The 57,671-nt window shown below is 61.9% G+C and carries 50 protein-coding genes and 1 pseudogene (2 of these 51 running past the window's edge); 10 read left to right on the top strand and 41 right to left on the bottom strand.

Features of this window, described 5'->3' with window-relative positions; genetic code table 11:
• A protein-coding gene (locus ACZYTC_RS32030; protein WP_488991486.1) for a M23 family metallopeptidase crosses the window boundary here: on the top strand, positions 1 to 942 show its 3' portion. Its footprint begins 1,506 nt before the window's first position; the window shows 942 of its 2,448 coding nt (coding positions 1,507-2,448); the start codon falls outside the window, past its left edge; the stop codon is at positions 940 to 942.
• Positions 943 to 1,430: 488 nt separating this feature from the next.
• Here ACZYTC_RS32030 and tagH read toward each other — a convergent pair whose 3' ends face one another.
• The 3 genes from tagH to ACZYTC_RS32015 form a co-directional block, all read right to left on the bottom strand.
• A complete protein-coding gene (gene tagH, locus ACZYTC_RS32025; protein ID WP_441770597.1) occupies positions 1,431 to 2,744 on the bottom strand; it encodes a type VI secretion system-associated FHA domain protein TagH in 1,314 nt (437 codons plus the stop codon).
• Between the two features lie 46 nt (positions 2,745 to 2,790).
• Positions 2,791 to 3,345, bottom strand: a complete 555-nt coding sequence (locus tag ACZYTC_RS32020) for a DUF6931 family protein (RefSeq protein ID WP_488991485.1) — start codon at positions 3,343 to 3,345, stop codon at positions 2,791 to 2,793.
• A gap of 307 nt (positions 3,346 to 3,652) precedes the next feature.
• A complete protein-coding gene (locus tag ACZYTC_RS32015) occupies positions 3,653 to 5,410 on the bottom strand; it encodes a type VI secretion system Vgr family protein (RefSeq protein ID WP_434960575.1) in 1,758 nt (585 codons plus the stop codon).
• Positions 5,411 to 5,691: 281 nt separating this feature from the next.
• Here ACZYTC_RS32015 and ACZYTC_RS32010 point away from each other — a divergent pair, with 281 nt between their 5' ends.
• From ACZYTC_RS32010 to ACZYTC_RS32000, 3 genes are all read left to right on the top strand, one after another.
• Entirely contained in the window at positions 5,692 to 7,059 is a 1,368-nt protein-coding gene (locus tag ACZYTC_RS32010; RefSeq protein WP_434960574.1) for a sensor histidine kinase, read from the top strand.
• 201 nt (positions 7,060 to 7,260) lie between these two features.
• Complete coding sequence (locus tag ACZYTC_RS32005; protein WP_488991484.1) at positions 7,261 to 8,538, top strand: type VI secretion system protein TssA; 1,278 nt, start codon at positions 7,261 to 7,263, stop codon at positions 8,536 to 8,538.
• 195 nt (positions 8,539 to 8,733) lie between these two features.
• The gene (locus ACZYTC_RS32000; protein WP_441770594.1) at positions 8,734 to 11,058 is read left to right on the top strand and encodes a caspase family protein; all 2,325 of its coding nucleotides are present in this window, start codon (positions 8,734 to 8,736) and stop codon (positions 11,056 to 11,058) included.
• Positions 11,059 to 11,149: 91 nt separating this feature from the next.
• On the opposite strand, the gene ACZYTC_RS31995 is transcribed toward ACZYTC_RS32000, so the two are convergent.
• The 13 genes from ACZYTC_RS31995 to ACZYTC_RS31935 form a co-directional block, all read right to left on the bottom strand.
• Positions 11,150 to 11,515 (bottom strand): tail fiber domain-containing protein, encoded by a 366-nt coding sequence (locus ACZYTC_RS31995; RefSeq protein WP_434960571.1) that lies wholly within the window; start codon positions 11,513 to 11,515, stop codon positions 11,150 to 11,152.
• Between the two features lie 760 nt (positions 11,516 to 12,275).
• Positions 12,276 to 13,271 (bottom strand): zinc-binding dehydrogenase, encoded by a 996-nt coding sequence (locus ACZYTC_RS31990; RefSeq protein ID WP_488991483.1) that lies wholly within the window; start codon positions 13,269 to 13,271, stop codon positions 12,276 to 12,278.
• 28 nt (positions 13,272 to 13,299) lie between these two features.
• Positions 13,300 to 14,385, bottom strand: coding sequence for an ABC transporter ATP-binding protein (locus ACZYTC_RS31985; protein ID WP_441770592.1), 1,086 nt, complete (start codon positions 14,383 to 14,385; stop codon positions 13,300 to 13,302).
• A gap of 81 nt (positions 14,386 to 14,466) precedes the next feature.
• Positions 14,467 to 15,291, bottom strand: a complete 825-nt coding sequence (locus ACZYTC_RS31980) for a carbohydrate ABC transporter permease (protein WP_488991482.1) — start codon at positions 15,289 to 15,291, stop codon at positions 14,467 to 14,469.
• A 17-nt stretch (positions 15,292 to 15,308) separates the two neighbouring features.
• On the bottom strand, positions 15,309 to 16,202 hold the full coding sequence (locus ACZYTC_RS31975) for a carbohydrate ABC transporter permease (protein WP_488991481.1): 894 nt from the start codon (positions 16,200 to 16,202) through the stop codon (positions 15,309 to 15,311).
• Positions 16,203 to 16,278: 76 nt separating this feature from the next.
• Entirely contained in the window at positions 16,279 to 17,691 is a 1,413-nt protein-coding gene (locus ACZYTC_RS31970; RefSeq protein WP_488991480.1) for an extracellular solute-binding protein, read from the bottom strand.
• Between the two features lie 115 nt (positions 17,692 to 17,806).
• On the bottom strand, positions 17,807 to 18,319 hold the full coding sequence (locus tag ACZYTC_RS31965) for a VOC family protein (protein ID WP_454817615.1): 513 nt from the start codon (positions 18,317 to 18,319) through the stop codon (positions 17,807 to 17,809).
• 101 nt (positions 18,320 to 18,420) lie between these two features.
• On the bottom strand, positions 18,421 to 20,076 hold the full coding sequence (locus ACZYTC_RS31960) for a GMC family oxidoreductase (protein ID WP_488991479.1): 1,656 nt from the start codon (positions 20,074 to 20,076) through the stop codon (positions 18,421 to 18,423).
• A gap of 104 nt (positions 20,077 to 20,180) precedes the next feature.
• Complete coding sequence (locus ACZYTC_RS31955; RefSeq protein WP_488991478.1) at positions 20,181 to 21,218, bottom strand: LacI family DNA-binding transcriptional regulator; 1,038 nt, start codon at positions 21,216 to 21,218, stop codon at positions 20,181 to 20,183.
• Between the two features lie 154 nt (positions 21,219 to 21,372).
• On the bottom strand, positions 21,373 to 22,233 hold the full coding sequence (locus ACZYTC_RS31950) for a sugar phosphate isomerase/epimerase family protein (RefSeq protein ID WP_488991477.1): 861 nt from the start codon (positions 22,231 to 22,233) through the stop codon (positions 21,373 to 21,375).
• Positions 22,234 to 22,242: 9 nt separating this feature from the next.
• On the bottom strand, positions 22,243 to 23,388 hold the full coding sequence (locus tag ACZYTC_RS31945; RefSeq protein ID WP_488991476.1) for a dihydrodipicolinate synthase family protein: 1,146 nt from the start codon (positions 23,386 to 23,388) through the stop codon (positions 22,243 to 22,245).
• A 10-nt stretch (positions 23,389 to 23,398) separates the two neighbouring features.
• Positions 23,399 to 24,181, bottom strand: coding sequence for a 3-ketoacyl-ACP reductase (locus tag ACZYTC_RS31940; protein WP_488991475.1), 783 nt, complete (start codon positions 24,179 to 24,181; stop codon positions 23,399 to 23,401).
• Entirely contained in the window at positions 24,178 to 25,323 is a 1,146-nt protein-coding gene (locus tag ACZYTC_RS31935; protein ID WP_434960559.1) for an acyl-CoA dehydrogenase family protein, read from the bottom strand. The genes ACZYTC_RS31940 and ACZYTC_RS31935 overlap by 4 nt, the downstream gene beginning before the upstream one ends.
• Positions 25,324 to 25,457: 134 nt before the next feature.
• Between ACZYTC_RS31935 and ACZYTC_RS31930 the strand changes: the two genes are divergently transcribed.
• Both ACZYTC_RS31930 and ACZYTC_RS31925 read left to right on the top strand, forming a co-directional pair.
• Positions 25,458 to 26,474 (top strand): aldo/keto reductase, encoded by a 1,017-nt coding sequence (locus tag ACZYTC_RS31930; protein ID WP_488991474.1) that lies wholly within the window; start codon positions 25,458 to 25,460, stop codon positions 26,472 to 26,474.
• Entirely contained in the window at positions 26,471 to 26,944 is a 474-nt protein-coding gene (locus ACZYTC_RS31925; protein WP_488991473.1) for a MaoC family dehydratase, read from the top strand. Before ACZYTC_RS31930 ends, ACZYTC_RS31925 begins: the two co-directional genes overlap by 4 nt.
• Before the next feature lie 151 nt (positions 26,945 to 27,095).
• Here the strand turns inward: ACZYTC_RS31925 and ACZYTC_RS31920 are convergent, their stop codons facing one another.
• Both ACZYTC_RS31920 and ACZYTC_RS31915 read right to left on the bottom strand, forming a co-directional pair.
• On the bottom strand, positions 27,096 to 27,866 hold the full coding sequence (locus tag ACZYTC_RS31920; protein ID WP_488991472.1) for an enoyl-CoA hydratase/isomerase family protein: 771 nt from the start codon (positions 27,864 to 27,866) through the stop codon (positions 27,096 to 27,098).
• On the bottom strand, positions 27,866 to 29,458 hold the full coding sequence (locus ACZYTC_RS31915) for an acyl CoA:acetate/3-ketoacid CoA transferase (protein ID WP_488991471.1): 1,593 nt from the start codon (positions 29,456 to 29,458) through the stop codon (positions 27,866 to 27,868). Before ACZYTC_RS31915 ends, ACZYTC_RS31920 begins: the two co-directional genes overlap by 1 nt.
• Positions 29,459 to 29,633: 175 nt before the next feature.
• Here ACZYTC_RS31915 and ACZYTC_RS31910 point away from each other — a divergent pair, with 175 nt between their 5' ends.
• Complete coding sequence (locus tag ACZYTC_RS31910) at positions 29,634 to 30,452, top strand: aldo/keto reductase (protein WP_441770581.1); 819 nt, start codon at positions 29,634 to 29,636, stop codon at positions 30,450 to 30,452.
• A 180-nt stretch (positions 30,453 to 30,632) separates the two neighbouring features.
• Here the strand turns inward: ACZYTC_RS31910 and ACZYTC_RS31905 are convergent, their stop codons facing one another.
• From ACZYTC_RS31905 to ACZYTC_RS31875, 7 genes are all read right to left on the bottom strand, one after another.
• Entirely contained in the window at positions 30,633 to 32,231 is a 1,599-nt protein-coding gene (locus tag ACZYTC_RS31905) for a GMC family oxidoreductase (protein WP_488991470.1), read from the bottom strand.
• The gene (locus tag ACZYTC_RS31900; protein ID WP_454817593.1) at positions 32,231 to 33,730 is read right to left on the bottom strand and encodes an aldehyde dehydrogenase family protein; all 1,500 of its coding nucleotides are present in this window, start codon (positions 33,728 to 33,730) and stop codon (positions 32,231 to 32,233) included. The genes ACZYTC_RS31905 and ACZYTC_RS31900 overlap by 1 nt, the downstream gene beginning before the upstream one ends.
• A gap of 85 nt (positions 33,731 to 33,815) precedes the next feature.
• Positions 33,816 to 34,850, bottom strand: a complete 1,035-nt coding sequence (locus ACZYTC_RS31895; protein WP_488991469.1) for a zinc-dependent alcohol dehydrogenase — start codon at positions 34,848 to 34,850, stop codon at positions 33,816 to 33,818.
• 16 nt (positions 34,851 to 34,866) lie between these two features.
• Entirely contained in the window at positions 34,867 to 35,808 is a 942-nt protein-coding gene (locus tag ACZYTC_RS31890) for an ABC transporter permease (protein ID WP_441770826.1), read from the bottom strand.
• A gap of 11 nt (positions 35,809 to 35,819) precedes the next feature.
• Entirely contained in the window at positions 35,820 to 37,325 is a 1,506-nt protein-coding gene (locus ACZYTC_RS31885; protein ID WP_488991468.1) for a sugar ABC transporter ATP-binding protein, read from the bottom strand.
• A 7-nt stretch (positions 37,326 to 37,332) separates the two neighbouring features.
• The gene (locus ACZYTC_RS31880; RefSeq protein WP_434960550.1) at positions 37,333 to 38,298 is read right to left on the bottom strand and encodes an ABC transporter permease; all 966 of its coding nucleotides are present in this window, start codon (positions 38,296 to 38,298) and stop codon (positions 37,333 to 37,335) included.
• A gap of 83 nt (positions 38,299 to 38,381) precedes the next feature.
• Complete coding sequence (locus ACZYTC_RS31875) at positions 38,382 to 39,494, bottom strand: sugar ABC transporter substrate-binding protein (RefSeq protein WP_454817588.1); 1,113 nt, start codon at positions 39,492 to 39,494, stop codon at positions 38,382 to 38,384.
• 326 nt (positions 39,495 to 39,820) lie between these two features.
• Between ACZYTC_RS31875 and ACZYTC_RS31870 the strand changes: the two genes are divergently transcribed.
• Positions 39,821 to 40,462: a TetR/AcrR family transcriptional regulator gene (locus tag ACZYTC_RS31870; RefSeq protein WP_434960548.1), complete on the top strand. Its 642-nt coding sequence runs from the start codon at positions 39,821 to 39,823 to the stop codon at positions 40,460 to 40,462.
• A 220-nt stretch (positions 40,463 to 40,682) separates the two neighbouring features.
• On the opposite strand, the gene ACZYTC_RS31865 is transcribed toward ACZYTC_RS31870, so the two are convergent.
• From ACZYTC_RS31865 to ACZYTC_RS31825, 9 genes and pseudogenes are all read right to left on the bottom strand, one after another.
• Positions 40,683 to 42,479, bottom strand: coding sequence for a flavin-containing monooxygenase (locus ACZYTC_RS31865; RefSeq protein ID WP_488991467.1), 1,797 nt, complete (start codon positions 42,477 to 42,479; stop codon positions 40,683 to 40,685).
• Positions 42,480 to 42,710: 231 nt separating this feature from the next.
• On the bottom strand, positions 42,711 to 43,694 hold the full coding sequence (locus ACZYTC_RS31860; protein WP_488991466.1) for an ABC transporter ATP-binding protein: 984 nt from the start codon (positions 43,692 to 43,694) through the stop codon (positions 42,711 to 42,713).
• A 149-nt stretch (positions 43,695 to 43,843) separates the two neighbouring features.
• Positions 43,844 to 44,737, bottom strand: coding sequence for a sugar phosphate isomerase/epimerase family protein (locus tag ACZYTC_RS31855; protein ID WP_488991465.1), 894 nt, complete (start codon positions 44,735 to 44,737; stop codon positions 43,844 to 43,846).
• Positions 44,738 to 44,772: 35 nt separating this feature from the next.
• Positions 44,773 to 45,218: pseudogene (locus tag ACZYTC_RS31850) on the bottom strand (SDR family NAD(P)-dependent oxidoreductase).
• A gap of 17 nt (positions 45,219 to 45,235) precedes the next feature.
• Positions 45,236 to 46,009 carry an SDR family NAD(P)-dependent oxidoreductase gene (locus ACZYTC_RS31845; protein ID WP_434960544.1) on the bottom strand — a complete coding sequence of 258 codons (774 nt, stop codon included), beginning with the start codon at positions 46,007 to 46,009 and terminating at the stop codon, positions 45,236 to 45,238.
• Between the two features lie 49 nt (positions 46,010 to 46,058).
• A complete protein-coding gene (locus tag ACZYTC_RS31840) occupies positions 46,059 to 46,742 on the bottom strand; it encodes a class II aldolase/adducin family protein (RefSeq protein ID WP_434960543.1) in 684 nt (227 codons plus the stop codon).
• Between the two features lie 97 nt (positions 46,743 to 46,839).
• Entirely contained in the window at positions 46,840 to 47,595 is a 756-nt protein-coding gene (locus ACZYTC_RS31835; RefSeq protein WP_434960542.1) for a DeoR/GlpR family DNA-binding transcription regulator, read from the bottom strand.
• A gap of 36 nt (positions 47,596 to 47,631) precedes the next feature.
• On the bottom strand, positions 47,632 to 49,041 hold the full coding sequence (locus tag ACZYTC_RS31830; protein WP_441770571.1) for a rhamnulokinase: 1,410 nt from the start codon (positions 49,039 to 49,041) through the stop codon (positions 47,632 to 47,634).
• Between the two features lie 315 nt (positions 49,042 to 49,356).
• On the bottom strand, positions 49,357 to 49,725 hold the full coding sequence (locus ACZYTC_RS31825; RefSeq protein WP_441770570.1) for a winged helix-turn-helix transcriptional regulator: 369 nt from the start codon (positions 49,723 to 49,725) through the stop codon (positions 49,357 to 49,359).
• 126 nt (positions 49,726 to 49,851) lie between these two features.
• Between ACZYTC_RS31825 and ACZYTC_RS31820 the strand changes: the two genes are divergently transcribed.
• Positions 49,852 to 50,685: an enoyl-CoA hydratase/isomerase family protein gene (locus ACZYTC_RS31820; RefSeq protein ID WP_488991464.1), complete on the top strand. Its 834-nt coding sequence runs from the start codon at positions 49,852 to 49,854 to the stop codon at positions 50,683 to 50,685.
• 76 nt (positions 50,686 to 50,761) lie between these two features.
• Here ACZYTC_RS31820 and ACZYTC_RS31815 read toward each other — a convergent pair whose 3' ends face one another.
• The 7 genes from ACZYTC_RS31815 to ACZYTC_RS31785 form a co-directional block, all read right to left on the bottom strand.
• Positions 50,762 to 51,538, bottom strand: a complete 777-nt coding sequence (locus ACZYTC_RS31815) for an L-fucose dehydrogenase (protein ID WP_488991463.1) — start codon at positions 51,536 to 51,538, stop codon at positions 50,762 to 50,764.
• Positions 51,539 to 51,548: 10 nt separating this feature from the next.
• On the bottom strand, positions 51,549 to 52,826 hold the full coding sequence (locus ACZYTC_RS31810; RefSeq protein ID WP_488991462.1) for an L-fuconate dehydratase: 1,278 nt from the start codon (positions 52,824 to 52,826) through the stop codon (positions 51,549 to 51,551).
• Positions 52,827 to 52,846: 20 nt separating this feature from the next.
• A complete protein-coding gene (locus ACZYTC_RS31805) occupies positions 52,847 to 53,095 on the bottom strand; it encodes a fumarylacetoacetate hydrolase family protein (protein WP_488991461.1) in 249 nt (82 codons plus the stop codon).
• A gap of 25 nt (positions 53,096 to 53,120) precedes the next feature.
• Positions 53,121 to 54,065 carry an ABC transporter substrate-binding protein gene (locus tag ACZYTC_RS31800; protein ID WP_488991460.1) on the bottom strand — a complete coding sequence of 315 codons (945 nt, stop codon included), beginning with the start codon at positions 54,063 to 54,065 and terminating at the stop codon, positions 53,121 to 53,123.
• Between the two features lie 67 nt (positions 54,066 to 54,132).
• Complete coding sequence (locus ACZYTC_RS31795; protein ID WP_434960534.1) at positions 54,133 to 55,131, bottom strand: ABC transporter permease; 999 nt, start codon at positions 55,129 to 55,131, stop codon at positions 54,133 to 54,135.
• Entirely contained in the window at positions 55,131 to 56,672 is a 1,542-nt protein-coding gene (locus ACZYTC_RS31790; RefSeq protein WP_488991459.1) for a sugar ABC transporter ATP-binding protein, read from the bottom strand. The genes ACZYTC_RS31795 and ACZYTC_RS31790 overlap by 1 nt, the downstream gene beginning before the upstream one ends.
• Positions 56,673 to 56,864: 192 nt before the next feature.
• Positions 56,865 to 57,614 (bottom strand): SDR family oxidoreductase, encoded by a 750-nt coding sequence (locus ACZYTC_RS31785; RefSeq protein ID WP_488991458.1) that lies wholly within the window; start codon positions 57,612 to 57,614, stop codon positions 56,865 to 56,867.
• 50 nt (positions 57,615 to 57,664) lie between these two features.
• Here ACZYTC_RS31785 and ACZYTC_RS31780 point away from each other — a divergent pair, with 50 nt between their 5' ends.
• A protein-coding gene (locus tag ACZYTC_RS31780) for an IclR family transcriptional regulator (RefSeq protein WP_488991457.1) crosses the window boundary here: on the top strand, positions 57,665 to 57,671 show its beginning. Its footprint extends 848 nt past the window's final position; only the first 7 of its 855 coding nucleotides appear in the window; it begins with the start codon at positions 57,665 to 57,667; the stop codon falls past the right edge of the window.

Here is a 57,671-nt window from a genome sequence, read left to right as displayed (position 1 = left end):
GGCATCGACTGGACGGCTCCCGAGGGGGCGCCCGTGGTTGCCGCCTATGCCGGCAAGGTCACCGCGATCGGCGAGGAGAGCAATTTCGGCACGGTGGTGCGGCTCTCCCATGATGATGGCAAGACCTCGATGTATGCCTATCTCGCCCGGGCGGCGACCGGGCTTGCCGTTGGCAATAGCGTCCAGGCCGGTGAGGCCATCGGCTATGTCGGCACGCCGGCCTCCAGCCGCGAGCCGCGCCTGCATTTCGAAGTTCGGAACAATGGCGTGCCGGTCGATCCGGTCGCCGACAGCCAGGTGAGTACCAGCACCGGCACCCCCAGCGCTCCCAGCACGAGCACCAGCGGTGCGAACGGAGCCGTCGACCAGTTCGTCGGTCGTATCATCACCATCGAAAGCGCCAACAAATGCAATGCCGCCAACCCGCTCTCCACGGCGGTCGGGCTCGGCCAGTTCATCGAGTCGACCTGGATGACCACCATCCGGCTGCATCGTCCGGATCTTCTGGTTGGCAAAAGCCGCCAGGAGGTGCTGGCGCTGCGCACCAATTGCGACCTCGCACGGGCGATGACAACAGCCCATACCCGCGACAATGCTGCGGTGATCAGGCAGGCCGGCCATACCGTCACGCCCGGCAATCTCTATCTGGCGCATTTCCTCGGCTCGGGCGGCGCGGTGAAAGCGCTTCGAGGCCCGCAGAACAGCCTGATTTCCGACGTGTTCGGCGCCGCCCATGTGCGGGCCAACCCCTTCGAACAGGGCAAGACGCTGAGCTTCCTGATCGCCTGGGCCGCCAAGAAGATGGGTGCGGCAATCTCGGGCAGCTCCACGCCGTCGCAGGATACGGGCACCAGCACGACCAACAACGAACCGCTGGCGAAATTCGCCAGCGATCCCGCCTTCGCTGCGCTCAAGACATCCGTGCTGGCGCTGCTGCAGTGAGGGGTCGTGCCGGGCCTCATGCGAACCGGAGTTGGGACTGCCCCTTCCCCAAGGCGTCTCGCCTGCTCTTCCCATCCGCTCGCCCGAGCGTTGCCATGGCGACCAAGACGCCTACGGGCGCCAACTTTGCGGGCGACGGCCCAGTGGAACCAGTGGTCGAGTTCGGCTGTAATAGCAGGCCGCGTTGAGGTTGATTCTTCCTGGGAGCGCGGCCGTCCTCGTCCGCTCTGGAAAACACGGCAATTGCGGAACGGAGAGCCGATCGTCCGACACTCTCTTGAGTGTCGCAGGGACGTCCGCGCTCCCAGGAAAGCCACGTCTTCGATAGGTCAGGGTTTTTGAGACTTGATGCTATGCGACATGTTCTGCGACCGGTTTGGGCCGAAAATGGATGCGGAGCTGGCTATGGTATCATTTCGCCCTCTTCCGGAACCCCGGAAGACCGACGCCGTCCCGGCACACTGCCTGCAAGGTCATAAAGGCGCGCCTTACGAATGCCTATTGCGGTTCGAGGCGCTCAGCTTGTCATATTGCTCGGCATAGAGTTCCAGGAAGGCGCCCAGCATGCCATGTTCGCGGCGCCCGGCCCTGGCGGCCCAGCGTTCGGCATAGAGCTCCCAATAGTTCCCCTTGCCGGAAAACAGGGATTTCCTGGCATCCGCGGCGGTCTTGATGGCCTCGGGCGACAATTCGTCGAAAAGCTCGGTCAATGCTGCCTGCATCGAGGCCAGAAACGCGACCTGGTGCATTTTGAGGTCTCCGAAAGCGTTCTCAAGCGCGGCCTGACCGTCGAGATAGCCCCGCGTCCGCGGGCCGAGCATCACCCGCAAGGCCTCTTCGGGGGTCGGCATGAATTTCAGTGGATTGTTGTCCTCGGCGCTGATCATGGTGCGGTTGCCGGCACGCGACAGCGCCTTGGCCTCGGCCCTCGCCCGTAGCAAGGCCATCACATGCAGGCAGGCGATGTTCAGGAGCCGTCCGGCATCTTCAGCCAGGTCGCCGGCATCGGCACCGCTGAGAACGTTTTCTGGAATACCGGCACCGGCCGCAAAGCGGCGAATGAACTCGGCCGCGCCGCCATCGTCCGAAGATGGCGCCGCAACGTTCTTAGCCACGGCTGGCTTGGGGGCCTCCGCCGCCTCCCCGGGCGTGACCACGATCGGTGCCGCCTCTTCAACTGCCGGTTCGGCCTTGGCGGGTTCGACCGGCCGGGGGTGCTCGCTTTCCCACAGCGCTGCGGCCGGGGCAGGCGTTGGAATGGCCGGCCTCGGCTTGCGGATCGGTTCCGCCTCCTCGAGGGGTGGCGGCACATAGGCTGCCTGGTGCAGGAAATCCGGCCCGCGGTCGACTTCGCTCAAACGCGGCACCAATTGGCTGGCATCGATGGGCGGCGGCACCTCGTGCGGGCTGTCCCAGATATCCGCACTTGCCAAGGACGGGCTCGGGTCGGGAGACGGCACCGGCTGGGCCGGCTGGACCGAGACTTGCGGCAGCTTGACCGACACCGCCAGTACATAGTCACCCACCGCCAACCTGTCCCCATCGGCGAGACGATAGGGACTTTGCAGGCGCTTGCTGGCGCCATTGAGAAAGGTGCCGTTGGTCGAGGTATCCGTCAGCCAATAGGCACCATCATAGAAACGCACTTCGCAATGCTTGCCGGAGATTACCCGGTTGCGGTCGGGCAAGGTCCAGTCGAGATGCTGGTCGCGCCCGAAATCGAAACCGCGCTTGTCGATCGCAAACTCCAACGGCCCGCCATCGGGCAGGCGATCAAAGTTCTCGATCCGGAGTGTCAGCATGGCGGTTGCGAGGTCCTGTCACGTCATGAGGCCAAATGTAAACTGATCAGGTACCGCCACGGCGCAGCAGCACCACGGCATCGCCGACGAGGTCTTCCATCCCATCGACCTGCTTGGCCAAGGGCAGGCCGGCGACCAGCAAAGTCAAGCCGACATTCACGGCATGGCCGGTCAGATGCGGGGGCGGTGGTACCGGATGTTCAGGATTGGGCGACAAACTGCCCCCGCTCCAGCCCACCGCCAAGGCGGCCCAGGCGAAGGCCCCCTTGTTGGGATCGTCCATACCGGCATCAAGGGCCGCGCGGCGGGTGAATTCAATCGGTTTCTTCAGCCAGTCCTCGACCAGGCGGAGCAGGTCGGTCTCCGCCGCGCTCGACGGCGGCTGGCGCTGGCGCAGCGCCAGGCTGAGCCATTGCACCGCCTCGCGGCGCGGCAGCAAGAAGGCGCAGAACGCCATGGCCTTGCGTGCGCCGCCCTGTGCCAGCAAGGCGTCGATGAACGCGAAAGGCTCAAGGTCGAGATTATATCCGGAAAACTCGCCATCGAGATTCGGGAAAGCTTCGATCACCTGCCGGGCCGTCGAGAACCGAAGATGCTTCATCTCGTCTCCTGCGACCGTTCGAACGCGCTCCTTCTGCTCGCGGTCACACCCCAATATCGCATCACTTCGTGCTGCGATGCGCGCTCAGGCACAACTTGCAGACAAGTTGTGCCTGGGATGACACGAGTGAGCCGATAAGGCAGCACCATTCTTTGCACTAACTCATTGTTTAAACGTATTTTTGCAATTTCTCGCACTTTCGTCCAACCAAAAATGCTTCCACAGCATCCCAACCGATTTCTGAAAATGCATTGCGGTGCTGTGGATCTTTACTATTGCTTGTTCGGCCGAACGGTAAAGACACGCGCTAATTGACGAAAACCAAGGCACCCTGAATCGTCAAGGGTGCGCCGGTCGTCACCTGGCCGAGCGCATCCGACTGTACTTGCAGCAATGCGCTGGCCTTGACGGTGATCATGGTCGACTTGAGCGTTATCCCGACGGGCGTCATGGTAAATGTGCTCGTGCCCACGGTGAACTCGATCTTCTGATTGGCCTTCACCGTCCAGGTCGACATGATGGTTTCGTCACGGTTGTTGCCGATCTTCACCTCGACATTCTGACCGATCTCGCGCCTCTCGTCGTTCTCGACCTTGCCCTCGAGGTCGTGCTGGGCGTGGAATCGGATCAGTTCGTTGCCGGCGGTATCGTCCATGATCAGCTCATTATAGCCCGATCCGCTGAGCGTCTGCGTCTTGGTGCCTGATACGGCGTTGAGCTTGTCCTTCACATAGGGCGCGACATTCTCCGCATTGTAGACACTGCCCGTCACCAAAGGCTGGTCCGGGTCACCCTCGATATAATTGACCACGACCTCCATGCCGACCCGTGGGATCTTGACGTCCCCCCAGCCATTTCCGGCCCAGTTCTGCGCGATCCGCACATAGCGGGACTGGGTCTTGTCGCGATCCCAGAAGAACTGCACCTCGATGCGGCATTGGTCGTCCACGTCGCTGACCACCAGCGCGGTCTGCGGACCGTGAATGACCGGCTTGGCCGTCACGGCCGGTGCCCGGAAGGCAATGTCGAGCGGCTGAAACTCGTAGCTGCCGGAATAGCCTTCCTCGCCGGACGCGTCGACCGAGCGATAGGCTTGGGCGCGAAAGAGATGATGGGCCCGCACGATCAGATATTTAGTGCCTTTGCTGGCCGGGGGATTGCCAGCAAGCGTCATGGTGAAGCCCGGGCAGCAGGTGACGGCGTCGCCGCCGGCGGTCACGCGCTTGTCGATGGCCTGCTCGGCCTCCAGCCTGACATTGGCAAGCGTGGTGCCATCGCCCTTCTCCGTATAGCGGCCGGGATAATCATAGAGTTCGAGGTCGCCATGCTGGTACCTGGCGCTGGCCGCCTTTTCCGCCATCAGGTCAGTGCTGGGCTTGTGATAATCGTAGTCGTCCAGCGTGACCTTGCCGGATCGCAGGCGCCGGCCTTCGGCCCATTCGTTCAGCCTGTCCTTGAGGGTGATGTTGTCGAGGCCGACAGCCGCAAATTCGAGAGCCGCGCCACCGAGCTTGGGCTCATGCGCCGCACTCGCATCCGCCATGACGAGCTTATGGTCGGACTCGCTATGTTCGAAATAATAGTAGATTCCGTATTCCTCCATCAGCCTTGAGATGAAGGCAAAATCACTTTCGCGATACTGCACGCAATATTCGAGCTGCGGATAGCTTTCCGATAAACGTTGCTCGAACTGGATGAAGCCGCGATTGTTCAGGACCTGGCTGATGATCTCCGGTACGGTCATGTGGCTGTAGATCTTGCAATTGGTGGTCCTGGTCAGCAGCCACAGCCAGGGGCGGAGCACCAGGCGATAATAGCGCAGATCCTGGTCCCTGCCGATCCATTGCGTCTCCACCAGCACGCCGTTGAAGTTGCGTTTGACACCCTCATGATGGGACTGGATATCCAGACGGCATTTGGTGCCGAGAATCTTGTCGAAATCGACCTCGTTGTCGTCGCTGACCACTTCGAGGCGATATTCGAAAAGCTCGCTGAGGCCCTCCGAGCCTTCGAACCGGGTGACGACGAGCTTGTCCTTGCCAAGGCTGCTCGTGAAAGAGCCCATTCGTGTGTCTTGACCGAATATTTGTGCCACAGCCTGCCCTCGCTCTACCACGTCGGCCAATGAAGGCTAGCTCTGTTCAAGTTCAGCGTCTACGGCATAGACGCTTTGTCGCTTCCCACATTTAGGGGGTCCCGGCCATAGTCCTCGCATCTCGGGCTGGTGGGTTTCGACATTCTTGCTATTCTTATTGGAGGGCCTGTCGCTGTGCTGATTTAAGCGCCTGCTGCTCCGTTGACGAGCGGCGATCCAGCCGGGCAGCCATATTGCATTGAGGACGGTGTATGAGCCCGGTTGCGGAAGATTTGGGGCAGTTGGGACATCTGCTCGCCACCGATACCTTGGCTGTCATCGCGGCAATTGCCCTGATGAGTTGGCTGCTGCGCCGACGGGAGAACGTCCTGGCGTGGCTCTGCTGTGCGGGTGTTGCCTGGTGCCTGTTCAATCTCGAGGGCCTGGCCGAGATCGAAGCACGGCCCTTCGGCCTTCCGGTCAACCGGATCGCCCTGCTCTATCCGCTGCTTTTCACCACACTCGGCCTGGCTGCGAGCCTGGTCGGTGCGAGCCTTCCTCGCGGCCTGGTGGTAGTGATGGCGTTGGGCTGCCTCGGCCTCGGCGCCGCAGCTTTCCCATTCCATGGCCTGGAGATCATGCGGATCGCGGGCCTTGCGACCATAGGCGTATCGCTGCTCATATTGGGCTTCTTCGCAACGAGGGCGGAAGCACAGATCGGCGCGCCCGAAAAACTGGCCCTGGTCATTCTCTATGCGCTCGGTCTCGGCGCGGTTGGTTTCGATCTCTATGCCGGGACGATCCGGTCCGGCCACGGCACGCGGCTCGCGCCTTATGCCGGAGTCGTCCTATTGGGCTTCAGCGGCTTCGTCATCCTCAGGCATATCCTGGCCAATGCCGAGGCACGAGAAAGGCTCAACCAGACGCTCGGCCAACGCATCGAGACCACCAAGGCCAATCTCTTGGCGAGCGAAAGCGCGAGGCACGCCCTCGAAATCGCCCATGCCGTGAAGCTGGAACGCGAGCGCCTGATGCGGGAGATTCATGACGGCATCGGCTCGAGCCTGGTGGCGGCGCTGGCTTCGGCCGAACGCCAGGGCAAGGAGAGCACGACGGCTGTGGTCGCCCTCAAGGGCGCTCTGACCGATCTTCGTGTTGCGGTCGACTCGCTCGAACCGGTGGAAGGCAATGTCGCCACCCTCCTTGCCAGCCTGCGCTATCGCTACGAGCCCGAGCTGCGAAAATCAGGGATTGCGGTCAAATGGATGGTCGAAGACGTGCCGGAGCTCGACTGGCTCGACGCGCCGAGCGCCTTGCACGTGCTGCGGATCCTGCAGGAATCGGTCAGCAACACCATGGGCCATAGCAAGGCGACGCAGCTCACCTTCAAGTGCAAGATGGCGCTGCTGCAGGGAAGGCCGGGTCTTCGCGTCGAGATTGCCGACAATGGCAGCGGTTTCGATATAAACGCTCCGGCCATAGGCCGCGGCCGCCGGAACATGGTCCAACGCGCCGAAGCCCTGGGTGCCACGCTGGACGTATTGAGCAAACAGGGCGAAGGCACCGCCACCATCCTTTGGCTGCCGCTAGTCCGCAGGCATGGATTGAACCTGGAGGAAGGACAGGCAGCGGAGCAATAGACCGCTCGCAAGACCCACGGAATTGCTTTTCATAAGACACCGACAGCGGATCGATCGTTCCAAAACACAGATTGCGGAAGGCGGCCGCGGCCTTTGACAATGATCCGCGCGGCATTTTTGCGACCTCCCCCATATGGGGGGTTGCAGGTGGAGGCGCTGAACCGCATCATTTCGCTGCGGGATCCCAACAGGTAGGCCAAGATGGCAGTCTATGCCGGCATCGAGAACGAGATTTCAGCCGACACTCCCTGCGGGCCGGATCCCGATGCCGACGCCGATGCCCAGAATTTTCTGAGTGTCGCCGAAGGCCAATTGCCGGCGAGCTATCGCAGTTTCAACAGGAAGTCGTTCGAATCCAAGCAAACGCTTGCCGATCTTCGTACTCATCTCGAGAAATCGCGCGATCTGCGCTATCTCATCCTGGCGGCGAAATATCATATTCTGTCGGATGATTTGCCCGGCTTCGTCGACGCCATCGCAGCGAGCAATGCCTTGCTCGTCGCGCAGTGGGATCATTGCCATCCGACCCAGGCGGCCGGCGGTGCGGAACTGAGGTCCGCCTTCCTCAAATCGCTCGACGACCTGCCGACGGTCGTCCTGCCGCTGCAGAGCGCCACTTTGATCAACGACAAGCGCCTCGGTGCGGTATCGATTCGCTCGGTCCTGGTCGGGGAAGGAAAGCTGCCTGCCCGCGAGGGGGAGACGGTCATCGAGTCTTCCAGCATCAAGGACGCCTTTCTGCGGTTCGAGCCGCTGCAGCAGCTTGTCGATTTATCGGCCAGTCTTGAGACTGTCCTCGCCAGCCTCGAAAGCCTGCGCCAGCTTTTCATCGACAAGGCAGGACACGAGGCAGCGCCCCAATTCGAGCAGTTGCCAGATCTGGTGCGCGCCATTCGCGCTTACGTGGATGGTATCGTCACGACACGCGAGCCGGGCTTGGCACCGGCGGCGCCTACCGAAACCGAAAGCAGGCCGGAAAGCGCCGACGCCGCTGCCCCACCGCCCGCTCCCTTCGCGCCTTCGAATGTTGCTTCGGTGAAGGAGGCATCCAATGCGCTGGCCGCGATCCTGACCTATTATGCCGGCAAGGAACCGTCGAGCCCGGCGAGGCTTCTCCTCAAGCAGGCGCATCAACTCGTCGGCAAATCCTTCGTGGAAGTCATGAAGATATTGGCGCCTGGACTGGTCGAGAAAGCCAAGATCCAGATCGGCGGCACCATGCCCTTTGCCTTGAGCTTCGCCCAGCTTTCGGCGCTGGCGGTCGAGGACGGCAAACCGGACGAGACCGAGGCAGAGGCCCGCATCTATACCGTGGCGACGCGCGGCGAGGCTACGGCGCTGATGCGCCAGATCGAGATCTTCTACAACAATATCGAGCCATCGAGCCCGATCCCCATGCTGATCGAGAAGGCGAGAACTCTGGTAGCTAAGGACTTCAATGCTCTTCTCATGGAAATCTCGCGCAAAGATGAGAAGTAGGATGCTAAATCCTGAATCAACCAGGGTCGCTCATCGGGACGAACAAACGAGACATTCGGGGAGTTAAGTAAGGTATTCTTATCTCCTCTTCTATGCTTTCGGACTAAGCCGATATCACTATTTCGAGAGTGGCAGGCAACTGCTTCGAAAACTGATATCATGGAGTCAAATATAGTACAGGAGGCGTTGGTGGAGATGCTGACCTCAAATCAGGATCCGGGCAAGCGTCATTGCCTTGCTTGGAGGACCGGCCTGCCGGTTGCAGCGCTCGCGGCTGTCATGCTTGCCTTGCCGGCGAGCGTCAAGGCGGCGGAGCGGCGCGTGGCTTTCGTGGTTGGAAACAGCCACTACACGGTGGTTCCCCAGCTCAACAATCCGGACAAGGATGCGCAGGCCGTCGCGACTGCCTTGAAACGCGAAGGCTTCGAAGTGGTGTCGGCGCTCGACCTCGATCGGAACGATTTCGACAAGGCCCTGCAACGCTTCATCCGCTCGCTGCCGGGCGCCGACCTCAGCGTGTTCTATTATTCCGGCCATGGCATTCAGGTGGGCGGCGACAACCGCATCATTCCCATCGATGCCAAGCTGAAGGATCCGGCCGACCTGGAGGTCGAGACGATCAACGTCAAGACGATCTTCGCCTATATGCAGCAGAACTCCAAGGCGCAGCTCATTTATCTGGATTCGTGCCGGAACAATCCATTCCAGTCCCGCTCATTCCTGGTCGGGCCGCAAAAGCAGATGGCGGTCGCCGGCGTCGGCCTCGCCCCCCTGACCAGCCCGCCGAGCAGCCTCATCGCCTATTCGACCCAGCCCGGCGCGGTCGCGGAAGATGGCACCGGGGACAATTCGCCATTCACCGGCTCCATGGTGAAATATTCCTTCACGCTGGGTGTCGATGTGCAGCGCGCGCTCGACAAGGTGACCGACGACGTGTGGGCGGCCACCAACAAGCGCCAGCGCCCCTGGTCGGTCGGCACGCTGGCCCAGCCGATCTATCTGGCCAAGCCTGTCATCCGCATTGCCGCGGCGGCACCCGTACAGGTTGCCAGGAATGCCACCGTGAAGATTGGCCCGGCGCCCAAGCAGGGATCGGATACTTTCACCGATCAGGAAGCCCCGATACAGGTCGCCGCGCTGCTTGGCGAAACCTTCAACAAGCCGCGCCGCGTGCCGATCGGTGTCGGCCAGGTCGCGATGCTGGACGATCTGCCGCTGGTGCGCGCCGCGACGGGCGCGCAAATCCAGATCGCCGCGGCACCGGGTTTCGGTACGATGTATCTCAACGGAGCGCCTCTGGCCGAGGGTGACGTCGTCGACCAGAACGCCGTGCGTGCCATCACCTTCGAACCGTCGATCGGCTCGGAAGGCAAGGTGCAAAGCGTGCAGCTCAAGGTCGAGCAGCCCGGCGGCGAGGGACAGGTCGTCACCGGCAAGATCGAGTCTTTCGTACCCGTCTGCGACGACAAGGCGGGCGAACCACTCGACCCGCAGGGCGTCACCGTCGGCAAGCTGCCGAACGAGATCGACGCCAAGCCGGCCATCGCCGCCTGCAGCGAGGCGGTCGCCAAATTTCCCACTGTCGCGCGCTATAAATACGAACTCGGCCGCGCCAAGCTGGCCGATAAGGACGTTGCGGGCGCAATCGAACTTTTCAACGCGGCTGCCGATGCAAGCTATATACGTGCCTATTATGAGCTCGGCTATCTGGCCGAACGCGGCCTCGGCCGCTCGCAGGATCTGGTCGAAGCCAACAGGCTGTTCAAAATGGGCGCCGACCGTGGCGACCCCTATGCCATGCTCGCCTATGGCCGCAACCTAACCCTGGGACGAGGCGTGGCCAAATCAGTGGATGAGGGCGTCAAGCTGCTCAACCGGGCTGTGGAACTCGGGCATACCTATGCGATGAATGCTGTCGGCGCCATGTATTATTATGGCCAGAACCTGCCGGCCAATCCAAAGCGCGGCGTCAAGTTCTACGAAGCGGCCCTGGCGCGAAACGACATCTATGCGATGCGCAATATGGGCATCGCCTATCTCGACGGTAAAGGCGTGGCGCGCAAGCCGGCCATGGCAATGGAATTGTTCAAGCAAGCCTCCGAGGGCGGCCATCCCGGCGCGCCCACCAATATCGGCGCCATGTATTTCAAGGGCAACGGCGTCAAGAAAGACCTGGCGACCGCCACGAGCTGGTATGAGATCGGCGCTGAACGCGGCGACTTCTACGCAGCGTCCAATCTGGGCTGGATCTATTCCAAAGGCCCGGCGGCGCAGCGCGATCTGGAAAAGGCTGTCTGGTATTCGAGCCTCGCCGTCGCGCTCGATGCTTACGGCGAACACAAAGAAGAAGCCGGAAATCTTCAGGCTCTACCGCTGGCCGAGAAAAAGAAGGTCATCGACAAGCTCAATGGCGAGTTGGGCAGCGATGCGGTGGCCCCGACATCGGATGTCGACAGCACGGTCGTGCTGCTTGCTCGCAAGGCCTGGCAGAAGCGCAATCCTCGTCTCGACCTGTTCTGACGCAGCGTCGCAACGGAGGCGAAGGACAGTTCTTTTCTACGGCATAGAACCTGGCTTCAAGCCAGGTTCTATGCCGTCGGCATTATTGCACTCAGCGACCGAGCAGGTGTGCGGCCCTTTGATAATCCGCCAACATCGTCATCTTCACATCGATGCGGTCATAGTCCACCATGAAGTAGCCACTGTCGGTATGGATGACCGCTTCCGGGTGTGTCTCAAGAAGATCCTGGGCCATGACGCCCACATAGATCGGGCCGCCCCAGACATAGCGGAAGCGATAGATGGTGAGGCCGCTGGGAGACTGGCCGATGGCACGGATATCGGTCTTAAGCCGGCGGTCCGACCACCCGCCGCCCCCGCTCGAGCCGCCGCCGCCGCTATTTCCGCCCCCACTGCCTCCTCCGCCGCCGCCGCTGGGCATCGGGCCGCGTTCATCGTCGCCAGCGCCTGGCTCCATGATCACGCGCCTGCGCGGGGGCATCATCTTGTGATGAGGTCGGGTCGACCTCATCTTCCGACGCAGAGGCTCCGGTTCGTCCACGTAGACAGGTTCGTCGGGGTAACCTGACGCGCAGCTGGCAAGCACAACGGCCAGCCCGCTTCCCAAGACCCCAAACAACAGGCCCCGCCGAACTTCAAATTTGCTCGTCATCAGTATCTCCTAAAATCTGGCGGCACACACCGCGCCGATAAGGATCATAACAAGTACGACGGATTCAGGCGTGACAGCCCGCACAGAGGAACAGGCCGACCTGTATAGAAGCCGCCCCGCTGAACTGACCAAATGGTCAACAAAACAAGCGCGAAGACGACGACCCTGGTGAGGATATAGAACAAAACCCGTTCGTCACATAGATATAGTCTGTCTTTGCAAAGCAATTCCAGACGTCCCGGTGTGAGCCAGCCTGGAATGAAGACCGTGTTTTCCGGGCGATCGGCAGCCAAACGCCCCCGAGAGATGATTGGCTCGAGAGGCCTTTCCGAGTTGGGAAGGTCGGCCGTCAACCAAACCAAGGATCAATCCGCGGCTGCCGGAACTGGATCAGCCTCTTGCCGCCGGCGCAAGCAAGCCGCAGTGGGAGGAACCCACGCTGATTCGCAGAGCGGTTTGCCGGTTGGATCTGCAGCTCGCTCAAATGCGGTCTCTTGCGATCCCTCAAAACGCGCTTGAACCGCCCCAACGGTCATACAGGCTCGACAGTCCGGCTTCAAAGAACTCAGGCCGCGGTCCAATCGAGGATGACGAATGGTTCCTCGACTTCCTTCCGGAGCAATCTCCGATAGGACGTGGCGGGGTCATATGGTGTCATCGCGCTGAACATTCCGGCAGTCGGAATGCGGTTGTCCGCCAGCCATTTGAGTGCGGTCGCCAGACCAGAGAAGGTACTGTGCGGCGCGTTGTTGTAGCCCTCATAGAGTTCTTCCCATATGAACCCGCGAGAAAGGACAGGAATCTCCCATTCCCAGCCGCTGCGCAGCACGACATAGTTGAAAAAGACTTCGTGCAGGATTTCATGGGCCGAGATGTCCGTGTAAGCCTTCCAGGGAACGCCCACCAGCACAACCTCGCCGCGCTTGCGGACGACTTTGCAGCCATCGAGCACAGCCTTCTCGTGGCCGGAGCAATCAATCACGAGGGCGACCTTCCCTCGATAGTCCGCGTCCTCGACCGGAATGGCGGCCAGTGCCCGGCCAATACCGGAAGCGAGTGCCTTTTCACGGCGCCCGTGATCCGGCTCGACGATGGTGACGTCATAGCCCGCGATCTGGCACTGATGGGCTGCCAGGTAGCCGACCGGGCCAGCGCCGCAAACGATGACCTTCTCGCCGGGACGAGCCGCCGTCGTCATCAGCGTGGTCATCGACACGCCCATCAATCGTGCGACGACGGCAAGTTCCGCCGGCATGTCCTTGGGTATCTTAAGCGTGTAACGGTGATCGAACTGCTGGGTGGACCGATGACCGCCCATGCAGAGCAGGCGATCCCCCACCTTCACATCCGTCACGGCCGTACCGATCTCCTCAGCCCGAAAAACCGCTGCATAGCCCGGGCGGATCGGAAAGCTGTCGCCATTGGCCCAGGCAAGCTCGGTGCCGGGGCTGATAAGCGTGACCAGGGTGGGCCCACGCACCTCACTCGCGCCCAGTTTTTCCTCCTCATAGTCGAGGAGTTCGAATTGCTGCTTGCCTGTGAATACGATTTCGCGGCCCATGACGATCCTCAAACTTCTGGATGGGCGGTCACGCCCTGATGGCTTCGCCGCTGGTGGCGTCGAAGACGTGAAGATGCCGGGGATCGAAATTAACCCGGATGCTTTGCCGGTCGGCCGAGGGGCGGCTGGAAGCCGGGATCTGGGCGCAGAGTTCCTGTTCGCCGATCCGCAGATTCAGGAGTGCTTCCGAGCCGAGATATTCCGTGACCTCGATCGAGGCGTCATGACCTGGCGTCCCATCGGGGACGACCTGGATGTCGCTGGGACGTATGCCGATGACGGCCTTCTGGCCGGCCTTGAGCCGGGTGGCGATCGAGGCCGGCACCGGGAAGCCCAATGGCCCGGCCGAAAGCATTGCTCGACCGTTCGCCTGCTGAACCTCGGCGGGGATGAGGTTCATCGCCGGACTTCCGATGAAGGTCGCCACGAACAAATTGCGAGGATGCGCGAAAACCTCTTCGGGGGAGCCGACTTGCGCGATGTGACCGTCCTTCATGATCACGATCTTGTCGGCCAGGGTCATGGCCTCGACCTGATCATGGGTGACATAAAGCACGGTCGTCCCGAGGCGCTTGTGCAATTTGGCGATTTCGAGCCGGACTTGCGTGCGGAGCTTCGCGTCCAGGTTGGAGAGCGGCTCGTCGAACAGGAAGACCTTGGGCGTGCGCACCATCGCCCGTCCCATGGCTACACGCTGGCGCTGGCCGCCGGAAAGCTGCGACGGCCTGCGATCGAGCAGGGCCTCCAGGCCGAGTATCCGGACGGCCTCGGTGATACGAGCCGCAACGTCCTGGGCCGAGAGCTTTTGCGGCTTGAGCGCGAACTCCATGTTCTGCCGCACCGTCATATGCGGATAGAGAGCGTAGTTCTGGAAGACCATCGCAATCTGGCGGTCCTTGGGCGCAACGCTGTTCACCACCCTGCCCGCGATCTCGATTTCGCCTTGCGAAATGTCTTCGAGGCCCGCGACCATCCGCAGGGTCGTCGTCTTGCCGCAGCCCGACGGTCCCAGCAGGACCACGAACTCTCCCTCCTCGATCGCCAGGTCGATATTGTGCACGACCTCAATCTGGCCATAGCGCTTGATGACACCGCGCAGCGTTACGGATGACATGCGGTTACACTCCCAACTGCCTGGAGCAGACGCGTTCAGGCTGAACGCCTCCTTGCTCTAACCCCTTGTTTCGACGCGGCTTCAGCCCTTGACGGAACCCATGGTCAATCCCTTCACGAGCCAGCGCTGGCAGGTGAGGACAAAGATCATTCCTGGAATGAGCACGATGAACGAGCCGGCCATGATGCGTCCCCATTGGACCGCATCGCTGGACCAGAAGGACATCACCGCGACGGTGACCGTCTGGGCCTTGGAGCCGGTCAGCATCAGTGCGAACAGAAACTCGTTCCACGAGAAGATGAAGCAGAACACGGCCGAGACGGCCAGGCCTGGCGCGGTCAGAGGGAGCGTCACCTTGAGAAAGGTGGTGATCACACCATGCCCATCGACCTGGGCCGCTTCTTCGAGGGCCTCGGGGACCTCGTCGAAGAAGCCCTTCATCAACCAGACGGTAAGTGGAATGTTGAAGGTCGAATAGACGATGACCAGGGCAAGGGGTGTATCGAGCAGGCCGATCGTCTTGAAGATGATGTAGTATGGCACGACGACGGTGATCGGCGGAAACATCCGCATCGACAGGATCCAGAAGGCGACGTCGTTGATCCACTTGTTCTTGATCCGTGAGATCGCATAGGCGGCGAGCGAGCCTATGACCAGGCTGAAGGCCGTCGACCCCAGCGCCACGATGAGGCTATTCAGGATCTGCAGGTGGAACGGGCGTATGGTGAACAGGTCGTAGTAATTCTGCAGCGTCGGCGTGAAGATGAACTTCGGCGGCTGCGAGAACATATCCACGGGCTGTTTCAACGACGAGGCGAGGATGAGATAGATCGGGAGCATGAAGACGATCAGCACGATGCCGATGAGCAGATAGATCAGCGTTTTTTCGCGTATTGTGGGCGTCATGACTTAGAACCTCCCGCCTATCTTGCCTGGATGGCCTGGCGCCGCTGCATCGATCGGAAGAAATAGGTGATCAGCAGCGAGATGATGACCAGCGAGACAAAGGACGCGGCAGCCCCTACGCCCATCCGCCAGAACGTGAAGCTCTGGCGGTAGATGTAGAGCGACACGACCTCGGTCGCGTCAGCGGGACCGCCCTTGGTCAGCACGTAGATGATGTCGTAGATCTTGAAGGCATCGATCGCCCTCAAGAACAGCAGGCTCGCCAGCACGGGCCTCAACTGGGGCAGGGTCACGAAACAAAAGACGTCCCAGCGGGAATTGCCGTCGATGCGGGCTGCCTCATAGGGCTCCGTCGGCAGGCTCTGCAGTGCCGCGGCCGTCCCCATCATGAAGAAGGGCGTCCATTGCCAGATATCGGCGATGGCGATGGCCGTCAGCGCCCACTTCGTCGTGGTGATCCAGCCGATGGGCGAGATCCCAAGCAGTCCGGTAAAATAATTGAGATAGCCAAGTTCCGGGAAATAGAGGAATAGCCAGACCAATCCCACGATCACGGGCGAAATCATCATGGGAATGAGCAGGAGGGTGCGCACGATCCCCATGGCCGGCAGTTTCTGGGTGACCAGGATCGCCATGCCCACGCCCAGGACCAGTTGCACCGACAGCGTCATCGCCATCAGCTTGAACGTGGTGATCAAGGCATGCAGGAACGCCGAGGAGCTCAGGACTTCCGCATAGTTCGACAGCCCGACGAAAATGCGCGGGATGAAGGGCTTGGCAAGGTCATAGTTCCGGAAACTGAGCCAGAGCGCGTACAGCATCGGGAAGATGGTCGTGACGAACAGGATGACGATCGCCGGCAGCAGAAAGATGCGTGCGATGGCTCTGTTGCGGTTGGCTATCTGGCTCATGGCGTCTCCCCGATGCATCGGCTGATCGCCCCGGCTCGCAGGCCGGAGCTATCCAGGCTGGAGGTCCTCGTGCGATCTACTTCGCCAGGACTTCGACCGGCGTGTCCCTGATCCAGCGCAGGCGCTGTTCGAGCGGGAACATGGAGAGCTGCGTATTCACCGCAGTGCATGCCTTGGTCAGGGCCTCGAGCGCCGTCGGCGTTTCCCCAGCCATGTATTTGCTCAGCTCGACGCCGAAGTTTTCTTCAACCGTCTGGTAGAACGGATGGAAGATCCGGCGACGCGCATCGACCTGGCTGTCGAGGAGGACCTTGTAATAGGGGTACTTGGCCTGAAGCTTGGGATCGGCGAGGATCGACTTGCGGAACTGGCTGACGCCCTTGCCTTCTTCGGCAAACCGTCGCATGAGCTTCTCGCTCGTCGCCCATTTGATGAATTCCCAGGCCGCGTCCTTCTCCTTCTCGGGTGACTTGGCGTTGACGGCGAAACCAAGCGTGCCCGTATAGGTCGGTTGGGCCCCCGCGTCCGAGACGGGGTTTGCGGCAAAACCGACCTTGCCGTCCTTGGCGACCGTCGCCTCGTCGGGATTGGTCAGCCGCACCGAACGCACGCTCCAATAAGCTGCCTGTGCCGCCGCTCCGCGCTCCATGAAGCCGGACTGGATGTCCCACATCAGCCCCAGATAATCCGGCGGATTGAAGGGGATGAGCGCCTTCATATATTCGGCGGCCTTCACATGGGGCTCGCCCGTCATGGCGCACAAACCGGTCTTCGGGTCCCAATAGTCGCCGCCGAAGGAGCGCATGAAGGGGAAGTAGTCGTGGGTAATGGCCCCCTGCACGCGGCTGTAGGACTGGCTCACGCCATAAAGATCATGATCGAGGGGCTTGCCGCCGGCCGGCTCTCCCTTCTTGCGCGTGAAGAACTCGGCAATGTCGCGGTATTGCTGCCAGGTCTTGGCCGGCGCCAGGTCGTAGCCGTATTTCTTCTTGAAATTGGACTTCTCATCGGGGTTGTCGATCAGGTCTTGCCGATATTGCTGGAGCCACGTCATTCCCGAGGCCGGGAAGCCAAGCAGCTTTCCTTGCCAGCTCAGTTCCTGCAGCTGAACGGGAACGATGTCGTCAAGGCCGATCTCCCTGGCATCTCGCTTGGCTCGTGACGTCAGGTCCTCCAGCGCACCGGCTTCGCCGAGCATGCCGACCCAGGGACTGTCCACCCACAGCAGCTGGTAGGTGGGACTATCGGAGCTCGATTCGACGATGATCTTGTCGATCAGCCCGGGATAGGGCAGCTGGTCGATATGGACCTTGATGCCGGTCTGCGCTTCGAACTCCCCAACGAGGGGAGCGACGCGCGTGACCGACGTATCGCCGATACCGAGCATCTTCAGTTCCACGCCGGCATAGGGCTTGTCCTGCGCCCAGGCAGTTCCGGCCAGCATGGTCACCATGCAGGCCGCCCACACAGACTTCTTGACGTGTAGCATTCCCATTTCCCTCCCTGGATATTAGGCAGTGCACGCTTATTCGATTAAGCAGATAGTCACCGGACTGCTTGGGTTCAGCCGGCAGGGGAAAGCTGCGTTCCCTGCCCTCAAACTCTCAGCTATTCACGGACCACATTTTCGGGCCGCCGTCGCGCTCGTAGCCCAGCGCTCCGTCCCAGCTGACCAGTTCGAGAGACAGGCCCCATGGCGCCCTCAGATAGATCCAGTCGAGGCCCTCCAGAGGCCCTGACGGGATGCGCGTGGGTCCATCGAGCACTTCGATGCCGGCAGCGCGAAGCCTCTCCGTGGCAGCGCCCACGTCATCGACCTGGAAGGCAAGGTGGAAGCCACCGACCTCGCTGTTGCGTTTCATCGGTGTCTGCTCGGGCTCGCCGGAATATTCGAAGAGCTCGAGATTTCCTCCGTTCCCGCACACGATGACGCGCTGATCCTTGATGCGCGTTCCAGCCGGGACGCCGAGCCGGCGGACCATGAACTCGTCGTCGAGATCGGCACCACCGCATTCCATTACCGTGACGGCACCGAAGACCGTTTGGAAGAAGTCAACGGCCTGTTTCATATCCGGCACGGTGACGCCGATATGCTGAATGCCTCTAACCTGGATCAAGTCTTCCCTCCCTCGGTGCCGCTTATCCGTTTAAGCAATTTTGTGCGGACTTCAGTAGTAACTAATTAGTTATTTCATTTTGGCTTGATATTGTCAACGCCCTAGGCCTCGGCGAACGGACGCGGCTCGTTGCGCTCCCAGGAGAATACGGCACTCGGAAGAGCCGGCCGGCCCCTCACCAGATCGGCTGCCTTTTCGCCGATCATGATGGTGGGAGCATTGGTATTGGAGGAATTGATCAAGGGCATGATCGAGGAATCGCAGACCCTCAGCCCATCGATGCCGTGAACCTTGAGATCCATCCCCACCACCGACATCGCGTCATGTCCCATCTTGCAGGTTCCAACCGGATGATGGTCCGTTTTTGCCATCCGGCAGGCGTAGTCGAAGGCCTTTGACGGGTCGTTGCCGATGTCCGCTCCCGGCAGGACCTCTCGCTTCAGGAATGGCGCCAATGCCGGCTGCGCCATGATCTGGCGCCCGAGTTCGAGACCGCGCTGAGACATTTCCAGATCATAGGGATCGGCCCAGTAATTGGGGTCTATCAGCGGTGCATCTGCGGGATCGGCACTCTTCAATCGCACGCTGCCGCGCGAGCGCGGCCTCATGAAGGCAGTGTTCAAGGTGACGCCCGGGTTCTGGAGCTTGGCGATGCCGGTCTCGATCCCGGAGCCCTGCCCGAAATGAAACTGGATATCGGGTGATCGCGCGGCGGGATCGGCGTACCAGAACCCGCCCGTTTCAAAGAGCGAGGACACCACCGGCCCCGTCTTGAACAGCATGTATTGCAGGCCCGCGGCCACCATACGATGCGGGCGCTGAACCCGATCGTAGGAATGGTCGCCGCTGCACTCGCACAATACGCACAGATCGACATGGTCCTGAAGGTTCTCGCCAACCCCGGGCAGGTCGTGGACGACCTTCACGCCGACGGAGCCGAGGTGGCGGGCCGGGCCGATGCCGGACAACAGGAGAAGGCGGGGCGAGCCGATCGCGCCCGAGGAAACGAGAACCTCCCGGTCGCATGCAATGCGCCTGAGTGCCGTGCCCTCCTTGACCTCGACGCCGGTTGCCCGCCCCCGCTCCACCAGGATCCGCCTGACCTCTGCATTGCTCATGACGGTCAGATTGGGCCTCGGCATGGCAGGCCGCAAGAACGCCACAGCCGCCGAGGAGCGACGGGCATCGCGTTGCGTGAGCTGATAATAGCCGATGCCGCGCTGATAGCGCCCGTTGAAGTCGGGGTTGTAGGGGAGGCCGGCCTGTTGCCCGGCCCGAATGAAGGCATCGCAGATCGGAAGCGCCCCACGCGGCATCGCCACACCAAGCGGACCGTCGACGCCATGGAATTCGTCGTCGAAGCGCTGATTGCCCTCGGCTCTCTTGAAATAGGGAAGAAGATCGCGATAGCCCCAGCCCTCGCAACCGGCCTCGTCGCGCCAGGCATCATAGTCGAGTGCATTGCCGCGGGTGTAGATCTGGGCATTGATGGTGGATCCTCCGCCCAGCACCTTCGCCTGGGTGTACCAAAGCACCCGCCCTTGCATGTGGCGCTGCGGTACGGTCGACCATCCCCAGGAAGCGATGCCCTTCGTCATCCGGGCAAAGCCTGCAGGCCAGTGGAACAGAAAGTTGCTGTCACCGCCTCCGGCCTCGAGAAGAAGCACCTTGACGTCGGGGTCTTCGCTCAAGCGCGAGGCGAGCACGCAGCCAGCCGGGCCAGCGCCGACGATGATGTAATCGAATTGAGCAGACACCGGCACACTCCTCCCCGGTCCCGCGCCGCCGCGAGCCGATATATAAGTAACTGTATAGTTATTTTCTATGCGTAGTTAGCCTGCTTTCGCCGATACGGTCAACGTCAAAGCCGCGGATGCGGAACGGCGCCTGCCACCGAGTGGCGCACGACAAGAGTGGGCTCGACCAGATATCGCCGAGGCTCGAGCCCCGCTCCCCTCACCTTCTCCAGCAGCGTCGCGGCGGCATGCCTGCCGATTGTGCGGGGGAAGAGATCCACGGTCGTGAGCGCAGGCAGCAGGGAAGATGATTGAGGCAGATTGTCGAACCCGACGATCGAGTAGTTGACGCCGACGAGCCTGCCCGCAAGGTGAAGGGCGGCATAGGCTCCGAAGGCGACGTAATCGTTGAAGCAAATGGCCGCGCAGCAGTCTGGATTCGTCTCCAGCAACCGCCTCGTCGCGATCTCTCCGCCCTCGTTCGTGGGTGAGGTCGGTATGATGTGCTCTAGCGCGATGCTTTTGCCAATCTCTCCCAAGGCCCTGCGAATGCCCTGAAGACGGCCAGCCCAGGTCTTGCTTCCTTCATGGCCACCGACGAAGCCGAATTCGACGATGCCGGTGTCGATGAGGTGCCGGGCGGCAAGATAGCCCGCCGTTTCATCGTCGGCACCGATGAAATCAGCCGAAGGATCGTTGATGTCCCGTACGCAAATCACATAGGGCTTCGATCGCCGACGAAGGCCCACCATCATGTCGCATGATGTCGTATGACCCGGACTGATCAGCAGGCCGGCAACATTCTGCGCGACCAGAGCGTCGATCAGCGTCGCCTGGCGCGCCAGATCATCCTTGGTATTCGCGACGATGGTCAGATAGCCCGCTTCGTAGCAAAACGCCTCGAAATCACTGAGCAATTCCGCAAAGAACGGGTTGGAAATGTCGTGAACGATGACCCCGAGCAGGTTGGATTCGCCCGTGCGCAAACGTGCTGCGGTGTCATTCCTGATAAAGCCCATGGCATCGGCGACGCGCCGGACATTTTCTTGGGTCTCGATCGAGACGCGGCCATTGCCGCTCAGGGCATAGGACACCGCCGCCGTTGACAGCCCAACCGCCTGGGCGATGTCCTTGATGCTCGGCCCTTTGGGACGCCTGACCACTTCCGCCCAATTTCCCTGACGCTTACTGCTATGCCTCGAACGGTGAAAGCCTAGCCTAGCGGCGGCACCCGATCAAAGTCCCCTTTGGAACGTCGGCACAATCGTCAACAGGTCTCCGACAACGCCGTGGTCGGCGCGCTTGAAGACAGGCGTTTCAACAGACGGAGCGAAAGCGCTCGACGCAGGTGTCGAGCACCTGCGCCGGATCGCGCTTCCACCAGTTCTCGGCCGAAAAGACCTCGACCTCGCACAAACCCCGATAACCTGCGTCTTCCACTGCCGCGCGCAGCGACTTCAGATCGGCGACGCCATCTCCCATCATGCCGCGATCGAGCAGGACATCGCGCGTCTCGGCAAGCCAGTCGCACAAATGATATCCCAGGATGCGCTCCTTGCCGGCACGCCGGAGTTCGCCGGCAAGAGAGGTGTCCCACCAGACGTGATAGACATCGACGGCAATGCCGACATTGGCCTCGCCGATCGCCTCGCAGAGGTCGACGGCGTCACGCATCGTCACCAGGCAGGAGCGGTTGCCCGCATAGACTGGGTTGAGCGGTTCGAGCGCCAGGCGAACGCCCCTCTGTGCCGCGTAGGGTGCGGCTTCGGCGACCCGCTCGGCCACGCGTTTCAGGCTTTCCTCCACCCCAAGGCTTCCCGGCTCGCCCCCGCCGACGACGATGGTCAGGATCGAGGTCCCGAGTCCTGCCGCCATGTCGATCGAGGCCCGGAAGTCATCCCGCAGGACGGATAGAGGCCGCGGCGCCATCGGGCCTACCAGGAAGGGGCTGCGACACAGGCCCGCGACTTCGAGGCCCGCCTGGCGGGCACGATCGCCGATCGCGATGGCTCGCCCCCCAATCTCCCGGCGCCAGAACACGATCCCGCCAAAGCCGCGCTCGGCGCAGGCATCGATGACGCGCTCGATGGACCAGCCAGCGCCATGCCCATCCAGATTGTGCCCGAGCGTCGCGGTATTCAGGGCGAGCGCCGAATGATCCGTCGAGAAATCGCGCATCGCGACCTCTCAGGCGCCGTAAAGGGCAAGCAGCCTGCGCATACGATCGGTTGCCAGATCCGGGTCGCGCAGCAGGCCGCAGGCATCCGCATGCTTGAAAAGTTCGACGAAATAAGGCAGCGGCCGCATGGCCTGCGCCCCGCCCAGCATGATGAAATGCTCCTGGAAGCCATTGAGCCAGGCGAGGAAGACGACGCCCGTCTTGTAGAACTGGGTGGGTGCCCGGAAGATGAGCCGCGCCAGCGGGACGGTGGGATCCAGTACCGCATGAAAGGCTTGCCTGTCGCCCTCCCCCAGTTTCTGGATGGCGAAGGCCGCAGCCGGCGCAAGAGGATCGAAAATACCGAGAAGGGCATGCGAAAAGCCGACCTCGTCGCCGGCGATCAATTCCGGATAGTTGAAATCATCGCCCGTATACATACTGACGCCGGCGGGCAGGCGCCGCCGCATCAGGATTTCCTTGTCCTTGTCCAGGAGCGAAATCTTGATGCCGTCCACTTTTGCCACGTTCTCTTCGATGACGCGCAATGCCACCTGCATGGCGGCCTCGAAGCTTTCGCTGCCCCAGTAGCCCTTGAGCGCCGGGTCGAACATGTCGCCAAGCCAGTGGAGGATGACGGGCTGGTCGCAGCGGGCCAGAACATCGCCATAGACCTTCACATAATCTTCCGGTGAGCCGGCCACCGCAGCAAGGGCGCGGCTCGCCATCAGGATCAGGCGCCCTCCCAGGGCCTGGATGGCCTCAATTTGTTCGAAATAGGCGCGGCGAACGTCGTCAAGCCCGCGCGCCTGGCTCGGCTCGAGCTGGTCGGTGCCGCATCCGTTGAAGATCAGCGCCTGCGGAAGCTCCTCGCGGGTGCGTCGGATAAGCTCGAGGGCCCGAGGCCAGTCCAGGCCCATGCCGCGCTGGGCCGTGTCCATCGCTTCGGCAATGCCAAGTCCGAGATCGTTCAGATGGTGACGAAACGCCATCGTCGCCTTCCAGTCGACCGTAGCCGGGCCGGAAGGATCATTGGCGGTGAACGGATCGGCCACGACATGGGCCGCCGAAAACACGACGCGCGCCGCGCCGGCGGGCAAGCGGGCGGCCGGGATCACCTTGCCGCTGAGCCGATAGTCGGAGAAAGCGCCATTGGCGTCTGGAAGACGGATCATCGTAGTTTCCTCAAAATCTCGGCACCAGCATGCCCGCATCCACGGCGATCACTTGGCCTGTCGTATAGGGCAGCTTGCCGGTGGCGAGGGTCGCCATCACGGTGCCAACATCCTGCGGCTGGCCCAGGCGCCGCATCAGGGTCAGGCCCTCTTCATCGATGCGCCGCTGGTACAGGCTGGTCACGGATTGCGTCATCGCGGTCTCGATCAGGCCCGGCCTGATGTCGTAGACGGCAATGTTCTCGCGCCCCAGGCGAACGGCGAACACCTTGCTGACCATGGCCGAGCCCGCTTTCGAAACGCAGTACTCCGCGCGCGGCTCGGCGACCGCATCGGCATTCGATGACGACACATTCAAGATCGCATAGAAGCGGCCGTCATTGCGATCGCGCGCGATAACGCGTCTTGCCCATTTCTGGCACAGGAAGAATTGCGCTTTCGCATTCACAGCCTGGCAGCGGTCGTAGCTTTCCTCGCTGACATCGAGCGGGTCGCCGCGGCTCAGCACCGATACACCCGCATTGTTGACGAGCGTCGAAAGCGGCCCCAGCGCCTTTTCGGCCAGGTCGAGCATCGCCTCATGCGCGCCGATATCGGCGATGTCGCCGGCGACGCGGGTGACCGGCACACCAAGGTCACGCACGCGTTCCTCGGCGGCCTGCAGTTCCGCATCATCCACGGGCCCGTTCAAGGCGATCGCAAACCCGTTCCTGGCCAGTTCGATGGCGGCCGCCAGGCCGATTCCTCGGCTCGAGCCGGTGATGAAGGCCGCCTGCCGGAGCGGCGTACTCATGCCAGCGCTCCATGCTTGAACAGCTCGCGGGCGATGATCATGCGCTGGATCTGGTTGGTGCCTTCATAGATCTGGGTGATCTTGGCGTCGCGATACAGGCGCTCGACCTCGAAGCCGCGGATGTAGCCCGAACCGCCGAAGACCTGGACGGCGTCGGCCGTGCGGGTCACCGCCATGTCGCCGGCGAAGCATTTGGCGATCGAACAGGCCTTGGTCGCATTGTCCCCGCGATCGATCTTCGTAGCCGCGCTGTGCACCAGAAGACGTGCAGCCTCGATATCCTTGGCCATGTCGGCAATCAGCCATTGCACGCCTTGGAACTCGGCGATTGCCTTGCCGAACTGCTTGCGCTGGCGGGCATAGTCGACGGCAGCCTCCAGGCCGGCCTGGCCGATGCCGACCGCGAGCGCCGCGATGCCGACGCGGCCCTTGTCCAGCACGCTCATCATCATGTGGAAGCCCTTGCCGAGGTCTCCCAACAGCGCATCCGGCCCGAGCACGACATCGGTGAAATTGAGTGCGCCAACCTGGCTGGCACGCTGCCCCATCTTGTGCTCCTTGGGGCCGCGCTCGACGCCCTTGGCGTTGAGATCGACGATGAAGATGCTCATGCCGCGGTGGCCGGCATCCTTATCCGTCCGGGCCAGCACGAAACCGACATCGGCGACCGGCGCGTTGTGGATCCAGATCTTGCCGCCGTTGAGACGCCAGCCCTCTCCGTCCCGTTCTGCCGTGGTCCTGATGCCGGACACGTCCGTTCCGGCCTCCGGCTCGGTTATGCAATAGGCCACGCGCTTGGTTCCGCGCATCACCGGTGCCAGCCAGGCTTGGCGCTGGGCCGGCGTGCCGTGCCTCACCAGCAGCGTGCAGATGAGTTCCACCAGGCCGCATTGATCGGCGACCGAGGCATAGCCCCTCGAAAGCTCTTCCATCACCAGCGCATAGGTCAGCGTGTCGAACCCGGGGCCTCCCATGGCTTCGGGAACGCCGATGCCGAAGAGCCCGAGTTCTCCCATCTGCTCATAGATCTCATGGGGGAAGCGCTCCTCACGATCGAGCTCCTCGGCCAGCGGCTTGATCACGTCGTCGGCGAACTGTCGCGCCATGTCGCGCACCTGCATCTGCGTTTCGCTTGGGTACATGCGCTTCTCCCCCTTTTGTAACTATCTAGTTACTGCTATAACGCACGTGGATCAAACGGGTCAAGCCTGACGATCCCCTCGAATCGAGGCCAGGTCAGGCAAGCCATCAAAGAGCGATGCCAACGGAGGAAATCATGAAGCCATCGGAAAAGCGGAAATTCGGCCGCAGCGACATCGAGGTCACCCCCTTTGCCTTCGGGACGGCGCCGATCGGGAATTTCTTGCGCGAGATCAGCGAACCGGTTGCCGACGAAATGGTACAGCATGCCTGGAATGCCGGCGTGCGCTTCTACGACACCGCACCGATGTACGGTCATGGCCTTTCTGAACTGCGCCTGGGGCAGGCGCTGCGCTGGAAGAAGCGCGATGATTTCGTCGTCGCCTCGAAGGTTGGGCGCATCCTGCATCCGGCCCGGCGTTCCGACATCGACTTCTCGCCTTGGGTCAATGCGGCGCCGAACACCATGAGCTTCGACTACAGCTATGATGGCACGATGAGAGCGTTCGAGGATTCCCTGCAGCGGCTCGCGCTCGAGCGCATCGACATGCTGTTCATTCACGACATCGACCGCTTCACCCGTGGCGACGATCAGCCGGAAGTCTTCAGGCAGGCCATGGACGGATGCTGGCGCGCTCTGGAGCGCCTGCGCTCGGAAGGCGCGGTGAAGGCGATCGGTGTGGGCGTCAACGAATGGGAAGTCTGCCACGAGGCGCTCAAGCAGCGCGATTTCGACTGCTTCCTCCTGGCAGGCCGCTACACGCTTCTCGAACAGGAGGCTCTCGACGGGTTCCTGCCGCTTTGCGAGGAGCGGGGTGCGGCCGTGCTGGTCGGCGGCGGCTTCAATTCCGGGATCCTGGCAACCGGCGCGGTGCCCGGCGCGAAATACAACTACGCCCCCGCCCCAGCCGCGGTGATGGAGAAGGTCGCCAGGATCGAGGCGGTGTGCCGCGACCACAGGGTGCCGATTGCCGCTGCGGCGCTCCAATTCGTCGTCGCCCACCCCGCCATCCCGGCCTTCTGCGCGGGAACGCGCACGGTGGAGCAACTCGACCAGAACCTGGACTGGTTCAGCCACCCCATTCCCTCGGACTTCTGGGCCGAGCTGAAAAGCAAGCAATTGCTGCGCGAGGACGCGCCGGTGCCGACATGAACGACATCGCACCCGACACCGGTCGCCGCCTCGCGGCGACCGGACTGCGCTATGAAGATGTGGCCATCGGGGATTGGTTCGACACACCGGCAAGGTATGTGGGTACCGAACTGATCGATGCCTTCGCCGATTTGACCGGCGACCGCTTCGAGATCCATATGGACGATGATGCGGCGCGTGCTCACGGCTTTCCCTCTCGCGTCGCCCATGGCCTCCTGATCCTGTCGCTCGTCGATGGGCTGAAGAACCAGGCGCAGGCCCGCTTCCTCGCCATCGCCTCGCTAGGCTGGAACTTTCGGTTCGAGTGCCCCGTCCTGGCCGACGACACGATCGCCGCCCGCGTCGGCATCAGGGACAAGCGGACGACATCGCGGCCGGACCGAGGCATCCTCATACTGGGGTTTTGTGTACGCAAGCAGACTGGAGACATCGTCCAGTCCGGAGAGAACCAGTTGATGGTCTATCGCTGAGACGGCAAGCCAATGCCACGCGCGTGGAGACCGTCTCTTGCTGGGTCCGCGCAAACATACCCTCCCCTCGATGGGGAGGGTAAAGAAGCAGCGCGTCTTTTCCCAAAGCTAGCGCCTCGGAACAAAGATCTGTCGGCCGTAAGGCGGCCGGTCAGAATTTCGGCGGTCGCCTTTCGCGGAAGGCGGCGAGGCCCGCCTGCAGCTCGCTCGACTGTGCGGCGGCTATGCCGGCCAGGCAGTCGAAAACCCGTTCCGTCTCCTCCGCTTCGGCGGCGTTCACCAGCATCTTGGTCATCTCGGTCGCCAAGGGCGCGCGCGAGCACACCTTTTCCGCGACCTCCATGGCCCGGGCAAGCCCTTGGCCGGTCTCCACCACCTCGTCCACGATACCGAGTTCGCGTGCATCCTTCGCGGTCAAGATCTCGCCGAAGATCGCCATGCGTCGCACGACCTGGGCACCAAAGCGCCGTGTTGCGCGCTGTGTACCCGACCATCCCGGGATAATGCCGAGCCCGGTCTCCGGTTGCCCAATCTTGGCGTGGGCTTCCGCAATGCGATAATCCGCGCAGGCAGCGAGCTCCAGGCCTCCGCCCAAGGCATGGCCGTTCAGCACGGCGATCAGGGGCTGGCGCAGCCGGGCCAGCGCGTCAAAGGCGGCGTGTCCCTCGCGCACCCAGAACCGGCCGAAATCCTCCGGAGCCTCGCGGCTCCAGGCCTCGATGTCACCGCCTGCCGAAAACGCTTTCGTCCCGGCCCCCGTCAGGATCGCGACGCGGATGGTCGCATCGTGCTCGATGAGAGCGCACAAACGTTGCAGCTCCGCCACCATGGCAGCATCGAAGGCGTTGAGCTTGCCCTCGCGTTCGATGACGATGCTCGCAACAGGCCCCTCGATCTTCAGCCGAACACCATCCCCGCTCATCACTCGGCCGCCTCTCTGGTGACTGCCTGCCGGCTGCGGCGATCGGGCTCGAACAGGTCGGCCGACATCAGCGGGAGAGGCTCGGCCACGGTGAGCGGAAAGGCGGCCTGGTCGAGGATATCACGCTTGAGGTCGACGCCCGGCGCAATCTCCGTCACGGTGAGCCGGCCGTCGATCAGCTTCAGCACGCAGCGCTCGGTGACATAGGTCACGTCCTGGTTCTGCAGCGTGGCGCGCTTGCCGGAGAACGAGACCTGGTCGACCTCGGGCACGAGCTTGGCAACCTTGCCTTCCTTGTCGATCCTCAGCTTGCCATCGACCACCGACAATTTCGCACCGGCATTGAAGTAGCCCGAGAACACGATCTTCCTGGCGCGGGAAGTGATGTCGACGAAGCCTCCGGCGCCGGCCGTCACATGCGGCCGCACCGCCAGCTTGGAGACGTTGACGGAGCCATCCTCCCCGATCTGCAGGAACGACAGGAGGGAGGCATCGAAGCCGCCGGCCTGGAAATAGGTGAACTGATGCGGCGAGGCCACGAACGCCTCCGCGTTGGAGGAACAACCGAACTTGAAGTCGAGTAGCGGGATGCCGCCGACGGCACCTTGCTCGATCACCCAGGTGATCTCGCCATGCCGGCCTTCCTCCAGGAGAATGCGCGGAACGTTCGCGGAAATGCCGAAACCGATATTCACGGCCCAGCCGTTCTCGAGCTCCATCGCCACCCGGCGAGCCATCACCTTGGCCGCATCGAAAGCGGGGATCGTGAACGTATCGAGGGGGCGAAACAGCTCGCCCGATATGGCCGGGTCATAAGCCGTCGCCGTCGTCTGCAACTGGTCCGGCGCCTCGACGATGATGTCGACGAGGATGCCCGGCACCCTGACGTCATGAGGACGCAGCGTGCCCGATTGGGCGATCCGCTTGACCTGCGCAATGACGGTACCGCCGGAATTGTGCGCAGCCAGCGCCAACTCCATGGCGCCGAGATAGGCGCCTTCATGCTCGAAGGTCAGATTGCCACGTTCGTCCGCCGTCGAGGCTCGGATGATGGCGACGTCCGGTGCGATCGCTGGGAAATAGAGCCACTCGTCGCCCTCGAACTCAATCTTGCGCACGATCGGCTGCGAGCGGGCGCGGTCATTCATGGCGCAGCCATCGAGCGCCGGATCGACGAAGGTGTCGAGCCCGACCTTGGTCAGGACGCCGGGACGCTTTCCGGCCGCCTCTCTGAGAATGTCGAACAGGATGCCGCTGGGCACGTTGTAGGCGCTGATCTTGTTCTCGCCGAGCATCTTCCAGATCAGCGGCGGCTCCGCCGAAGACGGTCCCGACGGATAGGACCCGCCGATGATCGTGTCGATGAGGCCGTCCTGGGCCAGATGGTCGACGCCCCTGGTGCCGAACATGTCGCCCGCGGCAATCGGGTGGATCATGGTAAGCTGGCGGGGATGGCCCTCTTCGCGGTACCGCTCCCCCAGTGCCTGGAGAACCAGGTCCGGGCAGCAAAGCCCGCTGGAGGAATTGACGGCAACGACCGCCTTGTCACCGATGCGCTGCACTGCCTCGAGCGCGCTCCTGATTTTGGACATCGTCTCCTCGCGAGGATTTTTATAAGTAACTATATGGTTAGTACCTTATAGCGCCAGCGCCTTCAACTCCTTTTCTCCGCCGCCCGCCTCCCAGAAGCCACCCACCGCGCTTGCCGGACGGCGAGACACGATATATAAGTAACTAGATAGTGCGATAAAAAAGGAAACGACAGGGATGAGCATCTATTTCACGCGGACGTTCCAGCGCTCCTTCGGTACCTACCCCCTGCGCGGCGACGCGTGTCGGCAGGCGATCGAAACGGCATTGGCCACCGGATATCGCGCCTTCGATACCGCGCAGATGTACGAGAACGAAGCTGAGGTCGGTGAAAGCCTGGCCAATGGCGGCGTGAAGCGGGACGAACTTTGCATCACCACCAAGGTCAGCATCCACAATTTCTCCGAAGAGCGCTTTCTCCCGTCGGTCGAACAAAGCCTGAAGGACCTTCGGGTCGACTTCGCCGACGTCCTGCTGGTTCACTGGGCGCCGGCCGACGGCCATATCGCCCCCTCGCTCGAACTCCTGCAAAAGGCACGGCAGCGTGGCCTGGCCCGCCACATCGGCGTCTCCAACTACACGGCGCGCATGATGAGGCAGGCAAGATCGATCGTCGACGCGCCGCTTGTCACCAACCAGGTCGAGTTTCACCCCTTCCTCAATCAGGACATTCTGCTGGCCGCCGCCAACGAGACCGGCATCCCGCTTTCATCCTATTGCTCGGTCGCACGAGGAAAGGTCTTCGAACAGCCGCTCTTTGCCGAGATCGGCCAGGCCTACGGGAAGACCGCGGGACAGGTGGTGCTGCGCTGGATTCTCCAAAAAGGCGTGCCGCTGAACACGATGTCGACGAAACCGGAAAACATCCGCTCGAATTTCGACATCATGGATTTCACGCTCTCGAGCATCGACATGGCGCGGATCGACGCGCAAACGCAGAAGAACCTGCGCATCGTCGGGCGCGACCTCATCCCCTGGGCGCCGGAGTGGGACTGAGCTTTCCGCGAAATGCGCTGGCATCTCGGCTCAGGCGAGGCACCTAAAAGTGCAGCAATCAAAGGAAAAGTACGGCCGAAAAGACCGCACTTTTTCTGTGTCTAGCGAGGCACACCCTTTTAGAGCTTTCGCTGTTCCAGACGAACGGCGATAGCGACGGTGTCGGGACCAGCCCCTTGCTCACATATTCCCGCGGATGAGATCCGTAGCCTTCTCGCCGACCATGATCGCGGCGGCATTGGTATTCGAGCCGATCAGGCTGGGGAATGTCGAGCTGTCGCAGATACGGATCCGGTCGAGGCCCCGCACTCGCAACTGGGGATCGACCACGGCCATCGCATCGATGCCCATCTTGCAGGTGCCGCTCGGATGATAGGAGGTCCTGCCGTACTGGCGCGCATAGTCCGCGAACTGGGCGTTGGTTCTGACATCGTCGCCAGGTACGTGCAGGCGCTTGATGAACTTCTGCAAGGACGGCTTGGCAAAGATCTCCCTGCTGATCCGCACACCCTCGGCGGAAACCCGGACATCGTCCGGCTCAGCCAGGAAGTTCGGATCGACGATCGGATTGATGGCTGGGTCGGAGGAAGCCAGCCTAACCGATCCGCGGCTTTTCGGGCGGAGCGTGTAGGAGTTCAGCGTAATGCCGGACCCGGAGGGAACCGTGGGCACGCCCGCTTCGGCGCCCGCGCCGGCAAGGAAGTGGAATTGCAGGTCCGGTATCGCGGCATCGGCATCGCCATACCAGAAGGCGCCGCCCTCGACGACGTTGGAGGTGACCGGCCCGGACTTGAAGAGCAGATACTGGAGCCCCGCCCATAGCATCCAATGCCACTTGTTATACTTGTCGAGGCTGGTCGGCCCCTTCAGTTCAGCCACGATATCGACGCCGAAATGGTCGTTGAGGTTCTCGCCCACGCCGGGCAGATCCTCGACCACGTCGATCCCGAGCTTCCTGAGATGATCGGCAGGCCCGACACCCGACAGCATCATGATCTTGGGCGATCCGATCGCCCCGGAGGTGATGAGGACTTCGCTCTCGGCCCTGGCGGTGATGAGTTGGCCATTCCTGACGAATTCGACGCCAATGGCGCGCGCATTCTGGAACAGGATGCGCCGGACCAGGCAGCCGGTCTCGACGGTGAGATTGGATCGCTTCGCCGCCGGCCTGAGATAGCCGACGGCAGCCGAGCAGCGCCGCCCGTTCCGGATGGTCGTCTGGTAGATCCCCGCCCCTTCCTGCGCCCTGCCGTTGAAGTCCGGATTGTAGGGCATGCCGAACTCCTGGCAGGCCTGGACGAAGGCGCGCGACATCGGCTGCGGATCGGGCAGGTTCGAGACACCCAGCGGTCCGTCCGCCCCATGCATGTCGCCCGAAAGAATGGTGTTGCCTTCGGATCGTATGAAATAGGGCAGCACCTCCTTGAAGGACCAGCCGGCAGCCCCCTCCTCCCCCGCCCAGCGATCGAAATCGGCGGCATGGCCTCTCGTGTAGATCTCCGCATTGATCGAAGAGCCGCCCCCGATCACCTTTGCCTGGGCGTAGGGGATCTCCCGGTCGCAGGCATGGCGCTGCGGCGCCGTCTTGAGCCCCCAGGTCAGCGGCCCCGAGGTCATCTTGGCGAAGCCGACCGGCATGTGGATATAGGGGTTGCTGTCGCGGCCACCGGCCTCCAGCAGAAGCACGCGCACGGCAGGGTTTTCGCTGAGGCGTGCGGCAAGCACGCAGCCCGCCGACCCGCCGCCGACGATCACATAATCGTAGCCATCTTCCTTCATCAGCGCACCCAAGGCTCGCGCTTGCCAATCTCGATATGGACGGACTTGATCTGGGTATACTCCTCGATGCCGTAGGAGCCAGCCTCGCGGCCCCAGCCCGACTGCTTGAATCCGCCGAGCGGGAGTTCCGGGCCACCGGCCAGCGTGGTGTTGACCCAGAAGCGGCCGGCGCGAACACGGCGTGTCACGTTCAAGGCCTTGTCGATGTTCTTGGTCCATACGCTCGCGGCCAGGCCGTACACGGTGTCATTGGCCATGGCGATCGCTTCGTCCTCGCTGTCGAAGGGCATGACCGCAAGCACGGGGCCGAAAATCTCGTCGCGGGAAATCGCCATCGAACCGGTGACGTCCCCGAACAAGGTGGGCGCGATATACTGGCCGCGACCGAAGTCGAGCGCTCCGCCGCCACAGACAAGACGCGCGCCCTCCTCCTTGCCCTTGGTGATATAACCCAGAATGGTCTCGTTCTGGGCCGTTGTCGTGATGGCGCCGATCTGCGTGTTCGGATCGAGCGGATCCCCGACCTTGACCTTTGCCAGCTTGGCGGCGACCAGCTTCTCGAACTCGCTGGCCACCGACCGTTCGACGATCAGGCGGCTGCCGCTCACGCAGCACTGGCCGGTGTTGAAGCCGATGCCAAAGGCCACGCCATCGGCGGCATCCTCCAGGTCCGCATCCGCGAAGACGATTTGCGGATTCTTGCCCCCGAGTTCCAGCCCGAGCTTCTTGAAATTGCCGCCGGCGGCCTCGATGCAGCGTCGGCCCACGGAGGTCGAACCGGTGAAGGACACCATGTCGATGTCGAGGTGTTCGGTCATGGCCTGGCCGATGACGCTGCCCGAGCCGGTGACGACATTGTAGCAGCCGTCAGGCAGCCCCGCTTCCGACAGGATCTCGGCCAGCATGAGGGTCGTGGCCGAGGTCACCTCCGAGGGCTTTGCGACGATGGTGCAACCGGCCGCGAGGATGTAGGGCACCCTTTCGCAGAGGATCAGGAATGGGAAGTTCCACGGCGTGATCAGGCCGACCACGCCGACCGGCTCCCGGGTGACCAGGCCGAACATGCCGTCACCCAGATTGTTGAAGGCATCGCCATGCAGCGTCCTGGCGAGACCGGCGGCATATTCGAACATGCCGGCGCAGCCATCCACTTCCGCCCTCGCCTGGCTGATGGGCTTGCCGTTCTCCAGCGTTTCCCAATAGGCCAGTTCTGCCGCGCGGCTGCGCAGGATCTGCGCGGCGCGCAAGAGCACGTTCGCGCGCTCCACGGCCGGGATCCTCGACCAGCGCCCGTCCTCGAAAGCGCGACGCGCCGCCTTCACGGCAAGGTCCAGGTCCTCCCTGGTGCACTTTGGAATGCGCGTCACCGGCACGTCATGCCCCGGGCTGCGGCGCTCGAAATAGGCGCGGTCGCCCGCCTCTATCTGCTTCCCATCGACGAAAAAGCCGAAAGTCCTGGGACTGTCGGGAAGCGACTGTCTACCGACGACCTGGTCCATGTCCTCAATCCTTTTATTCTATGAGCAATTGTATCAACGCGGCCGAGGCGCCTGTCATTCCGTTGCCTCGGGGGACCCGAAGCGGTCATGCCGTCGTATCGATCTGTGTTTTCAGAACAGTCGGCCGATCCTGGATGGTCTCGAAGGCGGACTGAATTGCGCTCAGTGGCACGACCGAGCCGATGAAGGGCTCGATTTGGAAGCGCCCGTGGGTCAGCAGCGTCAGGGCATCGTGCATATCCTGGCCAATGCCGGCCACTGAACCTTTGACCGAGTTTTCCCGCAGGACCGTTTCGAGCAAGGGAAGCGGCACGCTGTCGCCGGGGCCCGTGATGCCGAAGGCGGCAACATGGCCTCCGGGGCGAATGAGCCTGAAAGCCTCGGCGTAGAGTGCGGGGACGCCGACGCTTTCGATCACCACGTCCGCTCCACGCCCCTCCGTCGCCTCGGCGACGAGCCTGCGGGCGTCCTTGGGGTCGGTGATGACGAGATCGGCGCCGGCCCTCTCGGCGAGTTCCGCTCGGGGTCGCGACGGCTCCACGGCGATGATCGGGGCGGCTCCGACGAGGCGCATCATCTGGATATGGAGATTGCCGATGGGCCCAGCGCCGAGCACGACGACCGACATGCCGAAACCGATGCCGGATTTGCGCGCGGCCCTGACAACACAGGCGACCGGCTCCGTCAGCGCCAGCAACTCGGGCTTGGCTTCGCTGGGCGCGGGAATGACCAGCCGGGCAGGAACCGCGACAAACTCCGCAAACCCGCCATCGCGATGGATTCCGATCTGACTGACTGCCTGGCAATTGAGGACCTCGCCGCGGCGGCAGAAGTAGCAATGTCCGCAGCCGATATTGACGTCCGCAACGACACGCTGTCCGACCTCGAAGCCCTGGACCCTGTCACCCACGCGGCTCACCGTGCCTGTGAACTCATGCCCGGGAATGAAGGGCAGGGTGTCGGCGGCATAGTGGCCCTTGAAGATATGGATGTCGGTGCCGCAGATACCGCAGCGATCCACCTTGATGAGAGCGTCATCCGGGCCGATCCGAGGGATGGGAACGTCCCGGACTTCGAATGCCCCAGGGCGGGTAAGCACCGCGGCTCGCATTGTTTCCATGTGGCTCTTCCCTCGCTTACTTCACGATCCGCATCTTCGAGCGGTCGATGGTGAGGGCGATCGCGACGATGAGCACGATGCCGAAGAAGATCTGCTGGCCCGTCGCGGGGATATTGAGATAGAGCATGCTCGCGCGCACGACGGCCACGATCATCGCGCCGATGAGCGTATTGACGACACCACCGACGCCGCCGGTGAGCGGGGTGCCGCCGACCAGCACCGCTACGATGGCTGGCAGGAGAAAGCCCTCGGCCAGGGTCGGCGAGCCGCCCGACAGCTTGACCGAGAACATGAGCCCCGCGATCGCCGCAAACAGGCCGGAAAGGGCAAAGGCCAGGATCTTGTAGCGCTCGACGCGTATGCCTGATGCGACCGCCGCCAGCTCGCCGGCACCCACGGCCTTCAGCGTGCGCCCGGCAGTCGTCCGGCTTTGAATGAACCAGGCTATCGCAAGCAGTCCCAGCGACACGATCAATTCGTGCGGGATGCCGGCGGTTCTGCCGAACATCCATCCGAACGCCTGGTCCCTCGCCCCTACATCCATGTGCAAGGCACGCTGGCCCGAAGCGAACTGGCCGACGGAAAGGGCAAGGCCGCCAACCGCCAAGGTGGCAATGAAGGAGGGCACCTTGAGCCTCGTCGTCACCAGCCCGGAGACGGCACCGAACAGCAAGCCCACCAGCGCGATCAGGAGTGCGCTGAAGACGCCGAGATAGGGCAGCGACAGGGTGGCGAGCACCGTCGTCATGTTCGCGACGGACTGAGCCGAAAGATCGATGCCGCCGATATAGATGGCGAGCGTCATGCCGAGCGCCATGATGAACAGGGGCGCGATGTCGGCGCCGAGCTCCATCAGGTTCTGCGGCCTGAGGAAGGTCGGATCCATGATGCCGACAAGCAGGATCAGCACGAGAAGCGTGATCCAGGGAAAATGGCGTTTGAGCTGGTGGAGATTCATCACCCTGGCGCTCACGTCATATGATGAAGCAGGTCGTAGAGGGAGGGCTTTGCGCCTGGCTGACAATTGAACCATTTTTGGATCTCGCCATCCTTGACAACGGCTATGGTGTGACTGAGGCCGATGGCCTCTTCGAGTGTGTCGGCGATGAGCACGATGCCCACGCCGTCGGCTGACATCTCCCGGATCATTTCGTAGACATCCTCCTTGGCGCCGATGTCGAGGCCACGCGTGGGATGGTCGAGGAGGATGATGTTCGAGCCGCCACTGCGCCATTTTGCGAGCACGACCTTCTGCTGATTGCCACCCGAAAGGTTTCCGCAATCGGCGTTCTCGGAGGAGGCTTTGATCGACAGGCGCTTGATCCAGTCACGCGCGAGCTTGCGCTCGGAGCCAATGTCCAGAACGCCGGCCTTGGCATAGTTGCCAAGCTGCGAGAGCGTCATGTTCTCGAAGACGTTCATGCCGCCGACGATGCCTTCGATCTTGCGCTCCCTGGGAACATATCCGATGCCGCGGGCGACACCCTGCGAAGGACCGAAGTCGTGCACCTGGCTGCCCTGGACGGCCAATGCGCCCGACTGCATCCGCTCAAGGCCGAAGATCGTGCGCAGGATCGCCTCGCTTCCGCACCCTTCGACCCCGACGAGTGCCAGCACCTCGCCGGCATGCAGTTTGACGGAGATGTCCCGGTAGTGCCCGGGCAGGCTGATCTGGTCCGCCTGCAAGAGCAGCTTCTGAACATCGTAGGGACGCTGCTTTTCTTCCCGGTAATATTCCTGGTTGATGTCGCGGCCGACCATCCGCTGCTGGATGGCTTCGGCCTTGGCCTCGGCGCCTTTGACCACATCGACCACCGCGCCATCCTTGAGCACATAGATGCGATCGGACAGCTCGATGACTTCGTCGAGGCGATGCGAGACGAAGATGAAGGACGCCCGCTTGCGCAGGTCTCGTACCAGGCTGAACAGCAGCCCGATCTCCTCCTTCGAAAGGACCGATGTCGGCTCGTCGAGGAGGATCACGAGATGGCCGTGCACGCGCTCCTCGAGCGTCAGCACCTTCGCCAATTCGACGAGCTGGCGCTGGGCAAAGGAGAGCCTCGAGGTGACCGTCCTGGGGTCGATCTGCAGCTTGACCTTCTTCAACTGCTCGCCCGCCGCCTTCGCCATGCGCTTCCAGTTGATCTTGCCGAAGCGGGCGAACTGCTTCTCGAATCCGAGGAAGATGTTCTCCATCACGGTCAGGTTGGGGATGAGCGACTGCTCCTGGAAGACCATGCCCACGCCGCGATCCATGGCTTCGCGCGGGTTCTGGAAGCGGACGGCCTTGCCGTCGACGAGCACCTCGCCGCCGTCATGCTGGACGGCGCCGTAGATCACCTTCATCAGCGTGGATTTGCCGGCGCCGTTCTCGCCGACGAGCCCGATGATCTCGCCGCGGTCGATCTGGAAATTGATGCCCTTCAGCGCATGGACGCCGGGGAAGCGTTTTTCGACGTTTCGAAGTTCGAACATGGCGCGCCTATTTCACAAAGGCCAGCGATCGACGATCGGTGGACAGATAGACTGCTGTGATGACCAGGAGGCCGAGGACGCCATCCTGCACGTAGCTCGGCAGGCCGATCACCACCATGCCATTGCCGATGACATTGACGATCAGCACGCCGACCAGTGTGTTCCAGACGCCGCCGGCTCCGCCCCAAAGCGCCGTGCCGCCGACGACGACCGATGTGACCGAGACGAACATGAAGTTTCGGCCGGTCACGGTCTCGGCGATGCCGATCTGGGCTACGGCGAGAATGGCTCCGAGGGCGTAGAAGACGCCGGCGATCATGAAACAGATGACCCGTACCCTGGAGACATTGAGCCCCGATGCGTGGGCCAGGTCCTCGCCGCCTCCGACGGCGTAGAAATTTCGTCCGATGGTCGTCTGTGTCTGGATGAACCAGCCGGCGACCACCGCCGCAAGCGCCACATACGCCATCAACGGGAAGCCGCCGAGACGATAGGTGAGCAGCGAGCGAAAGAGAGGATCCTCGACGAGGATGCGGTCACCGCCGGTGATCAGCAGCGAAAGTCCGATGCCGACGAAACCCATCGACAGGCTGGCCATGAACGAAGGAATCTTCAGGCGGACATGGACCAGGCCGGTGATGGCTCCGAAGATTGCCCCGACTGCCATGGCGCCCGGGATCGCCAGCCAGCCCCAGCCGGCAAGGGAACCGCCCAACGCCCCGAACAGCGTGGCAAAGAGCACCGCGCACACCGCAACCGAGCCCTCCATCGACAGATCGATGGAGCCCATCAGGATGACGAACGTCACGCCAACCGCGACCATCAGCGCCGGCGTCGACGAAATCGCGATGCGGGCGAAATTGCGCACCGACAGGAAGTTGGGATTGACGACCGAGAAGAACAACACGAGCGCCAGGAGCACCAGGACGGGTGCCCACTTTTGAATATTGTCCTTGGTGAGCAAGCTATCCATGTCGCGCTCTTGCATCGGAGGGAACGGGACGCGGCCGCATGCCCTCCCCCTGGAGGGCGTGCGGCCGGTGCGGAAGGAAGGGATCAGGACTTGTACTGGATCTGCCCCTTGCTCGGGCCCCAGAAGTCCTTCCAATCATATTTGGGATTGGTGTCGAGATATTTGGCCTTGAATTCCAGGGCGTCCTTGGGCGTGACCAGGATCGTCGGCCCATAGAACTCGCGGTGCTCCTTGGGTTCGCTCGAAGGCTTGAAGGCTCCCGTCGCTGCGTAATAGGCGAGCGCCGCGCTGATGCCGCCGCCCCAGTAGGGGTTGGTGAAGACGGTCGCCAGGATCTGTCCCTTGGCGACGAGTTCCACAGCCTGCTGGTTGCCGTCATAGGAGACGACGGGCATCCCCTCGATGCCCTCGGCACGCAGCGCCTCGAGCACGCCGTAGGCAATCGTGTCGTTGGCGCAGTGAACGCCCTTGATCTCGTCGCCGTAGCGCGTGATGAAGCCGGCCATGACCTGATTTGCCTTCTGCGTATCCCAGTCTGCCGGCTGCGCATCGAGCAGTTGCACGTCGGGATAGTCCTTGAGGGCCTTCTTGAGCCCGTTGAGGCGCTCGATGGCGGGATTGTTGGAGGCGATCCCACCCAGATGAACCACGCCGCCCTTCTTGCCCATGGCGTCCATGAGGATGCGGGCAGTCTGCTCTGCCGGCCCCTCGTCCGACCAGGTCATGTGGGACACGTAGTGGTCGCCGAAGTCCCAGGGATGCAGGTCGTCGGTCTTGTTCCAGATGGTCGAGACATAGGCGCCGGCAGCCGCAACGGCCTCCACCACGGGACGGCAGTTCGGCGCATCGTTCGCATCGATCGCCAGTGCGACCTTGCTGCCGTTCTTGCCGAGCAACGCCTTGACGTCCGCCAGCGACTTTTCGCTGGATCCCTCATTGATGAGGTTGACCAGTGCGGTCTTGGGCAGCCCCAGGCTCTCGACGAAGGCCTCGCCGCCAGAGACGATGTAGTTCCAATAGGGATTGGTCCTGTCTCGATAGCTCCAGGCTATCGTCGGGTTGGATGCTGCCGCCCTTGCGGCAGTCGAACCCAACGCTCCGAGCGTCGCCAACCCGCCCAGACCATAGGCGGATGCCAGGAGCAGATTGCGACGATTGATCGTCTCCTGCTCGATGAATTTCTTGATGAACGACATGTCTTCCTCCCTGCCGACCCTCGCATCGCGCCGCGCTTTTGAGCGCCATTGGACGCTGTCGCGTTCTCGATATTGCACTATCTAGTTACTTCGTTATCGTCGATGTGTCAACGCTGCCGGATGCGCGGGCGCAGCCTCGGATCATTGCGGCAAGGGGAAGCGGGAAAGTGGAAGCGGCACTGGCGCAGCGTCAAAGTAACCAGTAAGTTACCAAAATTCTTGATCGAATCCGCCGACCGGCCGACAAAGCGTAACTGGAAAGAGGCACGCGGCCTCGAGTACCATCACGGACGGCTCCGCATCAGGCGACGCCCAATGAGGTAGGAATGCTCACCAATCCCCCCAAGCGACCCCGGATCCGAGACGCGGAAGCCACGCAAGCAAGAATCCTTGCCGCGGCGAAGAAGGAATTCTCGAAAAACGGACTTGGCGGCGCAAGGGTCGACATCATTGCCGAACGCGCCAAGGCCAACAAGCGCATGATCTATCATTACTTCAAAAGTAAGGAGGATTTATTTCAACGCGTCTTGGAAGACGCCTATTCCGACATACGAACGGCCGAGCAAAAGCTCGATCTGGAACGACTGCCCCCCAAGGATGCGCTTGAGCGCCTAGTGCGATTTACCTGGAATTATTACCTGAAGAACCCGGAATTTCTGACGCTCGTCAACAGCGCCAATCTGCACAAGGCAAAGCACATCAAGAAATCCGAAGTGGTGCGCCAGGTGAGCACGCGCTTTGTCGACATGGTCGGGAAATTGCTTGATCGCGGCGTCGAGACGGGTGAATTCCGGTCAGGCATTGACCCCGTACAACTGAACATCACGATTGCAGCGATCGGATATTACTATTTTACAAATCGCTATACCGGTTCGATTGTCTTTCAACGCGACCTCATGACCCCCGAAGCGCTTGAAGAACGGATCCGTTTCAACGTCGATACCATCATGCGGCTTGTCGAGGCCTGATATCCGGTCTCGAAGACGCTGATCTGCATAGGCGATTTTGGATTTCCCCCGGGACCGCCAGCATCTTGCTGGCTTCCGCCCGCAAAGGTCCCCCGCCCAGGAGCCAGCAAGATACTGGCAGTCCCAGGACGAGGCACTATTGTGCGCCCCGTCCGATGTGGATCTCTCCGCCGTTGCATCGGTCGCGGCGGTCAGCCACCGGCCAGTCTTTTCGCCATCGTCATACCAGATGATGAACCAGCGGCATCCCGAACACCAGCGTGGGCAGGCCTTCCATGCGCGCCTTCAACTGCAATGCGAGATATTGGGAGTAATGGCGGGACTGGTGCAGGTTTCCGCCATGGAACCACAGCCCTTCCTGCCGGGTCGGCTTCCACATGTTGCGCGGTTCACCCTCCCAGGGGCCGGGATCCTTAGTGGTATCGGAGCCGAGCCCCCAGACCTTGCCCACCCTGTCCGCGACCTCCTGCGAAATCAGCCTGGCGGCCCAGCCATTCATGGAGCCATAGCCGGTGGCGTAGACGATGAGATCGGCCGGCAACTCGGTGCCATCGCTGAGCATGACGCCGTTCTGGGTGATTTCGCGGACCCCCACGCCGCTTTTCAGCTTGATGTCCCCGTTCGCAATCAGGTCGGAAGCGCCGACATCGATGTAGTAGCCCGAACCGCGCCGCATATATTTGAGAAAAAGGCCGGATTCATCGTCGCCGAAGTCGAGCAGGAAGCCGACCTTTTCAAGTCTCTCCAGGAGATCGGCATCCGCGGCCTTGATGGACGCGGTCACGGGCCTGAGAATTTCCGGCATGAGCCTGTAGGGCACCGAGGCATTCAACAAATCGGCCTTGTCGGTATCGATGCCCTGCTCGAGCGCGTCCTCCGAATAGAGCCGGCTGGTGCCGAACTGGAAGAGCGCGTCTGAACTCGCGACATGGGTCGAGGTTCGCTGCACCATGGTGACATCGGCGCCCTTCTCCCACAGATCGGCGCAAATATCGTGGGCTGAGTTGTTCGAGCCGATGACGACGCATTTCCTGCCGCTATAGGCATCACTGCTCTTGTAGCGGCTGGAGTGGCATTGTTCGCCTGCAAAAAGCTCCATGCCGGGAAATGCAGGTTCATTGGGAATACCGGACATGCCGGTCGCCAAAATGAGGTGCTTGGGCGTGAGCGTAACCGGCTTGCCCTCGCGCGAGACTTCCACGGTCCATTGCCCTCGCGCGGCATCGAAGGATGCCTTCCGACAAGGAGAGGAACTCCAGACATTGAGTTCCATCACCTTGGCATAGGCTTCGAGCCAGTCAGCCATCTTGTCCTTGGGCGTATAAACCGGCCAGTCATCGGGGAAAGGCAGATAGGGCATGTGGTCGTACCAGACCGGATCGTGAAGGCAGAGCGACTTGTAGCGCTTGCGCCATGAATCGCCCGGTCTCTCATGGGCCTCGACGATGAGGGTCGGCACACCGAGACGCTTAAGCCGGGCCCCGAGGGCCAGGCCGCCCTGCCCGGCTCCGACGATCACGCAATAGGGCTGGGTCTCGGTGCCCAGGAGGCTCTCTTCCTCCTGCCGTCGCTCCAGCCAGGTCTGCCGATCGCGGTGTACGCCATGCTGGGCACCCATGACGCGGCGGCGCCCTTTCTTTTCTTCGAATCCCTTCAGTTCCTCCATCGAGGTCAGCAGCGTCCAGCACAGATCGCCCTTGAGGCGGATATAGCCGCGACAGCGCGCTTCGCCGGTTTCAAACGTGAAAAATCCTTCGATGACGCCGTCGGTTTCCGACACCTCGTCCTGCACGGCAAAGGCGCTGGGCCGCGTGCGCGCCAAGGTCGCATCGATCAGGCCGCCGACGCCTTCCCTGCCCTCAGCCGTGTAAAGGTTCCAGGTGAACGCCAGCAGATCGCGCCAGTAGCAATCCTCCGCGAACAGAGCGAGGAGCCCGGATTTGTCGGCAGCAGCCGCGGCGAGAGCAAAGCGATCCAGCCACCTCGAAAGCTGGCCCTTTGCATCTGATCTACTCATGGCATTTCATCCCTATGGTTTTTCAAAGCGCGCCTCATTGTGATCCGGGCGCCCGCAAAAAGCGGCGATTTAACAACGCATACCGGCAATCCGTATCGCCAAAAGGCCGTTATGCAGACGTAATACTATGGATTCTTCTCGCACCTCGTTCTTTCAGTACCAAATGGAGGTGATCACAAAGTATGTGTCAAGTAACTCTGAAACCGAAATCGATCGGGAAGGAATTGCGCATCATGCGGCAATGGCCACATCGTGCTCATCGAAGAGATGCACGCGGGACACATCAGGCGTGAGGAAGATCCTATCGCCGGTCTTGAAGCACCTTTCTCCCACGGCGCGCACGGTAATGGTTCCGAGCGATGGCACGTCGACATAGAGCAGGGCGTCGCTGCCGAGTTGCTTCTCCAGGGACACCGTGCCGTCCCACAGCCCAGCATCGGGGGAATAGAGAACGTGCTCGGGGCGGACGCCGAAGGTCATCTTCTGGTCCAGCCGGGTGCCCCGCCCATCCGGCAGAGCGACTTTCGAGCCACCGGCGAGCTCCAACTCCTTGTCGCCGCTCGGCATCGCCGGCACGAAGTTCATCTTGAGCGAGCCGATGAAGCTTGCGACGAAAAGGTTGGCGGCACGGTCATAGAGTTCGAGCGGCGTGCTGAACTGCTCGGCATTGCCCGCCCGCAGCACCACGATGCGATCGGCCATCGTCATGGCCTCGACCTGGCCGTGAGTGACATAGATCATCGTGGTGCGAAGGGTGCGATGCTGCCGGACCGGTTCGATGCGCATCTGCACGCGCAAGGCCGCGTCGAGATTCGACAAGGGTTCGTCGAACGGGAAGGCCGTGGACGAGCGCACGATGGCCCGCCCGATCGCCACCTTGCTGGCGATTTCCTGCTTGGGCATGCCGGCGATCTTCAGGCCGAAGCCGATATTGTCACACACGCTCATATGCGGATAGAGCGCGTAGGACTGGAAGACCATGGCAATACGACGGTCCGCCGGCGCGAGCCGGGAGACATCCGTGCCGTCGATCAGCACGCGGCCGTCCGACAGCTGCTCCAGGCCGGTGATCAGCCGGAGCAGCGACGACTTCCCGCAGCCCGACGGGCCGACGAACACCACGAGCTCGCCGTCCTTCCCCTCCAGGCTGACGTCGGAGACGATCTGATGGGACCCATATTTCTTGCTGACACGGTCGAACTGAATGCTTCCCACGGTCACCTCCTGATGGCTCACACCGAGAGTCATTGAAAATGGCTCTTGGTTCCGTCTCACGATTTTCGCCAAGCCTTTGATTTGGCATCGAAAATCGCGAGGTGCTCAAGTCGCGTATGCATCAGCATCTTCGCGACTTGGTATCCGATCTAGACGAGGCTGCTGCGGCCGCGCTTTTCGGTCTCATAGGCGGCCTTGAGATGGGCTTGCGTGAAGATCTTGGCATGAGCGGCGAGGTCGTCGCCGTCGTCCCACAGTTCACGCCAGATGCCGAGAATACCTTCGAGAGGCTGGCCGACGACCCGGGAGGAGAAGGATTCGAAGGTGATCGGTCCCTGGTAATTGGCCTTGGCGAGGGCGCGGAAGATCATCTTGAAATCGATCGACCCCGTCCCGAGATAGCCTCGATTTGAATCGCCGGTGTGGAAATAGCCGAGCAGCGGTCCGGTCTCGACGATGGCGGCGGCGACGTCGGCCTCCTCGATGTTCATGTGGTAGCAGTCGAGATGGACCTTCACATTCGGGGCGCCGATGCGCTTGCACATCTCGACCGCCTGCGCCGCCGTGTTGAGGACGTTGCTCTCATAGCGGTTGACCACCTCCAGCCCGAGGGTGATATCGCTCTTGGCCGCCTGCTCGGCGACGCGCTGCAGGACCTCGACGGCGCGGGCGACACCATCCTTTGTGGGCGGCACGGCATATTTCTGGAACGCCGAATAGATGATCCCGCAGATATGCGTGCCCTTTAGGTCTCGGGCGATGGAGACGATGTCGAGAAGGCGCCGTTCGCCGCGCTTGGCCATCTCGGGGTCGCCATTCGAGATATCGGTGGTGGCATCGAGGCCGAGGGAGAAGGTGATGCCGACATTGGCTTTCTCGAGTTCGCGCCGCGTGAAATCCACGTCGAATACGCTCGGATCGAGGGCCGGCGCTTCGATGATGTCATAGCCCAGTTCCGCCGTCTTCCCGATGGCGCGAGCGCACTGTTCGTGGCTCCAGCCGGGTGTCCAGACAAAGGCGTGCAGTCCCAGTTTATTGTTCACGATGCTGGTCTTTCTTTCAGCGGAGGTTGATGGTTTCAGTGGAAGATGATGCCGCCGCAGACGTTGAGCGCCTGCCCGGTGATGAAGGATGCATCATCGGATGCGAAAAAGGCGACGGAGCCGACGACATCCTCAGGATATCCCAGGCGCCCGAGCATGGTCTTCTCGATGACTTTCTTGAGCGACTCTTCGTCCCGATAATTGTTGCGGCCCATGTCGGTGTCGATGATGCCGGGGCAGACCGCATTGACGGTGATGCCGTCGAGGCCGACCTCCATGGCCAGGATGTGGGTGAAGCTGATCACCGCAGCCTTGCAGGAACAGTAATGCGCCCGGCCTTGCGCTGCCGGGAATGGCCAAGCAGGGCCTTGGTCACCATGAAGGTGCCCTTGGTGTTGACGTCGTACATGCGGTCCCACGCGTCAGGCTCGATATCCTCGACCTTGTGGACCGACAGGACACCCGCATTGTTGACCAGCACATCAATGGTGCCGCATGTCACCAGCAGGTGAACCCGCCGTCTGCCACCACCGTGGTTCCCGTCATCAGGCTGGAAGCATCACAGGCCAGGAAATGCACCACCGATGCGATCTCGTCCGGCTTGCCGAGGCGGTGCATCGGCGTGTCGCGCAGCCAGACATCGATCATGCCGTCATTGTCGTGCCGGTACATTGTCATCGCCGTCTCGATATAGGTCGGCGCCACCGCATTGACCCGTACGCCACGATCGGCCCATTCCGCAGCCAGAGACGAGGTCATCTGGTGTACCGCGGCCTTGGCCGCATTGTAGTAGGTCTGCTTTTGAGGGCGGTTCGAAATCAGGCCGGACATCGAGCCGATATTCACGATAGCCCCCCGCCCCGCCTTGAGCATGTGGCGGCCGAACGCGCGATTGCACCAGAAAACGCCATTGTAGTTCACGTCGTTCACGTGCAGCCAGTGCTCGTCGGTCACATCCTCGGCCGCCGTTCCCGAACGGGCAATGCCCGCATTGGCAACGAGGATGTCGACCCGGCCATGGTCCCGCACAATGTCGCCGGCCAGGGCATCAACCTCGGCGGGCTTGGTCACGTCGACCTGGCGCACATCGACTTCATAGCCCCTGCGCGCCAGTTCCGCCTGCCCTTCGGCGGCGATCGACAGGTCGATGTCCGCGATGACGACTTTTGCGCCGTTTTCCAACAAAGCCTCTGCGCAACTCAGGCCAATGCCACGTCCCCCGCCGGTGACGACGGCAACCCGGCCGTCAAGACGGAACTTGCGCACATACATGGGATCCTCCCGTTTGCGGATATTATGGCAATGCAGGTCGAGCCCGCTCTTATTCGGCAGGCCGATCGAGGAAGGGATGGCGTCCGGGCTGGGCGAATTTGGTGCGGCGGATATCGAGAAGCCTCTCGATCTGCTCGGCGTTGAATTCCTTCGCGCCGCCATAATGGGCCGCGAGGTAGACGACCTTGGCGTAATAATCGAGCGCTTCCATCTTGAAATAGGCACTGGTGAGATCGTGCCCGTAGGACAGCGCGCCATGGTTTTCCAGGAGCAGGGCGTCATATCGGTCGAGATAGGGAGCGATCGCATCGGACAATTCGCTCGTCGAGGGCAGCGCATAGGGCGTCAGAGGCACCTCGCCGAGGAACATGGTGGATTCGGGCATGATCTGCTGCGTGATCGGCTTGCCGCAGATGGCGTGAACGGTGGCATAGAGGGGATGGGCGTGCACGACGGCCCGGACATCAGGACGACGGTCGTAGACGCAGAGATGCATCTTGATTTCGGTCGAGGGACGAAAACCCCTGTCTTCGAGAAGAGCGCCCTGCCGGTCGATCCGGCAGATCATGTCAGGCGTCATGAACCCCTTGGAGACGCTGGTCGGGGTGCACAGCAAGGTGCCGTCATCCAGGAGAACCGAGAAGTTGCCGTCATTGGCGGCGCCCATCTCGCGCGCATAAGCGCGCCGCCCGATTTCACAGATATATTCGCGCAATCGCAGATCGTCTTGCATGCCGGGCACCTCATTGGTCGCCCCAAGTTTTCGTATATTCGGTCAAAAAGTCAATAATTCAGACATTATATTTTCTGTGTTTGTCCGATTATATCCATTACACGATCAGCTTCACCTGGTTCCTTTCGAACAATTCGCGCCATTCCGGCGATGGCTCCCGGTCCGTGACCACGAAATCGATGGGTCCGAAGCCGCAAATGCTAATCAGGGCCGTCTTGTCGAATTTCTCGCTGTCGACGAGGAGGCAAACCCGTTGTGCGCTCTCGATGAAGGCGCGCTTCACGTCCGCATCGGCCATGTTCGCCTCCATGAGACCGCCGGTCAGCGAGATTGCCTTGCAACTGATCAGGGCGACATCCGCATTGAACTGGGCGATGGTCTGGCCGGCCAGCGGGCCGACGAAGGTCATCGAGCGGCGCCGCAATTCTCCACCGACCGACATGATCGTGTAGGGGGGCAGGCTGGGGTCCGACAGGATGCGTACGGAATTGGTAATGAGGGTCAAATCCCGCCGGTTGCCAATCGCTCTCAAAGTCTCATAGGCCGTCGAGGACGAATCCATCATCACCGCGTCGCCGTCCCTGACGAGCGTCGATGCCTTCCCGGCGATCGAGCGCTTGGCTTCGATGTTGATGAGATGCCGTGTCCGATAAGGCAGGTCTTCGGCTTCGCCCTGGAGTGCGATCGCGCCCCCATGCGTCCGGCTGAGGAGGCCCTCTTTTTCGAGCTTGTTGAGATCGCGCCGTATGGTCTCTTCGGTGACCCCCAGTTCCTGGCTGAGTTCGGCCACCACAACGCTGCGGTTGCGGGTGACAAGGTCGAGTATCCTGGTTTTTCGCTCAACCGCCAACATGCATCACCGGATCACCTGACCAAATATCGGAACGTTTCAGACAAGATCGCGAATGTCCGCGGACTGTTCAACCAGAGCCCGCCCTTCTTCCAATGATTTTATCTGGCCCAGGCCAAGGAGCTGAACCAAGGCATTGCCCCAGGAACTCGCTTCGGCTGGACCGATCCGCACGGTCTTTCCGGCACGGGCGGCGATCCTGTCACACAGAACTGCATCCCGCACGCCACCGCCACACAAAGTGAGGCTCGGCAGCGGACGGCCCGTCAGCTTCTCGATCGTCTTGACCGCAGAACCGATTTCTGCGGCCAAGCCATTATAGACGGCCAGCGCCAGGCCTCCGAGGTCGTAGGGAGGAAAGGTGCCGTTCCGCGCACATGATCGGCGGATCGCCTCGATGATGTCCGGGGGATTGAAGAAGAGCGGATCGGATGGATCGATGGCGGGCGTATCATCCAGGGCAGCGGCTCTCGTGACTTCATCGGCGATCCCGGCAAACGTCACCGGCCGGCCGTGGCGCTGCTGCCAGGCAGCCCGCAATTTCTGGATGAGATGCAGGCCGTTCAGGCTCTTGACCAGGAAGGTACGGCCGAGAATGCCGCCCTCATTCCCGAAGCCTGAGGCCCGCACGCCATCATCGAGATCGGGCACACGCCGCTCCAGGCCGATCAGGGACCATGATCCGCAGATCACGAAGCCGCCGCCATCGGTTAGATCGAGCGCCGCTACCGCGCTGGCCGTATCATGGGCCGCGACCGAGATCACCGGAACCGGCCCCAATCCCAGCCTGTCGGCAAGTTCACCGCGCAGCGTGCCATAGACCTCGGCAGGGCGAATGATGGGCTGCAGTAGCTGCCGCGGCAGACCGAGCCTTTGGCAAAGCTCGGTACTCCAATCTTCCGTACGGGCATCGACGAGCCCGGACGTGCGCGCCAGGCTCAGTTCGGACCGCAGGTTCCCGGTCAGATGGTAATTGACGACATCGGCCATCATCAGAAGGCCGCGGCTCTTTGCCAGTTCATCGGGGCCATGCCGAGCCTGGTCGAAAAGCTGGCAAATCGTATTGACAGGCAGGTCCTGCGCGCCCGAGATCGCGTAGAGCTCTTCCGGGGCGAGCCGCAAGGCTTCCCGTCCGCGCTGCGAGCGCGGATGGCGGTAGTGATAGGGCTCTCCTACCAGCCCGCCGGCATGATCCAGCAACGCATAGTCCAGGCCCCAGCTGTCCACGCCGATGGAATCGAGCGAACCGACCTCGACCCTGCACCGGCGCAGGCTCTCCTCGATCTCATCGAAAAGGCACGGGAGGGACCAATGAGGGCCGTCGTCCCTTTCGACCGCATAGCCGTCGAAGCGGTGAATTTCGTCGAGCCGTAGCTGGCGGTTCTCAAACGTAGCCAGCATCGCACGGCCGCTGCCGGCTCCAAGGTCAAGTACGAGACAACGCGTCATCGCCTCTTTCCGATTTCCAACCTTCCGCGATAAACAACATTATCGGGCAGACTCGACAGGTCGATTGTTGTCAAAAGTCCGAATTAGACATTAGAGCCCAACGCAGCCGACCAGCAACCGACAATTGCCGATTAGGCGGGATGATTGGGAGGTCCTTTTGATCGGAGGGAGAGCTTCTTCTCTTTCGCATCGTGACCCAACCAGGATGGAGGTTGCCTCTAGCCATCGCGGACCGGCTCATCCAGCGGACGATGGCATGACCGGCCACCAGGTGTGGGAACGGCCCGCTGGTGCATTCTGAGGCGGAGCGGCAATTCAATCGCTCGCTGAAAGTACGTCATAGCTGCGCTGGCAATCCTGAATCACGCCCATGTTCTCGACGGTCCAGTCGAACAGGGTGGCAAATGGGCCCTGCAATGATTGGCCCAGCGGTGTCAGCGCATACTCGACGCCGAGCACGCGGCCAGACAACACTCGGCGGGTCACCATGCCATTGCGCTCCAGCTTGCGCAGTGTCTGAGTCAGCACGCGCTGCGTGACCCCATCAAGACGGCGCTTGATCGCATTGAAGCGACGTGGCTCCCGCAGCACCGCCAGCACCATCATCGACCATTTGTCGGCGATCTGATCGAGGATCACGCGGCTCGGGCAGTCGGCACGGTAGATCGGATCGGTGTCATCCATCGGTATCCTCCGGCATCCCTGGGATGCTTCAGGTGCGTAATTGACGCTAGGTATCCAATGAATACCATATGATCAAAGGCGTGAAAGTCCAACGCCCGGTATTCCCCGAAACAAAGAGAAGTAGATATGACAGACGCAGACTTCAGCAAGCTCCGCATTTCCCAGGCGGATGGCGTCGCGACGATCACGATCGACAATCCGCCGGTCAACGTCCTCGATGTGACTCTGATGGGCGAAATCCGCCGCCTGCTCCTGTCATTGCGCAACGATCCAAACACGCGCGTGCTGGTTTTCCAGAGCGCCGATCCAGAGTTCTTCATCGCCCATGTCGACATGACATTGATCGACGAACCGCATGCCTTCGACGAGCTCGTGCGCGATGCTCCTGACGGGCTCAACCCATTCCAGGCGTTCGGCGAACTCCTACGGGAGCAGCCGCAGGTGACCATCGTCAAGCTCTCCGGGCTGGCCCGAGGCGGCGGCGCAGAGTTCGTTGCGGCAGCCGACATGGCGTTCGCCGCCCAGGACCGAGCAGGGCTCGCGCAGTGCGAGGCGTTGATGGGCATCACCCCGGGGGGCGGCGCCACCCAATATCTATCCAGTCGGATGACGCGCGGTCGCGCTCTCGAGGTGATCCTAGGCGGCGATCTCACCGATGCCGCGATGGCGGAGCGCTACGGATGGATCAACCGAGCCTTGCCGGCGGCAGAGCTTGACGATTTCGTCGATCGGCTGGCGCGCAACATCGCCGCGTTGCCCGAAGGCGTCGTCGCCGCCGCCAAGCAAGCCGTGCCTGTGACAGACCTGCAAGAAGGCTTTCGCCGTGAGCATGACGCCTGGACCGGACTTTTCGAACGCCCCGCAGCCGAAAAGCTGATCCGGGGCGGCCTGCGGGCCGGCGCACAGACCAAGGACGGCGAGCGCAATCTCGAAGGCTTGCTCCGCGCCCTGGCCATCTGACCTGCGCCGCTACGATCTGCGCTGATCCTTGGTCAGACTGAATGCCTGCCCTCACCGCTCCGCCAAAACGACCTTATCATACCAGAGCGCGATCGAGATGCACGTAACCGCCGTCGACGAAGAGCCATTGGCCCGTGGTATGGCTGGAGGCATCGGACAGGAGGAAAATCACCGTATTGGCGATTTCCTCGGCCGCCGTCATGCGCTTGCCGAGCGGGATACGGCGCGTGATGTCCTGCAACCGCGCTTGCGGATCCTCAAAAGTGTTCAACCAACGCTCATAAAGCGGCGTCATCACCTCGGCGGGGATGACGGCATTGACGCGAATGCCGTCCTCTCGCAACGCCGCCGCCCATTCGCGGGTGAGCGCCAGTTGCGCGCCTTTCGCGGCCGTGTAGCCGCTCGTATTGCCCTGCCCCGTCAACGCCGTCTTCGAGGAAATATTGACGATCGAGCCTCTCGAAAGCCGCAATGCAGGCAGGCAATGATGGGCAAGGGTATAGTAGTGGATGAGATTGCGCTCCAGCGACGCACGGAAATCGGCCGGCCCCGCCTCCAGGCCAACACCGTCGTTTGCACCGGCATTATTGACCAAGCCATCAATTTTACCGAAGGCGTTGTAGGCCTCCGCGACGGCCATTTCGCAGGCCTGGTCTTGCGTCAGATCGGTCCTCACGAACAGGGCCGCGGGTGAAGCCTCGCGGAGGCGCCTTTCGAAATCAGCGTCCAGCGGGCTGCGCCCGAAAATGACGGGAATCGCGCCCTCTGCCGCAAGCCCCAGCGTAATCGCCCCACCGATCCCGGCGCCACCGCCGGTCACGATGAAGACTTTGTCTTTCAGACCAAGATCCATTCGTCTCTCCTCAACCGCGAAAGCGGAAATCTGAAAGGGTCTGTTCCTTCATCTCGATCGAGAACCCCGGTTCGCACGGCGGCATATAGGCAGCTCCCTGGATGATGCAGGGATCCTTGAAATGCTCGTGGAGGTGGTCGACGAACTCGATCACCCGCCCGTCCCGCGAACCGGAGACGACGAGATAATCGATCATCGACAGATGCTGCACATATTCGCACAGGCCGACGCCGCCGGCATGAGGGCAGACGAGAAGCTTGTATTTCGCTGCCATGAGCAGCACGGCGAGAACCTCGTTGATGCCGCCGATGCGGCAGGCGTCGATCTGCACGACATCGATGGCGCCGCGCATGATGAACTGCTTGAACATAACGCGGTTCTGGCACATCTCGCCGGTCGCGACCTGTACCGGGGCCACGGCTTCCCGGATCCTGCGATGCCCCTCGACATCGTCGGGACTGGTGGGCTCCTCGATGAACCAAGGCTTGACGAAGCTGAGCTTCTTCACCCAGTCGATCGCCTGGTCGACTTCCCAGACCTGATTGGCGTCGATCATCAGCTTGACATTGGGGCCGACGGCTTCGCGTGCGATGCTCAGGCGGCGAATATCATCTTCGAGATCGCGCCCGACCTTCAACTTGATGTGGTTGAAGCCGGCCTCGACAGCCTCCTTGGCAAGGCGGCGCAGCTTCTCGTCGCTATAACCGAGCCAGCCGGCAGATGTCGTATAGCAGGGATAGCCTTCCTGCTGCAGCGTCTGGAGGCGCTCGGCCTTGCCCTGCTCGAGCCCACGCAGGAGGTCGATCGCCTCCTCGGGCGTGATGCAGTCCGTGATGTAGCGAAAGTCGATGCAGCGCACGAACTCTTCCGGCGTCATGTCCGCGACGAGCCGCCAGACAGGCTTCTTCTCGATCTTCGCCCAAAGATCCCAGACCGCATTGACCACGGCACCGGTGGCAAGGTGGATCGCACCCTTGTCCGGACCGATCCAGCGCAACTGGCTGTCGGAGGTCATGTGACGCCAGAAGGCGCCCATGTCCTTGGTGACCACGTCCATGTCGAGCCCCACGACGAGATGCCGAAGCGCCTCGATGGCCGCGCAGCAGATTTCATTGCCGCGACCGATGGTGAAGGTAAGGCCGTGCCCCGCGAGCCCGCCCGTATCCGTTTCCAGGATCACATAGGCAGCCGAATAATCGGGATCGGGATTCATCGCATCCGAACCGTCGAGATGCTGCGAGGTCGGAAAGCGCAGATCGAGGACCTGCATGCCGGTGATGATGGTCATGAAAACTATTCCTTGGAAGATCAGGCCGCGACGATGCGCTGTTTGCGTTCGCCCAAGCCCTCGATGCCCCGTGAAACGATTTGGCCGGGCTGCAGATGGACGGGCGGTTGCTGACCAAGACCGACGCCCGGCGGCATGCCGGTCGAGATAATGTCACCCATCTGCAGGCGCAGGAAGCGGGAACGACAGGAAATCATGTAACGGACGGCGCAGATCATGGTCTTGGCTCTGCCTTGAGCAGATTGAAGCGGGACGATGCTTCGGCGCACCGCCCCGTAATTGAGGGAGCCATACTCAATCGTAGAGGACCGCCTTGATTTCCGGCTGATCGATGTTGCTCTTGTCGTAATAGTAGAAACCGGTATCGATCTTCGGTGGCAATGTCTCGCCCTTGAGGGCCTTGACCGCCGCCTCTACCGTCCTGTAGCCGATGCCGACTGGATTCTGAGTGATGGCACCAGCCATCACGCCGTCGCGAATGGCCTTGATCTGGGCAGCACCGGAATCATAACCGATCACGACGAGCTTCCTGCCTGCTTCACTCACGCCATTGACCACGCCGATGGCCGAGCCTTCGTTCGAGCCGAAAATCCCCTTGAGATCGGGATTGGCCTGCAGGATCGACTTGGTGATCTCGGTCGATTTGAGCTGGTCACCGTCGCCATATTGAATGGAGACGATCTCGATCTTGGGGTAGGCTTCCTTCATGCGGTTGACGAAACCGTCACGCCGGTCGATGCCGGTCCGGCTGGTCTGATCGTGCACCACCAGCGCGATCTTGCCTTCATTGCCGATGAGCGCGGCCATCTTGTCGGCGGCCAGCGCCGCTGCAGCCTGGTTGTCCGTGGCGGCAGTGCTGAGCGGAATCGGGCTGTCGACGCCGGAGTCGAAGGCGATCACCGGGATTTTGGCATCCGCCGCCTGCTGCAAGAGCGGCACAGCGGCCTGACTGTCGAGTGCAGCAAAGCCGATCGCTGACGGTTTGCGCGAGAGGGCAGCGGCGAGCATGTCGATCTGCTTGTCGACCTGGGTTTCCGATTCCGGCCCTTCGAACGTCACCTTGACGTTGAAATCCTTGGCCGCCTTGTCGGCACCGGCCTTGACGGCCTGCCAGAACTGATGCTGGAAGCCCTTCGAAATCAACGCGACATAAGGCTGGTCGGCAGCCTGGGCCGCGGGAGCCAAGCCGGCAAGCGCTAATGCGGCGGCCGCTCCGAGCATCATGCGTCTGGTGATCATGGACGTCTCCTTCCTAGGTTATGAGGGTCTTGAGCTTTTCACTCTTTGGTCCGGCACGCCCGCGCGCCTATTGCCGACGCTGGCGCAGCATGTCGAAGAAAACGGCGAGGATGATGATCGAGCCGGTGGCGACGAACTGCCATTCCTGCGGCACCGACATGATGCGCAAGCCATTGGACAGGACGCTGGTGATCAAGGCTCCGATGAGCGTCCCCAGAATGGTGCCCCGCCCGCCGCTGAGCGAGGTACCACCGATGACGACGGCCGCGATGGCATCGAGTTCGTAGCCCTGGCCGAGTGCCGGCTGGGCCGAGTTGAGACGCGAGGAAAGCAGAATGCCGGCAATGCCGCAGATACCACCCGCAAGGGCATAGATGGCGATCTTCCAGGCGTCGACATTGACACCCGACAGGCGCACGGCCTCCTCGTTGGATCCCAATGCGAAGGTAAAGCGGCCGAGGATGGTGCGGCCAAGGATGAAGCTGGTGACGATCGCCACGGCGAACAGCACCAGCACGCCATTGGGCAGCGGCAAGCCTGGAACGACATCGCCGACCAGCGAACCCAGCGAGATCTTGCTGTAGCCCGGCGTCGAGTTGAAATAGATCGGCTTGGTTCCCGAAATCAGCAGGGCAGCTCCCTTGAGCACCAGCATCATGCCAAGCGTCGCGATGAAAGGCGGGATCTTCAGCTTGGCGACGAGCGTCCCGGAAAAAATGCCTACCGCCGCGCCTGCCAGGATCGTGCCGATCACGCCCACGGCCAGCGGCATCTGCCCCCATGTGAGGATCACGCCGGCAATGACGGCGCAAAAGGACATCAGCGTGCCGATCGACAGATCGATGCCACCGGTGATGATCACCAGGGTAGCGGCGATGGCCAGCACGCCATTCACCGTGGTCTGCTGCAGGATGGCAACGAAATTCGACGATTGCAGGAAGCTGTCGGGTCGCAATATCCCGAAAACCGCCACGAGCGCGATCAGGCTCGCGAAAGCCAGCAATTTTTGCTGCGCGTCGGCGAAGCGCTTGGAAGTAGGCGCGCCGGCTGCTGTCGTACTGCTCATCAATGTCCTCCCCGATGGTCGCCTTGCGCTATTTCGGCTGCCACGCCGCCATGGCGTTGGGTTGCCAGGCGCATGATTTCTTCCTGCGAGGCGCCTCCCGGCAGCATGCCGGTCAAGCGGCCCTCGCACATCACCGCGATGCGGTGACTCAGCCGAACCACCTCCGGCAATTCGGAGGAGATCACGATGATCGCCTTCCCCTCCGCCGCGAGGGCGTTGAGCAGTTTGTAGATCTCGCTCTTGGCGCCGATATCGATGCCCCGCGTCGGCTCGTCGAAAATGAGGAGGTCGCAGTCACGCAGCAGCCATTTGGCGATGACGACCTTCTGCTGATTGCCGCCTGACAGCAGGCGCACGGTCTGGCGGTCCGACGGCGTCTTGATGGCAAGACTCGCCATGTAGTCCGCCGCCACCTGGCGCATCGCCCCTTCCCTGAGCATGCCTCCCGCAGTGATGAAGCGCCTCATGCTGGCAAGGACGACGTTGTTTCGCACGTCCATGCCGAGGGCGAGGCCAAAACGCTTTCGATCTTCCGACAGATAACCGATGCCGGCCCTCACGGCGTCTTGCGGCGTGTGGATGGAGACTTTGCGCCCATGCATGAAGATCTCGCCGGCCTCGCGGCGGTCTGCTCCGAAAATAGCACGCGCAACCTCGGTGCGCCCGGCTCCCATCAACCCGGCGAAGCCGAGGATCTCCCCTTTCCTGATCGCGAAGCTGACGTCCCGGATTTCGCGCCCGCGCCGCAGCCCCACCACCTTGAGCACTTCCGGCGCGGCGCCGAGGTCGGGGAAAACGGGTGTTTCGTCCTGCAGCGTACGGCCAACCATCATGGAGATGATGGTTTCAAGCGGCGTTGTCGCCGCAGGCACGGTGGCGACATATTCCCCGTCGCGCATCACCGTGACCTTGTCGGCAATGCGCTTGATCTCGTCCATCTTGTGGGAAATGTAGACGATGGCGACACCGTCTGCCTTCAGCCTGGCAATGATGGCGAAGAGTTCGGCGATCTCGGCATCATTGAGCGCCGCCGTCGGCTCATCCATGATCAGGATGCGCGAATTGAAGGACAGCGCCTTGGCGATTTCCACCATCTGCTGGCGCGCGACCGTCAAGCTGCCGACCGGCGTGCGCGGATCGAGTTGCAGATTCATTTCCGCGAAGATCGTTGCCGCCTGGGCATTTAGCTTGGCTTCGTCCAGCAGCAGGCCGGCTGCCTTGCGCGGCTCGCGACCGATGAAGATGTTCTGGGCGGCGGTCAGGTCATTCATCAGGTTGAGTTCCTGGTGAATGATGCAGATGCCCAGGGTCTGCGCCTGTTTGGGCGAGGTTATGGTGACCGGCCTGCCATCGAGCAGGATCTCGCCCGCATCAGGCGTGTAGATGCCGGAAAGGATCTTCATCAGGGTCGATTTGCCGGCCCCGTTCTCGCCCATCAACGCATGGACCTCGCCGCGCATGAGCTCCAGCCGCGCTTGACGAAGGGCATGCACACCGGGGAACGTCTTCTCAATTGCCGTCATCGAGACGATTGCGTTCATGACCTCTGGTCCGTGTGGCTTGCGCAAAAATGAGAGGCGATACAGCTAGGCACGAGTCTACCTGCCGAGGATCGAGATCCCGGCTCCAGTACTTTGGCTTTACTTGCGAGATCGGCTCGAACGAGATCCAAGCCCCGTTGCTGACGGGGACCGATGAGCGCTCGATCCGCCCGTCACCCGCTCACGCTTTCCTCAGATCGTGACGCCGCCATCGACGAGAACGGCTTGACCGGTGACGAAACGCGATTCATCGGAGAGGAGAAAGACGACCATCGGCGCTATGTCGCCGACCGCTGCCAGGCGACCCATCGGCTGGCGGGCAATGAAGTCCTTTTCGGCCTGAACGGGATCGGCGGCAGTGGCGATACGCTCGCGTAGCGACGGCGTATCGACCGTCCCGGGGGAGAGGGCGTTGCATCGCAGCCGCCGGGACGCATAATCGGCGGCAATACTCTTGGTGAAGCCGATGACGGCAGCTTTCGTCGCCCCATAGACGAAGCGATTTGGGAAACCTTTGATGGATGACGCCATCGAGGCCATGTTGAGAATCGCGGCTGTGCCTGTTTGATTGGCCCGGTCCAGCAGCCCTGGCAGCAAGGCTCTCGTTACCCGATATGCCGACTTTACGTTGAGGTCGAAAGAAAAGTCCCAGTCCTCTTCCTCGCAATCGAGGATGGTTCCGTTGTGGACGAAACCGACACAGTTGAAGATCGCATCGAAAGGGGTCTGGGCCGAAGCAAAGGCGGAGACGGCCGATCCGTCGCGAACATCGAGAGGCAGGGTTTCGATGCGGCTGTCTTCGGCGGAAAGCGTTCGCAGGCCTTCGATATTGACGTCGGTTGCCACCACCTCGGCGCCTTCGCGGGCACAAGCCAATGCGCTAGCTCGGCCAATGCCCTGCGCGGCGGCGGAAATGAAAATACGCTTACCTTCCAAACGCATGGGCCTATCCATCCTCCCTGAGCCTGTGACTTCGACCACAATGCTTCTGCATGATAA

The sequence above is a fragment of the Labrys sp. F242 genome (assembly GCF_057813875.1).
This window is presented reverse-complemented; position numbering and strand designations above follow the sequence as displayed.

Excerpts from the sequence above, each read along its gene's own strand:
- tagH (WP_441770597.1), bottom strand. The coding sequence starts at position 2,744 with ATGCTGACACTCCGGATCGAGAACTTTGATCGCCTGCCCGATGGCGGG.
- ACZYTC_RS32020 (WP_488991485.1), bottom strand. The coding sequence starts at position 3,345 with ATGAAGCATCTTCGGTTCTCGACGGCCCGGCAGGTGATCGAAGCTTTC.
- ACZYTC_RS32015 (WP_434960575.1), bottom strand. The coding sequence starts at position 5,410 with ATGGGCTCTTTCACGAGCAGCCTTGGCAAGGACAAGCTCGTCGTCACC.
- ACZYTC_RS32010 (WP_434960574.1), top strand. The coding sequence starts at position 5,692 with ATGAGCCCGGTTGCGGAAGATTTGGGGCAGTTGGGACATCTGCTCGCC.
- ACZYTC_RS32005 (WP_488991484.1), top strand. The coding sequence starts at position 7,261 with ATGGCAGTCTATGCCGGCATCGAGAACGAGATTTCAGCCGACACTCCC.
- ACZYTC_RS32000 (WP_441770594.1), top strand. The coding sequence starts at position 8,734 with ATGCTGACCTCAAATCAGGATCCGGGCAAGCGTCATTGCCTTGCTTGG.
- ACZYTC_RS31995 (WP_434960571.1), bottom strand. The coding sequence starts at position 11,515 with ATGGAGCCAGGCGCTGGCGACGATGAACGCGGCCCGATGCCCAGCGGC.
- ACZYTC_RS31990 (WP_488991483.1), bottom strand. The coding sequence starts at position 13,271 with ATGGGCCGCGAAATCGTATTCACAGGCAAGCAGCAATTCGAACTCCTC.
- ACZYTC_RS31985 (WP_441770592.1), bottom strand. The coding sequence starts at position 14,385 with ATGTCATCCGTAACGCTGCGCGGTGTCATCAAGCGCTATGGCCAGATT.
- ACZYTC_RS31980 (WP_488991482.1), bottom strand. The coding sequence starts at position 15,291 with ATGACGCCCACAATACGCGAAAAAACGCTGATCTATCTGCTCATCGGC.
- ACZYTC_RS31975 (WP_488991481.1), bottom strand. The coding sequence starts at position 16,202 with ATGAGCCAGATAGCCAACCGCAACAGAGCCATCGCACGCATCTTTCTG.
- ACZYTC_RS31970 (WP_488991480.1), bottom strand. The coding sequence starts at position 17,691 with ATGCTACACGTCAAGAAGTCTGTGTGGGCGGCCTGCATGGTGACCATG.
- ACZYTC_RS31950 (WP_488991477.1), bottom strand. The coding sequence starts at position 22,233 with ATGCGCGATTTCTCGACGGATCATTCGGCGCTCGCCCTGAATACCGCG.
- ACZYTC_RS31945 (WP_488991476.1), bottom strand. The coding sequence starts at position 23,388 with ATGATCCGTCTTCCAGACGCCAATGGCGCTTTCTCCGACTATCGGCTC.
- ACZYTC_RS31940 (WP_488991475.1), bottom strand. The coding sequence starts at position 24,181 with ATGAGTACGCCGCTCCGGCAGGCGGCCTTCATCACCGGCTCGAGCCGA.
- ACZYTC_RS31935 (WP_434960559.1), bottom strand. The coding sequence starts at position 25,323 with ATGTACCCAAGCGAAACGCAGATGCAGGTGCGCGACATGGCGCGACAG.
- ACZYTC_RS31930 (WP_488991474.1), top strand. The coding sequence starts at position 25,458 with ATGAAGCCATCGGAAAAGCGGAAATTCGGCCGCAGCGACATCGAGGTC.
- ACZYTC_RS31925 (WP_488991473.1), top strand. The coding sequence starts at position 26,471 with ATGAACGACATCGCACCCGACACCGGTCGCCGCCTCGCGGCGACCGGA.
- ACZYTC_RS31920 (WP_488991472.1), bottom strand. The coding sequence starts at position 27,866 with ATGAGCGGGGATGGTGTTCGGCTGAAGATCGAGGGGCCTGTTGCGAGC.
- ACZYTC_RS31915 (WP_488991471.1), bottom strand. The coding sequence starts at position 29,458 with ATGTCCAAAATCAGGAGCGCGCTCGAGGCAGTGCAGCGCATCGGTGAC.
- ACZYTC_RS31910 (WP_441770581.1), top strand. The coding sequence starts at position 29,634 with ATGAGCATCTATTTCACGCGGACGTTCCAGCGCTCCTTCGGTACCTAC.
- ACZYTC_RS31905 (WP_488991470.1), bottom strand. The coding sequence starts at position 32,231 with ATGAAGGAAGATGGCTACGATTATGTGATCGTCGGCGGCGGGTCGGCG.
- ACZYTC_RS31900 (WP_454817593.1), bottom strand. The coding sequence starts at position 33,730 with ATGGACCAGGTCGTCGGTAGACAGTCGCTTCCCGACAGTCCCAGGACT.
- ACZYTC_RS31895 (WP_488991469.1), bottom strand. The coding sequence starts at position 34,850 with ATGGAAACAATGCGAGCCGCGGTGCTTACCCGCCCTGGGGCATTCGAA.
- ACZYTC_RS31890 (WP_441770826.1), bottom strand. The coding sequence starts at position 35,808 with ATGAATCTCCACCAGCTCAAACGCCATTTTCCCTGGATCACGCTTCTC.
- ACZYTC_RS31885 (WP_488991468.1), bottom strand. The coding sequence starts at position 37,325 with ATGTTCGAACTTCGAAACGTCGAAAAACGCTTCCCCGGCGTCCATGCG.
- ACZYTC_RS31880 (WP_434960550.1), bottom strand. The coding sequence starts at position 38,298 with ATGGATAGCTTGCTCACCAAGGACAATATTCAAAAGTGGGCACCCGTC.
- ACZYTC_RS31875 (WP_454817588.1), bottom strand. The coding sequence starts at position 39,494 with ATGTCGTTCATCAAGAAATTCATCGAGCAGGAGACGATCAATCGTCGC.
- ACZYTC_RS31870 (WP_434960548.1), top strand. The coding sequence starts at position 39,821 with ATGCTCACCAATCCCCCCAAGCGACCCCGGATCCGAGACGCGGAAGCC.
- ACZYTC_RS31865 (WP_488991467.1), bottom strand. The coding sequence starts at position 42,479 with ATGAGTAGATCAGATGCAAAGGGCCAGCTTTCGAGGTGGCTGGATCGC.
- ACZYTC_RS31845 (WP_434960544.1), bottom strand. The coding sequence starts at position 46,009 with ATGTATGTGCGCAAGTTCCGTCTTGACGGCCGGGTTGCCGTCGTCACC.
- ACZYTC_RS31840 (WP_434960543.1), bottom strand. The coding sequence starts at position 46,742 with ATGCAAGACGATCTGCGATTGCGCGAATATATCTGTGAAATCGGGCGG.
- ACZYTC_RS31835 (WP_434960542.1), bottom strand. The coding sequence starts at position 47,595 with ATGTTGGCGGTTGAGCGAAAAACCAGGATACTCGACCTTGTCACCCGC.
- ACZYTC_RS31830 (WP_441770571.1), bottom strand. The coding sequence starts at position 49,041 with ATGACGCGTTGTCTCGTACTTGACCTTGGAGCCGGCAGCGGCCGTGCG.
- ACZYTC_RS31825 (WP_441770570.1), bottom strand. The coding sequence starts at position 49,725 with ATGGATGACACCGATCCGATCTACCGTGCCGACTGCCCGAGCCGCGTG.
- ACZYTC_RS31820 (WP_488991464.1), top strand. The coding sequence starts at position 49,852 with ATGACAGACGCAGACTTCAGCAAGCTCCGCATTTCCCAGGCGGATGGC.
- ACZYTC_RS31815 (WP_488991463.1), bottom strand. The coding sequence starts at position 51,538 with ATGGATCTTGGTCTGAAAGACAAAGTCTTCATCGTGACCGGCGGTGGC.
- ACZYTC_RS31810 (WP_488991462.1), bottom strand. The coding sequence starts at position 52,826 with ATGACCATCATCACCGGCATGCAGGTCCTCGATCTGCGCTTTCCGACC.
- ACZYTC_RS31800 (WP_488991460.1), bottom strand. The coding sequence starts at position 54,065 with ATGATCACCAGACGCATGATGCTCGGAGCGGCCGCCGCATTAGCGCTT.
- ACZYTC_RS31795 (WP_434960534.1), bottom strand. The coding sequence starts at position 55,131 with ATGAGCAGTACGACAGCAGCCGGCGCGCCTACTTCCAAGCGCTTCGCC.
- ACZYTC_RS31790 (WP_488991459.1), bottom strand. The coding sequence starts at position 56,672 with ATGAACGCAATCGTCTCGATGACGGCAATTGAGAAGACGTTCCCCGGT.
- ACZYTC_RS31785 (WP_488991458.1), bottom strand. The coding sequence starts at position 57,614 with ATGCGTTTGGAAGGTAAGCGTATTTTCATTTCCGCCGCCGCGCAGGGC.